Origin of the sequence: Mycobacterium sp. MAA66 (assembly GCF_041261665.1) — a bacterium.
In the GTDB taxonomy this organism is placed as follows: Bacteria; Actinomycetota; Actinomycetes; order Mycobacteriales; family Mycobacteriaceae; genus Mycobacterium.
The window spans coordinates 1-57140 of sequence record NZ_JBGCCC010000001.1; the positions used below are offsets into that span (position 1 = coordinate 1).

Annotated in this window: 54 protein-coding genes (1 of these 54 running past the window's edge); 26 read left to right on the forward strand and 28 right to left on the reverse strand. The window is 64.6% G+C overall.

The window, feature by feature from the left end:
• Positions 1-186: 186 nt before the first annotated feature.
• From ABIA30_RS00005 to ABIA30_RS00020, 4 genes are all read right to left on the reverse strand, one after another.
• Positions 187-639 carry a TetR family transcriptional regulator gene (locus ABIA30_RS00005; protein ID WP_370060901.1) on the reverse strand — a complete coding sequence of 151 codons (453 nt, stop codon included), beginning with the start codon at positions 637-639 and terminating at the stop codon, positions 187-189.
• A gap of 175 nt (positions 640-814) precedes the next feature.
• Positions 815-1939 (reverse strand): acyl-CoA dehydrogenase family protein, encoded by a 1125-nt coding sequence (locus ABIA30_RS00010; protein ID WP_370060903.1) that lies wholly within the window; start codon positions 1937-1939, stop codon positions 815-817.
• On the reverse strand, positions 1940-3172 hold the full coding sequence (locus ABIA30_RS00015) for an acyl-CoA dehydrogenase family protein (RefSeq protein WP_370060905.1): 1233 nt from the start codon (positions 3170-3172) through the stop codon (positions 1940-1942).
• 74 nt (positions 3173-3246) lie between these two features.
• Positions 3247-3912 (reverse strand): ScbR family autoregulator-binding transcription factor, encoded by a 666-nt coding sequence (locus ABIA30_RS00020; RefSeq protein WP_370060907.1) that lies wholly within the window; start codon positions 3910-3912, stop codon positions 3247-3249.
• Between the two features lie 178 nt (positions 3913-4090).
• Here ABIA30_RS00020 and ABIA30_RS00025 point away from each other — a divergent pair, with 178 nt between their 5' ends.
• On the forward strand, positions 4091-4867 hold the full coding sequence (locus tag ABIA30_RS00025; protein ID WP_370060909.1) for a hypothetical protein: 777 nt from the start codon (positions 4091-4093) through the stop codon (positions 4865-4867).
• Here the strand turns inward: ABIA30_RS00025 and ABIA30_RS00030 are convergent.
• Together ABIA30_RS00030 and ABIA30_RS00035 are read right to left on the reverse strand one after the other, a co-directional pair.
• Positions 4864-6756: a putative bifunctional diguanylate cyclase/phosphodiesterase gene (locus ABIA30_RS00030; RefSeq protein WP_370060911.1), complete on the reverse strand. Its 1893-nt coding sequence runs from the start codon at positions 6754-6756 to the stop codon at positions 4864-4866. The two genes, ABIA30_RS00025 and ABIA30_RS00030, sit on opposite strands and share 4 nt — an antisense overlap.
• 385 nt (positions 6757-7141) lie before the next feature.
• On the reverse strand, positions 7142-7858 hold the full coding sequence (locus ABIA30_RS00035; RefSeq protein WP_370060913.1) for a hypothetical protein: 717 nt from the start codon (positions 7856-7858) through the stop codon (positions 7142-7144).
• A 378-nt stretch (positions 7859-8236) separates the two neighbouring features.
• Here ABIA30_RS00035 and ABIA30_RS00040 point away from each other — a divergent pair, with 378 nt between their 5' ends.
• Entirely contained in the window at positions 8237-8689 is a 453-nt protein-coding gene (locus ABIA30_RS00040) for a MaoC family dehydratase (protein ID WP_370060915.1), read from the forward strand.
• A 57-nt stretch (positions 8690-8746) separates the two neighbouring features.
• On the opposite strand, the gene ABIA30_RS00045 is transcribed toward ABIA30_RS00040, so the two are convergent.
• A complete protein-coding gene (locus ABIA30_RS00045) occupies positions 8747-9952 on the reverse strand; it encodes an acyl-CoA dehydrogenase family protein (RefSeq protein ID WP_370060917.1) in 1206 nt (401 codons plus the stop codon).
• Between the two features lie 99 nt (positions 9953-10051).
• Between ABIA30_RS00045 and fabG the strand changes: the two genes are divergently transcribed.
• From fabG to ABIA30_RS00065, 4 genes are read left to right on the forward strand one after another with little or no spacing between them, the layout of a single operon-like run.
• Positions 10052-10798, forward strand: coding sequence for a 3-oxoacyl-ACP reductase FabG (gene fabG, locus ABIA30_RS00050; RefSeq protein ID WP_370060919.1), 747 nt, complete (start codon positions 10052-10054; stop codon positions 10796-10798).
• On the forward strand, positions 10798-12066 hold the full coding sequence (locus tag ABIA30_RS00055) for an acetyl-CoA C-acetyltransferase (RefSeq protein WP_370060921.1): 1269 nt from the start codon (positions 10798-10800) through the stop codon (positions 12064-12066). Before fabG ends, ABIA30_RS00055 begins: the two co-directional genes overlap by 1 nt.
• Positions 12063-13256 (forward strand): acyl-CoA dehydrogenase family protein, encoded by a 1194-nt coding sequence (locus ABIA30_RS00060; RefSeq protein WP_370060923.1) that lies wholly within the window; start codon positions 12063-12065, stop codon positions 13254-13256. The genes ABIA30_RS00055 and ABIA30_RS00060 overlap by 4 nt, the downstream gene beginning before the upstream one ends.
• Complete coding sequence (locus ABIA30_RS00065; protein WP_370060925.1) at positions 13240-13926, forward strand: GntR family transcriptional regulator; 687 nt, start codon at positions 13240-13242, stop codon at positions 13924-13926. The genes ABIA30_RS00060 and ABIA30_RS00065 overlap by 17 nt, the downstream gene beginning before the upstream one ends.
• A 25-nt stretch (positions 13927-13951) precedes the next feature.
• Here ABIA30_RS00065 and ABIA30_RS00070 read toward each other — a convergent pair whose 3' ends face one another.
• Positions 13952-14530, reverse strand: a complete 579-nt coding sequence (locus ABIA30_RS00070; protein WP_370060927.1) for a TetR/AcrR family transcriptional regulator — start codon at positions 14528-14530, stop codon at positions 13952-13954.
• A 146-nt stretch (positions 14531-14676) separates the two neighbouring features.
• On the opposite strand from ABIA30_RS00070, the gene ABIA30_RS00075 reads away from it, so the two are divergent.
• Positions 14677-15918, forward strand: a complete 1242-nt coding sequence (locus ABIA30_RS00075; RefSeq protein ID WP_370060929.1) for a glycosyltransferase 87 family protein — start codon at positions 14677-14679, stop codon at positions 15916-15918.
• On the opposite strand, the gene ABIA30_RS00080 is transcribed toward ABIA30_RS00075, so the two are convergent.
• From ABIA30_RS00080 to ABIA30_RS00115, 8 genes are read right to left on the reverse strand one after another with little or no spacing between them, the layout of a single operon-like run.
• Complete coding sequence (locus ABIA30_RS00080) at positions 15863-17344, reverse strand: class I adenylate-forming enzyme family protein (protein ID WP_370060931.1); 1482 nt, start codon at positions 17342-17344, stop codon at positions 15863-15865. The two genes, ABIA30_RS00075 and ABIA30_RS00080, sit on opposite strands and share 56 nt — an antisense overlap.
• 2 nt (positions 17345-17346) lie before the next feature.
• A complete protein-coding gene (locus ABIA30_RS00085; protein WP_370060933.1) occupies positions 17347-18165 on the reverse strand; it encodes a mycofactocin-coupled SDR family oxidoreductase in 819 nt (272 codons plus the stop codon).
• Positions 18162-19697 carry a class I adenylate-forming enzyme family protein gene (locus ABIA30_RS00090; protein ID WP_370060935.1) on the reverse strand — a complete coding sequence of 512 codons (1536 nt, stop codon included), beginning with the start codon at positions 19695-19697 and terminating at the stop codon, positions 18162-18164. The genes ABIA30_RS00085 and ABIA30_RS00090 overlap by 4 nt, the downstream gene beginning before the upstream one ends.
• Positions 19690-21210, reverse strand: a complete 1521-nt coding sequence (locus ABIA30_RS00095) for a class I adenylate-forming enzyme family protein (protein ID WP_370060936.1) — start codon at positions 21208-21210, stop codon at positions 19690-19692. The genes ABIA30_RS00090 and ABIA30_RS00095 overlap by 8 nt, the downstream gene beginning before the upstream one ends.
• Complete coding sequence (locus ABIA30_RS00100; protein ID WP_370060938.1) at positions 21207-22625, reverse strand: class I adenylate-forming enzyme family protein; 1419 nt, start codon at positions 22623-22625, stop codon at positions 21207-21209. Before ABIA30_RS00100 ends, ABIA30_RS00095 begins: the two co-directional genes overlap by 4 nt.
• Entirely contained in the window at positions 22625-23410 is a 786-nt protein-coding gene (locus ABIA30_RS00105; protein ID WP_370060940.1) for an enoyl-CoA hydratase/isomerase family protein, read from the reverse strand. The genes ABIA30_RS00100 and ABIA30_RS00105 overlap by 1 nt, the downstream gene beginning before the upstream one ends.
• A complete protein-coding gene (locus ABIA30_RS00110; RefSeq protein ID WP_370060941.1) occupies positions 23407-24219 on the reverse strand; it encodes an enoyl-CoA hydratase/isomerase family protein in 813 nt (270 codons plus the stop codon). The genes ABIA30_RS00105 and ABIA30_RS00110 overlap by 4 nt, the downstream gene beginning before the upstream one ends.
• Before the next feature lie 19 nt (positions 24220-24238).
• The gene (locus tag ABIA30_RS00115; RefSeq protein WP_370060943.1) at positions 24239-25066 is read right to left on the reverse strand and encodes an enoyl-CoA hydratase/isomerase family protein; all 828 of its coding nucleotides are present in this window, start codon (positions 25064-25066) and stop codon (positions 24239-24241) included.
• A 117-nt stretch (positions 25067-25183) separates the two neighbouring features.
• Between ABIA30_RS00115 and ABIA30_RS00120 the strand changes: the two genes are divergently transcribed.
• From ABIA30_RS00120 to ABIA30_RS00130, 3 genes are all read left to right on the forward strand, one after another.
• Entirely contained in the window at positions 25184-25828 is a 645-nt protein-coding gene (locus ABIA30_RS00120; RefSeq protein ID WP_370060945.1) for a hypothetical protein, read from the forward strand.
• A gap of 15 nt (positions 25829-25843) precedes the next feature.
• Positions 25844-26716, forward strand: coding sequence for an enoyl-CoA hydratase/isomerase family protein (locus ABIA30_RS00125; protein WP_370060947.1), 873 nt, complete (start codon positions 25844-25846; stop codon positions 26714-26716).
• 120 nt (positions 26717-26836) lie between these two features.
• On the forward strand, positions 26837-28012 hold the full coding sequence (locus ABIA30_RS00130; RefSeq protein WP_370060949.1) for a thiolase family protein: 1176 nt from the start codon (positions 26837-26839) through the stop codon (positions 28010-28012).
• A gap of 58 nt (positions 28013-28070) precedes the next feature.
• Here the strand turns inward: ABIA30_RS00130 and ABIA30_RS00135 are convergent, their stop codons facing one another.
• Entirely contained in the window at positions 28071-28790 is a 720-nt protein-coding gene (locus ABIA30_RS00135) for a TetR/AcrR family transcriptional regulator (RefSeq protein WP_370060951.1), read from the reverse strand.
• 150 nt (positions 28791-28940) lie between these two features.
• On the opposite strand from ABIA30_RS00135, the gene ABIA30_RS00140 reads away from it, so the two are divergent.
• From ABIA30_RS00140 to ABIA30_RS00180, 9 genes are all read left to right on the forward strand, one after another.
• Positions 28941-29702: a crotonase/enoyl-CoA hydratase family protein gene (locus tag ABIA30_RS00140; RefSeq protein ID WP_370060952.1), complete on the forward strand. Its 762-nt coding sequence runs from the start codon at positions 28941-28943 to the stop codon at positions 29700-29702.
• A 14-nt stretch (positions 29703-29716) separates the two neighbouring features.
• On the forward strand, positions 29717-30514 hold the full coding sequence (locus tag ABIA30_RS00145; RefSeq protein ID WP_370060954.1) for an SDR family NAD(P)-dependent oxidoreductase: 798 nt from the start codon (positions 29717-29719) through the stop codon (positions 30512-30514).
• A 12-nt stretch (positions 30515-30526) separates the two neighbouring features.
• The gene (locus ABIA30_RS00150) at positions 30527-31531 is read left to right on the forward strand and encodes a dihydrodipicolinate synthase family protein (protein WP_370060956.1); all 1005 of its coding nucleotides are present in this window, start codon (positions 30527-30529) and stop codon (positions 31529-31531) included.
• A gap of 110 nt (positions 31532-31641) precedes the next feature.
• A complete protein-coding gene (locus ABIA30_RS00155) occupies positions 31642-32460 on the forward strand; it encodes an enoyl-CoA hydratase (protein WP_370060958.1) in 819 nt (272 codons plus the stop codon).
• Between the two features lie 14 nt (positions 32461-32474).
• Complete coding sequence (locus ABIA30_RS00160; protein ID WP_370060960.1) at positions 32475-33689, forward strand: amidohydrolase family protein; 1215 nt, start codon at positions 32475-32477, stop codon at positions 33687-33689.
• The gene (locus ABIA30_RS00165; protein WP_370060962.1) at positions 33686-35296 is read left to right on the forward strand and encodes an acyl-CoA synthetase; all 1611 of its coding nucleotides are present in this window, start codon (positions 33686-33688) and stop codon (positions 35294-35296) included. The genes ABIA30_RS00160 and ABIA30_RS00165 overlap by 4 nt, the downstream gene beginning before the upstream one ends.
• Positions 35293-36129 carry an amidohydrolase family protein gene (locus ABIA30_RS00170; RefSeq protein ID WP_370060964.1) on the forward strand — a complete coding sequence of 279 codons (837 nt, stop codon included), beginning with the start codon at positions 35293-35295 and terminating at the stop codon, positions 36127-36129. Before ABIA30_RS00165 ends, ABIA30_RS00170 begins: the two co-directional genes overlap by 4 nt.
• A 2-nt stretch (positions 36130-36131) precedes the next feature.
• Positions 36132-37187 carry an acyl-CoA dehydrogenase family protein gene (locus ABIA30_RS00175; protein ID WP_370060965.1) on the forward strand — a complete coding sequence of 352 codons (1056 nt, stop codon included), beginning with the start codon at positions 36132-36134 and terminating at the stop codon, positions 37185-37187.
• 12 nt (positions 37188-37199) lie between these two features.
• Positions 37200-38369: an acyl-CoA dehydrogenase family protein gene (locus tag ABIA30_RS00180; protein WP_370060967.1), complete on the forward strand. Its 1170-nt coding sequence runs from the start codon at positions 37200-37202 to the stop codon at positions 38367-38369.
• A 26-nt stretch (positions 38370-38395) separates the two neighbouring features.
• Here ABIA30_RS00180 and ABIA30_RS00185 read toward each other — a convergent pair whose 3' ends face one another.
• Together ABIA30_RS00185 and ABIA30_RS00190 are read right to left on the reverse strand one after the other, a co-directional pair.
• Positions 38396-39445 carry an oxygenase MpaB family protein gene (locus ABIA30_RS00185; protein ID WP_370060969.1) on the reverse strand — a complete coding sequence of 350 codons (1050 nt, stop codon included), beginning with the start codon at positions 39443-39445 and terminating at the stop codon, positions 38396-38398.
• A gap of 18 nt (positions 39446-39463) precedes the next feature.
• Positions 39464-40096 (reverse strand): TetR/AcrR family transcriptional regulator, encoded by a 633-nt coding sequence (locus ABIA30_RS00190; protein ID WP_370060971.1) that lies wholly within the window; start codon positions 40094-40096, stop codon positions 39464-39466.
• A 66-nt stretch (positions 40097-40162) separates the two neighbouring features.
• Between ABIA30_RS00190 and ABIA30_RS00195 the strand changes: the two genes are divergently transcribed.
• A complete protein-coding gene (locus ABIA30_RS00195; protein WP_370060973.1) occupies positions 40163-42076 on the forward strand; it encodes an acyl-CoA dehydrogenase family protein in 1914 nt (637 codons plus the stop codon).
• Between the two features lie 63 nt (positions 42077-42139).
• Here the strand turns inward: ABIA30_RS00195 and ABIA30_RS00200 are convergent, their stop codons facing one another.
• The 3 genes from ABIA30_RS00200 to ABIA30_RS00210 form a co-directional block, all read right to left on the reverse strand.
• Positions 42140-43453, reverse strand: coding sequence for an MFS transporter (locus ABIA30_RS00200; RefSeq protein ID WP_370060975.1), 1314 nt, complete (start codon positions 43451-43453; stop codon positions 42140-42142).
• Positions 43454-43519: 66 nt separating this feature from the next.
• Positions 43520-43963, reverse strand: a complete 444-nt coding sequence (locus ABIA30_RS00205; protein WP_370060977.1) for a nitroreductase family deazaflavin-dependent oxidoreductase — start codon at positions 43961-43963, stop codon at positions 43520-43522.
• A 17-nt stretch (positions 43964-43980) separates the two neighbouring features.
• Positions 43981-44823, reverse strand: coding sequence for an NAD(P)H-binding protein (locus tag ABIA30_RS00210; RefSeq protein WP_370060978.1), 843 nt, complete (start codon positions 44821-44823; stop codon positions 43981-43983).
• 116 nt (positions 44824-44939) lie between these two features.
• On the opposite strand from ABIA30_RS00210, the gene sigI reads away from it, so the two are divergent.
• Entirely contained in the window at positions 44940-45800 is an 861-nt protein-coding gene (gene sigI, locus ABIA30_RS00215) for an RNA polymerase sigma factor SigI (protein ID WP_370060980.1), read from the forward strand.
• 70 nt (positions 45801-45870) lie between these two features.
• Here the strand turns inward: sigI and ABIA30_RS00220 are convergent, their stop codons facing one another.
• Both ABIA30_RS00220 and ABIA30_RS00225 read right to left on the reverse strand, forming a co-directional pair.
• Positions 45871-47016, reverse strand: a complete 1146-nt coding sequence (locus ABIA30_RS00220; RefSeq protein WP_370060982.1) for a thiolase family protein — start codon at positions 47014-47016, stop codon at positions 45871-45873.
• 9 nt (positions 47017-47025) lie between these two features.
• Complete coding sequence (locus tag ABIA30_RS00225) at positions 47026-48240, reverse strand: CaiB/BaiF CoA transferase family protein (protein WP_370063175.1); 1215 nt, start codon at positions 48238-48240, stop codon at positions 47026-47028.
• A 146-nt stretch (positions 48241-48386) separates the two neighbouring features.
• Between ABIA30_RS00225 and ABIA30_RS00230 the strand changes: the two genes are divergently transcribed.
• The 3 genes from ABIA30_RS00230 to ABIA30_RS00240 are packed head-to-tail and all read left to right on the forward strand — an operon-like array spanning position 48387 to position 51431.
• On the forward strand, positions 48387-49820 hold the full coding sequence (locus tag ABIA30_RS00230; protein WP_370063177.1) for an aldehyde dehydrogenase family protein: 1434 nt from the start codon (positions 48387-48389) through the stop codon (positions 49818-49820).
• Positions 49817-51028, forward strand: a complete 1212-nt coding sequence (locus ABIA30_RS00235) for a cytochrome P450 (RefSeq protein ID WP_370060984.1) — start codon at positions 49817-49819, stop codon at positions 51026-51028. Before ABIA30_RS00230 ends, ABIA30_RS00235 begins: the two co-directional genes overlap by 4 nt.
• Positions 51029-51062: 34 nt before the next feature.
• Entirely contained in the window at positions 51063-51431 is a 369-nt protein-coding gene (locus ABIA30_RS00240) for an STAS/SEC14 domain-containing protein (RefSeq protein WP_370060985.1), read from the forward strand.
• Between the two features lie 78 nt (positions 51432-51509).
• On the opposite strand, the gene ABIA30_RS00245 is transcribed toward ABIA30_RS00240, so the two are convergent.
• The 3 genes from ABIA30_RS00245 to ABIA30_RS00255 form a co-directional block, all read right to left on the reverse strand.
• Positions 51510-53156, reverse strand: a complete 1647-nt coding sequence (locus ABIA30_RS00245; RefSeq protein ID WP_370060987.1) for an acyl-CoA synthetase — start codon at positions 53154-53156, stop codon at positions 51510-51512.
• A gap of 185 nt (positions 53157-53341) precedes the next feature.
• Complete coding sequence (locus tag ABIA30_RS00250) at positions 53342-53983, reverse strand: cysteine hydrolase (protein ID WP_370060989.1); 642 nt, start codon at positions 53981-53983, stop codon at positions 53342-53344.
• On the reverse strand, positions 53944-55035 hold the full coding sequence (locus ABIA30_RS00255; protein ID WP_370060991.1) for a Rieske 2Fe-2S domain-containing protein: 1092 nt from the start codon (positions 55033-55035) through the stop codon (positions 53944-53946). The genes ABIA30_RS00250 and ABIA30_RS00255 overlap by 40 nt, the downstream gene beginning before the upstream one ends.
• A gap of 91 nt (positions 55036-55126) precedes the next feature.
• On the opposite strand from ABIA30_RS00255, the gene ABIA30_RS00260 reads away from it, so the two are divergent.
• On the forward strand, positions 55127-55561 hold the full coding sequence (locus tag ABIA30_RS00260; protein WP_370060993.1) for a nuclear transport factor 2 family protein: 435 nt from the start codon (positions 55127-55129) through the stop codon (positions 55559-55561).
• Positions 55562-55614: 53 nt separating this feature from the next.
• Positions 55615-56676 (forward strand): TIGR03857 family LLM class F420-dependent oxidoreductase, encoded by a 1062-nt coding sequence (locus tag ABIA30_RS00265; RefSeq protein ID WP_370060994.1) that lies wholly within the window; start codon positions 55615-55617, stop codon positions 56674-56676.
• A gap of 17 nt (positions 56677-56693) precedes the next feature.
• On the opposite strand, the gene ABIA30_RS00270 is transcribed toward ABIA30_RS00265, so the two are convergent.
• Positions 56694-57140, reverse strand: the 3' portion of a protein-coding gene (locus tag ABIA30_RS00270; protein WP_370060996.1) for a flavin reductase family protein. It continues 177 nt past the right edge of the window; the window shows 447 of its 624 coding nt (coding positions 178-624); its start codon lies beyond the right edge, outside the window — the gene reads right to left on this strand; the stop codon is at positions 56694-56696.

Consider the following 57140-nt stretch of genomic DNA (forward strand, 5'->3'; position numbering starts at 1 on the left):
TACTGGACGTCGGCCAACCCCGCACCAACCAATACCACCACCCCACCCTCTACCCGATAGAAGGCAACGACGATGACGAAACAGACAGTCCCACAAGCTGATACAGCGTGCAGATCGGCCGCGCTGGTGGGTCCGTGTGCGCTCACTCCCGCGGACCGGGCTGGCCCAGCTATGCGGGCGCTGAACTCAGTCGGTCAGAACCAACGAAACCATGGTGTCCAACCGGGCGGCCGTGGTCGCGTAGTCCATCGACTGTGTATGAGCCTGGATCAGCATGCCCCAGAACATCGTCTCGAGCGTGGTGACGACCTCGGGCCAGGCGCCGGTGCCCAGGGCTGCAGTCACTCGCCGGTGGATCTCGGAACCGATGCGGGACCGAACCTCGGCAACTGGATCGTCGGCACTCAGCAGCGATCGGGTGCAGGCCGCAGCCAGTCGCGGCTCATCCCGGAGAATTCGCATGGCGGCAGCCAACTGCTCGGCCACCCGTTCGTGTGGAGGCGAAGACGGGTCGACGGTCAGTGGGAGCTGTGAGAGCTGTTGAAGGTATCGCTCGGTGAGGGCGGTGTCGGTTGGCTGGGTGGATGTACGCGGCCCAGACGGGTTGGCGCAGGAATATGCCATGGTCAATCTGGACATGTGTCCAGATTAGCTGCGGTTTATTGGAGTCGCAACGCCGACCTGAAAATGACCTATTGAAGCTATGTTTGCCGACAGATGTCTAATCTGCTACCGGGCGGCATCAATTCAGTGCATCACTCGATTCATCAGCACCGGACATATGTCCAGTACAGGTCTCATGCCGGAACGGCCGTCACCCCCGAGTGAGTTTGGTGTACCGGGTCACGTGGTAGTCGGTGGAGCCGTACTCGTACTGAACGGCGGTGAGCCGCTTGAAATAGTGTCCGATGGCGAGTTCTTCGGTCATCCCCATGCCGCCGTGCAGCTGCACGGCGTTCTGGCCGATGAATCGCGCCGCGCGGCCGACTGTTGCCTTGGCCGCCGAAACCGTCCGCGCTCGGGTGTGCGGGTCCGAGGTCAGGTTCAGCACCGCCAGGTAGACCGCCGAGATCGATTGCTCGAGCTCCATGTGCATGTCGACCATTCGGTGTTGCAGTGCCTGAAAACTGCCGATCGGCTGGCCGAATTGTTGCCGCTGCTTGGCGTATTCGACGGTGTCGGACAGGACTTTTCGCATGTTGCCGACAGCCTCGGCGCATACTGCTGCTGCGCCCTCGTCGCGTGCTTGTGCGATCGACGGCCAGGCTTGGCCTTCGGCGCCCAGCAGCGCGTCGCCCGGCAGGTGCAGATCCTGTAGCTGCAGATCTGCTGCTCGGCGATCGTCCACGGTGCGGTAGGTGTGCATGGTCAGACCAGCAGGCTGCGAGGCAACGTCGACCAGGAACAGTGAGATCCCGCTCTCGGTCCGTGCGGTGATCAGTAGGTGGGTGGCCAGCGGTGCGTTGACTGCCATGATTTTCGAGCCGCTGATCACCCAGCCGTCGCCGTTGCGGACGGCAGTGGTCTGCACATCCTTCCATCGGTCACCGGACTGCACTTCGGCCGCGGCCAGTGCGACAATTGCTGTGCCGGAAGCGATTTCCTCCAGAACCGAATGCGCTGTAGCGTCACCGGACCGCAGTAGCAGGCCGGCGGCCACCACCGCGGTATCGACATAGGGTTCGACGACGAGCGCCTGGCCGAGGGCTTCGGCTATCAGCATGACTTCCAGCGGCCCGCCTCCGATGCCGCCGAATTCTTCCGGCAATGCAGCACCGAGGATGCCGAGCTCGTCGGCGAACGACCGCCAGATCTCGGGTTGCCATCCGCGACCGGTTTTGGCTGCGGCCCTGCTCGATTCCAGCCCGTAGCGCGAAGCCAGAAACTTGGACAAGCCGTCGCGAAGCAGTTCCTGTTCCTTGGAAAATGTGAAGTCCATCTACAGCCCCAGTTCTGCTTTGGCGAGGATATTGCGCTGAATCTCGTTGCTGCCCGCGTAGATTGAGCCGGCTCGGTCGTTGAAGTAGCGCAAAGGCGCGACCGCCTGCCACGGTTCTCCGCCCACATAACCGTCCGGGGGAGGGGAGAATTCGGCCACTGGCCCGCCGGGTCGGGTGGCATGCGGCTGGTATGCGCGGCCGTAAGGTCCGGCGGCCTCCATGGCCAGCTCGGTCAGCGCCTGGCTCAACTCGGTCGACAGCACCTTGAGCATCGACGATGCCGCGCCGGGATGTCCGCCGCCCGAAAGTGCCGCTAGCACACGGTATTCCAGGATTTCGAGGACTTCGGTGCGGATCCGGGCATCGGCCAGCTTGCGGGAGAACGCGGGGTCGTCGAGTAGCAGGCCACCGTCCGGGCCGGGTGACTGCGCCGCTGCAGTGGCGATTTCGTCGGCCAGCACCTGCAGTGCCGGTGCATTGGCACCGCCGCCGCGCTCGAACTCGAGCAGGTATTTCGCGACAGTCCAGCCGTCATCGATCTGACCGATCACGTTGCTCTTGGGTACCCGGACCTCGTCGAAGAACACCTGGTTCTGGACCTGTTCGCCGGAGGTCATGACCAGCGGCCGGATCTGGATGCCCGGCGTAGCCATGTCGATCAATACGAACGTGATGCCTTGCTGTTTCTTGGCTGATCGGGTGGTACGTACCAGGGCGAAGATCCAATTGGCCTCGGCGGCGTGAGTGGTCCAGATCTTACTGCCGGTACACACCAGATCGTCGCCGTCGCTGACAGCGGCCATGGACAGCGCGGCCAGGTCCGAACCAGCCTCGGGTTCGGAGTACCCCTGGCAGAAGAACACTTCGGCGGTCAGGATTCGAGGCAGGAAGTAATCCTTCTGCTCCTGGGTGCCGAACGCGACGATCGCATGGGCCACCATCCGAATGCCCATAGGCGATAGGGGTGGGGCGCCGGCCAGCATCGATTCCCGGCTGAAGATGTAGTGCTGCGTCAAGCTCCAATCGCAGCCGCCGTACTCGACCGGCCAGGCCGGGGCTGCCCAACCGCGTTCGTGCAGGATGTGCTGCCAGGCCAAGCTCGCTTCGTGGTCGCTGTAGACGCTGGTCATCAAGCGACCCGCCTGCTGAATATCCGGTGTGAGCTTGTCCTGCAGGAATGCGCGTACTTCGTCGCGGAATGCGAGGTCGCGCGCTGACCAGTTGAGGTCCATACCGATTCTCCCTATTGCTCGGGCCGGTATGCACGCTAGCAATAAGACAGTGAACTTAGTTAGCGATGTGAGTTTTAGGGCGCGTCGGGTTCTGCTGGGCTCGTCGTCCGGGTGGACATCGTCGCCAGGAATGTCAGATATCCGTCGAGCGACTCGGGAGTGACGATGGCCGGGAGCACCATGTTCCACAATCCGTCGAAGCGTGTGTGCATGTCAGTCCAGCTAGTCAGCGCGCTGGACAGCACCTCGATGCCGAGTGTCGCCGCAACCAGGGATTCGGTGGCCTGATCCAGATCGATGTCGCTGCGCAGATCGCCTTGTTCTGCAGCCTTCCGCATGTCGACCCCGAACTGGACGGAAAAATTCTCGTACGCGAATTTGGATGCTGGATTGAGTCCGTCGAAAGTGCGCAACAGTCGCGTTCCGGCTCTGGCCGTGCGGTTGTTCGCCAGAAGGTCACTGGTTTCGTAGGTTCCGAGGATCAGTGATTCCAGTGCCCGTAGTCCAGAGTCGCGAGCGGCCTGAAAGACGTTGAGCAGCTGCGTCATTGCTTCTTCGATGATGACGGTCGCGAGCGCTTCTTTGGAATCGAAGTGGTAGTAAAGGGCGCCCTTGGTCAACTCAGCGCGCTCGATGATGTCGGCCAATCCGGCCGCCGGATAACCGATCTCATTGATCAGATCGACTGCCGAGTCGATGATCTTGCGCCGGGTCACCTCGGAACGCGATTGTCGCGCCATTCGTCGATTACCTCCGTCAACGGCCCGGGATGGGCTCCATGCGGAATCATAGGGTCTGTGATCGTGATCGGTAACTTCCCATTCCTTAGGTATGTAAAATACTGATCGCGGTGCTGGGCAAGACATTTATTGACGCACTGCGAATATTAGGCGGGATAACATCGCGGGGAATTCGGATTTGGATTGGGACACGGAAGTCGACGTGCTGTGCATAGGTGCGGGTATCGGTGGATTGGCTGCCGGAATCGCCGCAGACGAAGCCGGCGTCGAGGTGATGATCACGAGCGCGCACGCGAAGTTGCCGCCGACAGACCTGGGGGCACCCGCCGCGGATCTGCGCGCCTGGTTGTGCACCGAGGTGGACGACGAGGAGACCGCCCAGTACCTGGCAGCTCTGGTCGAGGGTTTTGAAATGGCTGACACTGCTGACACGGTCGACGGAGCCATCCCGACGCGAGTGGCAGGGGAGCGCCCAACCGGTACCCGCACTGTGCCGACATTTGTCGGTGCGCGGGTCGCGAACTGGGGTGTCGAGTGCCTGCGGTCGGTAACCGGCGCACTGCTCAGCACCGTGCTGGGATGGACGGTCAGCGAGATGCGCGATGCCGGCGGTAGGCAGATCCTGGTGGCACCGGTCGGCGATGTCGCCTGCGGCAGCGCGCGTGACCTGCTCGAGGCGTTGGTGGACGGCGTCGACACGCGTGACATCGAGGTGGCGTTGGACAGCCCGGTGCAGCGTCTGGTGTTCGACGGCGGTGCTGCGGTCGGAGCCGTGCTCGATGGCCCGGACGGTGCGTATTCGGTCCGGGCCCGCCATGGTGTGGTGTTCTCGCCGGATCTCCCGCTGCCGGATGACGTGCCGCTGTCAACGGCGTCGTCTGAGGTCAGGGTTTGCCTGGTGAGCATCCCTGGCAGCCGATTCGTCCGGGTGGAGCTGCTCAGCTCGCTGAGCTAGTTCGTCGCCACATTGTCGAAACGCACGGGCACCCGGCCCTTGCGGAACAACGCGGCCATTTCGGCGGCCGGCAGCGGCCGGGACAACAGGAATCCCTGGGCGCGGTGGCAGCCATGTCGCAGCAATGTTGTTGCTGCAGCTGCAGTTTCGACACCCTCGGCGACCACTTGGAGCCCGAATGCGTCGGCCAGTGCAATGACGGCACGCACGATCGCGAGGTCGCCCGGGTTGTTGCCGAGATCGGTGACAAAGCTGCGGTCGATCTTCAGCACGTCGACCGGCAGCGACTTGAGATGGGACAGCACGCTGTAGCCGGTACCGAAGTCGTCGATTGCGACCCGGACGCCGGCCGCCTTGAGTTCTGCCAACGTCACGCGGGTGGTGTCGATGTCTTGAACCACTACGTTCTCGGTGATCTCCAGGCATACCGAGCCACGCTCCAAGCCGAACTCGGCCAAGATCTCGGAGACCGATTCGGCGAAGCCCTCGGTGACCAGCTGAACCGGCGAGACGTTGATGCGCAGCACAAAGTGGTCACGCCCGGCGGCCGCGTCGGTCGCCTCAGAATCCTGGAATTCGGCCAACCATCTGGCGAATTCGGCGCATGCGGTCCGCATCACCCAGCGGCCCAATTCGCCTGCCAGATTGATCGATTCGGCGATGGGGATGAACGCGCCCGGTCCGAGCAGCCCCCGGGTGGGATGGTCCCACCGGACCAAGGCCTCAGCGGCCACCAGCTTGCCGGTGCGCATGTCCACTTCCGGCAGGTAGTTCAGCAGTAGGTCACCGTTTTCGATGACGTCCTGCAGGTGCAACTCGATGTCGTTGCGATATGTCGACTCCAGCGACATCTCGTCGTTGAACACCGAGATGCAATCGCCGCCTGCGGATTTGGCACTGAGCACCGCCTGGTCTGCGCGACGCAACAGGTCCGATGTGGTGTCCGTGCCGGGTTCGCCGGACGCCACGCCGATGCTGACCGCGCGGGTCAGCTTTTCCCCATCGATCCAGACTCGGCGCCGCAGTGAATCCTGTAGTTGGCATGCCAGAACCTCGGCCTCGGCGACCGTCACGGGTGCGGAGGGCACCACGATGAACTCGTCGCCACCCAGACGTGCGATGACACTGCGGTCGTCGACCCCCTCGGTGAGGCGTTCGGCGAAGGTGCGGATGAAGGCATCGCCGGCCCCGTGGCCGAGGTAGTCGTTGATGGCCTTGAGGCGGTCCAGGTCGAAGAACAATACGGTCACCGGACCCGGCTGGCCGGGCTGCAGGCGTCGGTCCAGGTACGCCAGCAGCGCCCGGCGGTTGTGCAGGCCGGTCATGTCGTCGTGTTCGGCCAGATGGCGCAGTCGTTCCTCGGCGGACACCCGAGACTGCGCCTGAGCGAACAATGAGCCGATGGCCTCGAGTGCGTTGATCTCTTCGGCGGCCCATTCGCGGTCGCCGTACTTGACGAATCCCAGCGCGCCGGTGGTCTTTTCCCCGGACAACAACGGCGTGGCGGCCATTGATATCTGGGGGACGTTTCGGTCTGCTTCAATTCGACGCTGATAGTCGTAGGACTGCAGATTGGGCCGAACTACCAAAGACGTCTTCCGGCTTTCGCTTTCGGCGAATATCGGGTCGGCTTCGGCGAAATACACCACCTGTAGCGGGTCTGGGTCGGCGCTTTCGGGATGGGCGGGCCATTCCGCGACGAGTATCGAAGCACCGATTTCGTGGTCGTTGCGACGGAGGAAACTGGCGTCGACACCGAAATGTTTGACCAGCATCTCCAGAACGTCTGTGCACACCTCAATGGTGTTCGTGGCGTCTACCGCCATCAACCGTGTCGCGACATCCGTCACTACACGATCGAGCGAGGGGAGCAAGTCATCGGTGGGCATTGGCGACCAGCCTAACCCTTACTGTTAGTAACAACAGCGCTTCGTCTACATGACACGGACGGTGTCTGGGCAGGTGATATTCGAAGGGTCGGCACGGGCGACTCCGCAGGGTCCTTGTCACGAGTGCGCTGAACTCGTCGCATAGCTGGCCCAGCTCTTGTCTGCGTTTGCTCGATAGCTCGTGATGTTCGGTGTTGTTGCGGGCGTGGAGGACTGGCGCCTGAAGTGTGGTGGCAGCGCCGCACCGACCCTCATTCGTCGCCGGTTCGGGTGGGGCCGATGCGCTATGGGTACTACACCCATCGCGGCTGCCGGCAGATCAGTTCGGCGCCTGCGGTCGAAAGTAGTTTGGGTCGCGCGGCGTGCTCTGAATCGACGGTGGTCGTCAACTTGCGACCAGCAAGCTCGAGATCCGGTTGAGCTCGCTGAACACCGCCGACAGCTGGGCAGGCTCGGAGTGCTTGACCATCGTCCGGCGATCCCACCACATCATCTTCGTGCGATAGCGCTGGTCAGGGTATGGCGTGGCCGGTATCGGCGCCACCACGCCTCCGGCGGTTTTCCAGAATTCCAGCACGTGTTGGGCGGCGGTCGCCATCGCGAATTGGCAACCCAAAATCGCCATCGCGTGGTTCGGCGTGCGGGCCAGCAGGTTGGTGACGCCGTGCGCGCGACGGCGGTCGTCGGAGGCCCACGCGGTTTTCATCTCCACGACCCCGAAAGGTGCGCGGTCGTCGATCATCTTTCGCACTGCCGCCTGCCCCGGTTGGCCGGCCCATTCCACGACCGCGTGCGAATCGTTCGCGCCTAGCAACGGTCCTTTTGCTCGTAGTCCGCCGATCATGGCGTCACGGTCGTCCCATATGGTCCAGAACAGCGCGGTATCGGTACCGCTCCGGATCTCTGCGGCATCGACCACGGACTCGACACCATGTTTGCTGTAACTTTGCTGGGCGGCGTCCAGGTACCCGTTCCAGAGGTCGGGGTCGGCACTGGGCTGCGAGATGACCACGGTGTAGCCGGTTTCCGTGTCGCGCCATCTAATGTTTTCGATGAAGTCGATATCGCCGCTGGCTTCATCGATCACATACTCGACTGACATCGATGCCCCGTTCTGTTTATGCAGTCACTGCAACGTCACGCGACAGACGACTGTTTGATTCGTATCCGAGATGGAATGTGTTAGATGAATCAGTATCCGGGTTGTTGGGCAGTGGAATCCAGCTAGTCGGGGAAAGTTGTCTAATTATCCACGCGTATGTGAAGGACTAACCAAATGGTGTGCTTTGCCTTTGGGCATGCTGGCAACTAACTTGACATTGATTTCTGCTGGTAATCGCTTTGGCCAGCAGATTTGGCGAACTTTGGCCATGGCAAAATTGAAAGGGTAGGCAAAGTTCGGTCATTGTGCGGCACGCCGGTGGACGACTACAAGTATTAGAGGTGGTGCCGACTCGCGGCCCAGTTGAGAGGGGTAGTTGTGAAAGTCTTCAGCAATCTGTCTGAGCTTGTCGCGGCGGAGGGCAGCCAACTTGGACCGACCGAGTGGATGCCGATCACCCAAGACCGGGTGAACATGTTTGCCGAGGCGACTGACGATCATCAGTGGATCCACGTCGACCCGGCACGGGCAGCCTCGGGTCCTTTCGGTGGCACAATCGCGCACGGTTTGCTGACGTTGTCGCTGCTACCGCATTTCACGCATCAGATGTACCGAGTAGATGGCATTTCCTTGGCCGTTAATTATGGCTACAACAAGGTACGTTTCATAACGCCGGTAAAAATTGGGGCAAATATTCGTGCTCGCGGCGAGATCACGAAAATTGATCAGCTCGACGGCGCCGCGCAGGCGACGGTAACCGTAACCGTCGAGATCGAGGGCTCGGACAAGCCGGCAGCGGTCGTGGAATCGATCGTGCGATTCATCGCCTGACGTCGTGACGAGACGCGGGCTGCCCGGCCTGGGGCGGCCCGTTTCTCGTACCCGTGGCTAGCGGGGTGTCGACGCTCGCTGTGCCGCTTTGACCAGCCCACCACCGATGATCAGGCGCTGGATCTCGCTGGTGCCTTCATACAGGCGGAGCAGTCGTACGTCCCGGTAGATCCGCTCCACCGGGACATCGCGCATATAGCCGCTGCCGCCGTGGACTTGGACGGCCAGGTCGGCCACCTTGCCGACCATCTCGGTGCAGAACAGCTTCGCGGTCGACGGGGCCAGCCGCCGGTCTTCGCCGCTGACCCACAGGCGGGCGGCTTCGCGCACGAGTGCCCGCCCGGCCATGACGCCGGTCTGCATGTCTGCGAGCATTGCCTGGACCAGCTGGAACTCGCCGATCGCGGTGCCTCCCTGGGTGGCGGTGGCGGCGTACGCCACGGACTCGTCGAGGGCACGCTGTGCCGAACCCACCGCCAACGCGGCGATGTGCACTCGGCCGCGAGCCAGCGAGGTCATGGCAGCCCGGTAGCCGATGTCCTCCGCGCCACCGACCAGGGCATCGTTGCCCACGTGCACGCCGTCGAAAGTGACGTCGGCGGTCCACGCGCCTTCCTGGCCCATCTTGGCGTCCTTGGCTCCGATCTCGACGCCCGCGGCGTCGGCGGGTACCAGGAACACCGCGATGCCCGGGCCGTCAGCATCGGCGGGGCGGGTCCGGGCGAACACCACGAACAGGTTGGCCGTCGGGGCGTTGGTGATGAATCGTTTTTGTCCAGTGATCACCCATTGATCGGCTTCACCGATTCCCCGGTCCTGCCTTCCGGAGCGAATTGCCTTGGTGCGCAAGCCTGCTGGGTTCGACCCCGCGCCCGGCTCGGTCAGGGCGAACGACGCGACGCAGTCACCACTGGCGATGTCTTCGAGCCAGCGCCGTTTCTGTTCATCCGTGCCGAAGCCGACCAGTACCTGGCCCGCGATCCCGTTGTTGGTGCCGAACATCGAGCGCAGGGCCAGGGTGGTGTATCCCAACTCCATGGCGAGTTCGACGTCCTGCGTCAGATCAAGGCCAAGGCCTCCCCATTCCTGGGGGATGGCATAGCCGAACAGGCCCATCTCTTTGGTCTGGTCGCGGATGTCGTCGGGCACCCGGTTGCCGTTCATGATCTCCAGCTCACGCGGCATGACGACGGTCCGGACGAACTGACGGGTGGCGTCGAGGATGTCCTGGAAGTCCTGGTTGCTGACGGTTTGTTCGGTCACGCCTGGGTCTCCTTGAGTAACCGGGGGTCGGGCTGGTTTGATGCAAGAAATATCATATTTTATATTGCAGATCAGTTGACCAAGAGAGGGCGGGCGGCCATGGCGTTGCTTGACGGACGTACTGCGGTGATCACCGGCGGCGCTCAGGGAATCGGATACGCGATCGCCGAGCGCTTCATCGCCGAGGGCGCCTGTGTGGTGCTGGGCGACCTAAACCTGGAAGCGACCGAAGAGGCCGTCATCAGACTGGGCGGGGCTTCGGTGGCCAAAGCAGTGCGTTGCGATGTCACCTCGGCGGACGACGTGCAGGCGCTGATCGACGCGGCAATCGGGTTCGGGGGCTCGGCCACCATCGACATCATGGTCAACAACGCGGGCATCACCCGGGACGCCACCATGCGCAAGATGACCGAGGAGCAGTTCGACCAGGTCATCGACGTGCACCTGAAGGGCTGTTGGAACGGCACCCGGCTGGCCGCCAATGTGATGCGTGAGGCGAAAAGTGGTGCCATCATCAATATTTCGTCGATCTCCGGCAAGGTCGGTCTGATCGGCCAGACCAATTACTCGGCCGCCAAGGCCGGCATCGTCGGCCTGACCAAGGCCGCCGCCAAAGAGGTGGCCCACCTCGGGGTACGGGTCAACGCGGTGCAGCCGGGTCTGATCCGATCGGCCATGACCGAGGCTATGCCGCAACGGATTTGGGACCAGAAGTTGGCCGAGATCCCGATGGCCCGGGCCGGTGAACCCAGTGAAGTGGCGTCCGTGGTGACATTCTTGGCGTCGGACATGTCGTCGTATATGACCGGTTGCGTGCTGGAAATCACCGGCGGACGGCATATCTGATGACTCAGGCTGGGGCGTCCTCGCTCCACGCGTCCGCTGATTCCTCATCGCTCCTCGCGTCCGCGGTCATCTGCGAGCCGGTGCGCACCCCGATCGGTCGCTACGGTGGCATGTTCAAGGATCTGACCGCCGTCGACCTCGGCGTCGCAGCCCTGCAAGGTTTGTTGGCGCGCACCGGAATTCCGGTCGACGCGGTGCAGGACGTGATACTCGGGCACTGCTACCCGTCGATGGAGGCCCCGGCCATCGGCCGGGTGGTGGCACTTGATGCGGGATTGCCGATCACCGTGCCCGGAATGCAACTCGACCGCCGCTGCGGCTCGGGGCTGCAGGCCGTCATCCAGGCCTGCATGCAGGTGGCCTCCGGCAACAACGATCTGGTCGTCGCCGGAGGTGCCGAATCGATGAGCAATGTGGTCTTCCACTCCACTGACATGCGGTGGGGCGGCGCGCGTGGTGGGGTGAAGGTGCACGACGCCCTGGCCCGCGGCCGGACCACCGCCGGTGGCAAGGACCATCCGGTGCCCGGCGGCATGTTGGAGACGGCCGAGAATCTGCGGCGCCAGTACGGCATCTCCCGGGTCGAGCAGGATGCGCTGGCAGTGCGGTCGCATCAGAGGGCGATCGCAGCTCAGCGCGGTGGGGTACTGGCCGACGAGATCGTCCCGGTCACGGTTTCCGGACGCACCGGTGAGACCGTGATCGACACCGATGAACACCCCCGCGCCGACACCACCGTCGAGGCCTTGGGCAAGCTCAAACCGGTTCTGGGAAAAAGCGATCCGGATGCCACGGTGACCGCGGGCAACTCCAGCGGGCAGAATGACGCCGCATCCATGTGCATCGTCGCCACCCCGCAGCGGGCCGCCGAGCTGGGCCTGCGGCCGCTGGTGCGCCTGGTGTCCTGGGGCGTGGCCGGGGTAGCGCCGAATGTCATGGGTATCGGTCCGGTGCCCGCCACCGAACGTGCGCTGGCCAAAGCCGGTCTGTCGCTTGCCGACATCGATGTGATCGAGCTGAACGAAGCCTTCGCTGCCCAGGCTTTGGCCTGTACCCGAGAGTGGAACTTCACGGACATCGACTGGGAGCGCACCAATGTACGCGGGTCGGGTATTTCGCTCGGACATCCCGTGGGTGCGACCGGCGGCCGGATGCTGGCCACGTTGGCCCGCGAGCTGGAACTGCGCGAGGGCCGCTATGGGCTGGAAACCATGTGCATCGGAGGCGGCCAGGGATTGGCCGCAATATTCGAACGGATCGCGAAATGACCAGACTTGCCCAGACCGCGGGCCTGACCGAGGTGCAGGCCGAAATCATCTCCACCGTACGGGAATTCGTCGACAAGGAGATCATTCCGAACGCCCAGGAATTGGAGCATTCCGACTCCTACCCGCAGCACATCGTCGAAAAGATGAAGGACATGGGCCTGTTCGGCCTGATGATCCCGGAGGAGTACGGCGGGCTCGGGGAATCATTGCTGACCTACGCGCTGTGTGTCGAGGAACTGGCCCGCGGCTGGATGAGCATTTCGGGCGTCATCAACACGCATTTCATCGTGGCCTACATGATCCGGCAACACGGCACCGATGAGCAGAAACGGCGCTACCTGCCGCGGATGGCCACCGGCGAGGTACGCGGCGCCTTCTCGATGTCCGAGCCCGAACTCGGCTCGGATGTCGCGGCGATTCGGACCAAGGGCGTGCGTGACGCCGGCGGCGGATACGCCATCACCGGTCAGAAGATGTGGCTGACCAACGGTGGCAGCTCGACTCTGGTTGCGGCACTGGTGAAAACCGATGAAGGCGCAGACAAGCCACACCGTAATCTCACTGCATTTCTGATCGAGAAGCCGACCGGCTTCGGTGAGGTCAAGCCCGGCCTGACCATCCCCGGCAAGATCGACAAGATGGGCTACAAGGGCATCGACACCACCGAACTCATCTTCGACGGGTATCGTGCAGGCGCCGACGATGTCCTGGGAGACAAGCCCGGCCAGGGCTTCTTCCAGATGATGGACGGCATCGAAGTTGGTCGGGTCAACGTGTCGGCTCGTGCGTGCGGCGTGGGTATCCGGGCGTTCGAGCTCGCGGTGCGTTATGCCCAACAGCGCGAGACGTTCGGCAAGCCGATCGCGGACCACCAGGCCATCGCGTTTCAGCTCGCCGAGATGGCCACCAAAGTCGAAGCGGCACATCTGATGATGGTGAACGCGGCCCGGCTGAAGGACTCCGGTGAACGCAACGACGTCGCCGCCGGGATGGCCAAGTACCTGGCCAGCGAGTTCTGTGCGGAGGTCACCCAGCAGAGCTTCCGGATCCACGGTGGATACGGGTATTCCAAGGAGTATGAGATCGAGCGTTTGATGCGCGACGCTCCGTTCCTGTTGATCGGCGAAGGCACCAGCGAAATCCAGAAGACCATCATCAGTAAGAACCTGCTCCATGAGTACCGCATCTGAGCCCGAATTCGCCGCCCCCGCACAACTTTCCGATGATGTTGCGCGGTTCGTTCGGCGACGGATCTTCAACGGCACCTTTCCGGCAGGGGAGTATCTGCGCCTCGATCAGCTGGCGACCGAACTCGGCGTCAGTGTCACCCCGGTCCGCGAGGCCCTGCTGAATCTGCGCGCCGAAGGCCTGTTGGTACAGCATCCCCGACGCGGTTTCATGGTGTTGGCGGTGACGGCGCGCGACCTGGGTGACGTTGCCATGGTGCAGGCCTTCGTCGGCGGAGAGCTGGCCGCACGGGCGGCAACGAACATCACCGCCCCGCAGGTCGCCGAGCTGACCGGCATCCAGGATGCGCTGGAGCTGGCTTATCGGCTGACCGATGTCGACCGGATGGTTCGGCTCAATCATGAGTTCCACCGACTGATCAACGTGATCGCCGATTCACCGAAGCTGACCCAATTCATGTCGGGCGTAACGCGTTACGCGCCTGAGTCGGTGTTCCCGACCCTTGAAGGGTGGCCCGAGTTGTCGATTCGCGACCATCGTCGGGTCATCGCTGCGCTGCAGGCCGGCGACGCCGATGCCGCTCGGTCGGCGATGGCCGAGCATTTCACGGTCGGTGTCGAACCGCTGACCGCGCACCTGGCGGAGCGCGGCGTCATCCGCGATCAGGCCTGAGGAAGTCAGTACCGTCGGTGTGCTCTCACCAAGGGGCCAGCAGGAACTCGTCGACGAACCGCCGGAAGGTCTCATCGACGATCGTGGTGTCCTCGGCGGTGAAGTATTCGATGATGAGGCCTTGAAAAGCGGTCAGCGCGATGCGTGACCGGGTCTCGGCAACTGGGCTGGGCATGCCGATTGCCTCGAGGCGGGCTTGCGCATTACGGGTCAGCAAAGACATTGTCGTCCAGGTGTATTCGCGGTACGGGCTGTCGACACCGCAGGCCGCGCCGAAGACCTGCAGCACTACGCGCAGAGTGTCGCTGCGTTCGCCGCGGGTGCACTCACGCCAGTCATCGAAGCACCATTGCCGGTGTGCGGCAATAGACTCCGGCAGGTCCAGATCCTCGGTCTCGGGTATCGCCGCCCGTTGTTGACGCGCCAGGACCTCCAGAATCAACTGCTCCTTACTCCCGAAGTAATACACCAGCATTCGCGCACTGGTGTTCAGGTGCGAAGCGAGCTCACGTAGAGACGTATCGACGACACCGGTGCGCGCCAGTACGGCGCCGGTGGCGGTGAGCAGTTCCTCACGCTTCGAGTGGTCGAAAGGCCGGGGCACGCTTGACTGTAACACTTGTTTCAGATACGAGTTATAAGGTGCCGTTCCCCACAACGTCCGCGTGGCAGTCTCCTCGGGATGAGCCGATCGGTAGCCGAAACAGTCGTGATAGCAGGGGATTACCCGCGATATCGCGACGATGCGCCATGGTTTCCTGGCTGGCCGCGCTGGCAGCGCTGCTGATTCAGCAATGGATCGAGCCGTTCACCGCGGGCTCGCACATGGGCCTGCTGACCAACGGTGGTGACCTCGACATCTACCGACACGGCGCTCTGCAAGTGGTGCACGGCGCTGCCGTGTATACCCGGGAGCTTCCCGGCGGCGGCTGGTTCACCTATCCGCCGTTCGCCGCGGTGACGTTCGTGCCATTGGCGCTGGTGAATTTCACGGTGGCGAAGGCAGTCTGGATGGCGGTGTCGTTCCTTGCATTGATCGCGACGATATGGCGCTGCGCGACCGTGTTGGGTTACCGGCGGGATTGGCTACTCGCGATCGTGAGTGTGGCCGGTGCTGTTGTCGCACTCGATATCGAAGCGGTACGTGGCTCGCTGTGGCAGGGCCAGGTCAATCTTGTGCTGATGACGATCATCATCTGGGACCTCACCCGCGCCCGCGGGGCCCGTCTTCGGGGATGGTCGGTCGGAATCGCCGCCGGAATCAAGCTGACCGCTGTAGTTTTCGTGCCCTACCTGTTGATCACCCGACAATGGCGCGCCGCGATCACCGCGACCTCGACGGCGGCCACGACCGTATTGCTCACGTGGTGTTTGTTGCCTGCTGACTCCGCGGAATATTGGTCATATGCGATGTTCCAGATCGACCGAATCGGTCCGCTGGATCATCCTGGCAATTTCTCGATCGGAGGAGTGCTGGCCACGTTGTGGGCCCCCGCACCGATGCCGACGCTCTGGTGGCTGGTTGGGGTCATGCTGGTGGCCGCGTGCGGCTATTACGCCGCGTATCGCGCCGAACTCAGCGGTCAGCGACTGCTGGCGGTGACTATCGTCGGGCTGCTCGCATGCACCGTGCCTCCCTTGGCGTGGGGTCACCACTGGGTGTGGACCGTGCCGCTACTGGCCGTCACCATCGATCGCGTTATTCGTAGCACGGGCACCTCTCGCCGGCTCTGGGCCGCTGTGGCAACGATGATCTACCTTGCGGTCTTCATGTGGTTCAACGCCTGGCTGTATCGCACCGCGACCCGATTCGGCGCGAGCTATCCGACGTACGTCGATGCCTTGAATGCCGCCATCGATCACATGACGAAATTCGACAAGCTGCTTGCGGTGGCACATCAGCCGCTGCTCTTCGTGCTCGTCTGCGTTGTCACCATCACAGTGACTCGGCAGGAGTCTGCCGATACAGCGCCGCGACCGCGTCGGGCCTGACCTTCATCGCGGCGTTCCGCGGGAGGGCCTCGACAACCGCGATTGCCACCGGGACGTGGTGGCTGGGCAGTGCCGCGCGCACCAGCTGCCGTAGATCATTCTCGCTGGGTAATGTTGCTTCCGAGCGTAATTCGACCGCGGCGAACGGTATCTGACCGAGTCGGCGGTCTGGCACGCCCACGACGAACGCATCACGAACCGCCGGATGGGTCAGCAGTACCCGGCGCACCGCTTCGGGGAGAATCTTGAACCCGCCGCGGTTGATCGCACCGTCGGAGCGGCCATGGATGGTCACGAAACCGTCGGCATCTACCGAGGCGATGTCGGTGGTGCGGATGAACTCCGGACCCATCACCTCGACCTTCGCCTCGAGCAGTCCCTGGGTGTTCCTCGGCAGTGTCGCACCGGTGGCGGGGTCGACGATGCGGACCTGCACACCCGGCAGTGGCAGGCCGGAGCTATCGGGCTTGGCCGCGCCGTACCTCCGGTACAAATCGGGTGTCCACGAGCACACCGATCCCGCGAATTCGGTTGCGCCGTAGGCCCACAGCACCGGGATGCCGAATCGCCGCTCGAACTCCTCGCGGGTGGCGGATTCCAGAGGGCCGGAGCCACCGACGATGAACTCCAATGACGACAGATCTGCTGCGGACACATCGGGTGCGTCCAGCAGCATTCGGACCATCGCCGGCTGCACCCCACTGCGCCGGATCCGGTAGGTGCGCACCGCTCGTACCCAGTCGGCGACGGTGAACCGTTCCAGCAGCACCATCCGCTTGCCGACGAACGGCGCGGCCAGTAGTTGGCACACGCCGACGCTGCCGAACGGCCAGAACACCACATCCGGTGGACCGTCCGGTTCCGGTGCCGACGCGTGGGTGATGCTGTCGACCGTGTGCTGCAGCACCGCCGTGCGTATCGGTATTCGTTTGGGTGCGCCGGTGGTGCCGCTGGTCAGGATGTGAATGCCGGATTCGGCCGTCAGCGCGGGAGCGTGGGAACGAGCGCCGATGACTTGGATCGCGTTGAGCGACAACGAGATCGATGCCGAGCCGGCAACCTTCGTCGCCGCCACCACCGACCCGGTCCAGTCCTGTTCGTCGGCGATCACCGCAGGCAGGTGTAACGCGGCGATGTCGGAAGCGATCCCGGCCGCGGACTGGTACGAGTAGATCATCACCACCGGCCGGCCGGCGGCGATGAACCCGAGGATCGCTGCGGCGTGTGGTACCCGGTTTCGTACCACCACACCGACGGGCTCGCCGGACCCGACCCCGTTGCCGCACAACAGTTTCTCAATGCGCCGATACATCGCGGCGATCTCGTTGCCGGAGTACCACCGCCCGTCGAATTCGATGAACGGGCGATCGCCGTAGCCGGCCAGGCCCGTGGCGAGTCTGGCGGCGAACACCTCGGCTGCGGCCATGGTCAGTAGGACGTGGAGCCCTGGTCCACCGGGATCTGCGCCGCGGTCACATTGCGTGACTCGTCGCCGGCCAGCCAGCAGACGGTGTCGGCGATGTCTTCCGGTTCGGCGATCCAGGTCGGCAGGAACGGGGTGAGCATGTTCGCCAGTGCCGGATTGCTTTCTGTCGCATGGCCGATCGCGGCAACCATGTCACCGGTGCCCATGTCGGTGTTCACCGGCCCCGGGTGCACGCTGTTGACCCGGATCGCGTGCTTGCCGAGCTCGGCGGCGAAGGCCTTGGCCATCCCGGTGACAGCATGCTTGCTGGTGGTGTAGTGCACCATGAACGGCTGCAGCTTGATTCCGGCCGCGGAGCTGATCAGGATGATCGAGCCACCGCGGCCGCTGTCGATGATGTGCTGCGCGCCGGCCATCACGGCGTTCCAGGTGCCGGTCACGTTGATCTCCATGACGTCCCGGAAGGACTCGGGGGTGATCTCGTGCCAGATCTGTGGGGCCGACACACCGGCGTTGGCCACGATGATGTCCAGCCGGCCGAACTGTGCGACTCCCTCGTCGACCACCTGCTGCAGACTTTCCAGGTTTCGGGTATCGGCGATCGCGGAGTGGATGCGTCGACCGGTTTCCTGTACCAATCTCACCGTCTCGGCCAGGTCGTCCTCGGTGGCAGGGTTGTACGGGACGCAGTCCGGCAACTTGTCGCAGATGTCCACCGCGATGATGTCGGCGCCCTCGCGGGCCATCCGCAGCGCGTGGGCCCGTCCCTGGCCGCGGGCAGCGCCGGTGATGAAGGCGACGCGGTCGGTCAGTCGGCTCATATCTGCTCCTGGGATCCGGTTGTTTGCACAAGCATTTCACGTAGCGCGGCGGTGTTAACCTTGCCGGTCCCGCCGCGGGGTATTGCATCGTCGTCGTCCAGGATCAGCCATACGGTCGGGACCTTGAACGAACTGAGTAGGCCGCGTGCAGCGGTCCGCAACTGATCTGGGGCCGCGCTGCCCACCACCGCGGCGCCTACCCGATTGCTCTGCATGCCAGGAACATTCGTCACGAACGCGGCATGCACACCGTCGATGCTGCGCAGCGCCTGTTGTACCTCGCTGGGATAGACGGAGGCGCCGTTGACCTTGAACATGTCATCGGATCTGCCGTGGTAGAACAGGAAGCCTTCGTCATCGAGCCTGCCGAGATCCCCGGTGGCGTAGTAGCCGTCCGGGGTGAACACCTCTTCGCGGCTGCGACGGCAGATACCGCGCAGCATGTGCGGCCCGCGAACCTGAATCACACCGACTGCGTCCTCGGGTAGCGGTGCGCCGGTTTCGGTGTCGACGATGCGAATGTCCACGCCCTCGAACGGCCGACCGCAACTGCCCCAGGCAGATTCGGGCATGTCGGTATCGGCGCGGTAGCCGCAGTACGGTCCGAACGATTCGGTCATCCCGAACAGGTTCGCCCGGGCGCCCGGCGGTGAGCGATGCTCGGCCGGCAACAGGGCTGCCAAGCTGCCCGGCCGCAGCGTCGAGAGATCAACGCCGATCGAATCACGTTCGCGGGCCATGGCTGCAGCCTGATCGGGCCAGCCGCGGAACAGGGTGACGCGCTCGCGTTCCAGCAGCCGCAGCGTGGTGGTGGGTTGCGGGGTGGGTTCGGTCACCAAGGTGGCGCCGGCCAGCAACACCGACAACACTCCAGCGCCGAAGCCACCGACCCAGAAGAACGGCATCGGCAGGTACAGCCGGGTGTCTGAATCGATGCATCGTGGACCTAGGCTGGAACGGACCGCGGCCAGTGCGCTGCCGTGAGAATGCTTGACGCCCTTGGGCATTCCGCTGCTGCCCGAGGTGAACATCACGAGTAGCGGGTCACTGGGGCTCACCGCCCTACCCATGGCGCTCACCACACTGCGGGCGGCTTCGTCGGCCGAACCTGCTGCGAGCTGCTCGGTGGTGCAGACCTGTCTAAAGGCCGGTAGGTCCGTATTCGTCCGGCGGGGAAGGTCATCGAGATAACGGTGGCCGCGGAACTCCTCGACCGCGATCAGCAGCTGGACCGATGCCACCTTGAGCTGAGCGGTCAGTTCGGCGGGTGTCAGCAGCGTACTGAGCGGCACCAGTACTGCGCCGATCCGGGTGGCCGCCAGCGCGATCCGTACCCACGGCACGCCGTTGGGCATGATCAATCCGACCCGCGTTCCCTTGCCGGCGCCCAGCCGCACCAATGCCGCAGCCAGATCCGTGGTGGCCGAATCGAGTTGGTGATAGTTGATCCGGACATCTGGATCGACGAATGCCGTCTTGTCGGGCTGCTGCTCGGCGCGTAACCGCAGCAGGGTGTCGATGGTGTCAGTCACCGAAGTGCTCCCGCAACTGCCACCGGTCGACCTTGCCGCTGGGCAGCGCCGCGATGTCAGCTTCGGCGACGGTGATCAAACGGCGCGGAATCTTGTACGACGACAACTCTTTTGCCAGTTCCCGCAGAAGGGCCCCCTCATCGACCGATTGACCATCGCGCAGCGCCAGTACGGCGGCGACCACCTGGCCGCGATCGGGATCGGGCAGGCCCACCACATGGGCGGTCAGGCCGCCGACCCGAGCAATGGCGTTTTCCACCTCGACGGGGGACACATCGGCTCCGGCGGTTTTGATCATGGCCGTGCTGCGACCCAGGAAATACAGGAACCCGTCCAGGTCGGCGCAGACGGCGTCGCCGGTATGGAACCAACCGTCGGCATCGAAGGAGTCCTCTCGGCTGCGGCGGTGGTAACGCTGCATCAGATATGGGCCGCGGAAACACAATTCGCCGGGATCGCCGGCCGGCACGGGTTCGCCGTCCGGTCCGACGACCTTGACCTCGAAGCCCGGGGCCGGCTTACCGAAGGAACCGCGACGATGTTCGGGTTGGTCGGACTCATCGGAGCTGAGCAACACGGTGCCGCCGGTTTCGGTCAGTCCCAGCATGTTGTGCCGCAGTTCGGGGTCGGCCGGTCGACAGTCCGGCGCCATGATGGGGTACAGATTGCCCCGACGTAGCGACGACAGGTCGCAGGTGGCGAAACTCGGATGCTCGGCGAGTTTGGTCACCGTCGCCGCGAAACCGTTGCAAACAGTGGGCTTTGCCGATTCGAGGAGTTCCAGGGTCCGCGCTGGATCGGTTGCGTTGGAGCACACCAGCGTGCTCCCGGCGGTCAGGGTGGCCAGCAGCCCGAACGCGAATCCGCCGATCCAGAAGAACGGTGAGTTGCAGAACAGCACATCGTCGGCGGCCAGCCCACGGATCTGGTTGAGGTTCCGCTGGTGTCCGAGCAGTGCGCCGTGCGTGTGTATGACCCCCTTGGGCGTTCCGGTCGACCCGGAGGTGTAGATGATGGCCAGCGGGTCGCACGGATCGACGTCGGCCTCCAGTGCGGCCAGCAGCTCGGGGGCGACGGAGTCGGCCAACGTGTCCAGTCCATCCAGGTCGAACACCACCTCGCGCAGTTCCGGCAGCTGGCTGTCGAGGGCGTCGGCGAGGCGTGCGCGGTAGTCGTGAGAGCGATACGACGACGCGGCCAGCAGAATGCGGACATCCCCGTGGGCCAGTTGACGGCGCAACTCCGGCGCGGTGGCCAACGTGCTGAATGGCACGACGATCGCGCCGATCCGGGCGGCAGCCAACGCCGCCACGACGAATGGGCTGCCATTGGCGAACAACAACCCGACGTGGGTGCCCTTGCCGGCGCCGAGGGCCACCAGGGCGCGGGCCAGCCGCGCCGATCGCTCTTGGGCGTGCGCGTAACTGATCCGGTCCTCGTCGCAGATCAGCAGGGGGTGCTCGGCACGAGTGCGGGCCTGGGCGGCCAGCACGGCCGCCACGGTATCGGTCATGTGCTCGATCCGAAGTGCACCCGCACCGCGGTCAGATCTGCCTTGCCGGAAGGGGTGCGGGGGATGGCGTCCACGACTGCGATCTCGGTGGGAATCTCGTACGGCGCCAACCGGTTCCGCAAGTAGCCGGACAACTCGTCAGCGCTGACCGCTGCGCGCAGCTCCACCATGGCCACCGGGGTCTCACCGAGTCGCGGATCTGCCCGGCCCACCACCGCGGCACCTTGCACATCGGGATGGCTCTCCAGCGCGCTGCGGACGTCGTCAGGCATCACCTTGAATCCGCCTCGGATGATGGCCTGATCGGCGCGGCCCAGGATCCACAGAAATCCGTCGGCATCGATCCGGGCGAGGTCGGTGGTACGCAGCCATGGGGTCCCCGGTCCGAGCTGTCCCGCTTTGACTTCCAGCAGCCCCGGTTCACCGGCGTCGACTACCGCGCCGGTGTGATCGACGACCCGCAGCTGCGCCCCCATGCTGGCGCGTCCCACGCTGCCACGCTTGGTATGCCAGAACTGCTGGTGGTCGGCGTAGGTCCACCCGGCCACGCCGCCGCCGAATTCTGTTGCCGCATAGGAGGTGAGCACAGGAATGCCGAACTTCTCGGTGAAGGCGTCCGCATCTTCGGCGGACAATGGTGCGGTACCGGAGGTGACGACCTTGACGCCGGACAGGTCGTCGGCTGTCAGATCGGAGTGCAACACCGTGCGCAATGCCGCGGGGACCAAGGACACGGCCTTGGGGCGGTGGGTGCGGACCGCCATTGCCCAGCTTTCCAGCTCGAAGCGTGGCAGCAGCACGAAAGCCCTTGCTTCGCAGATGTTCTGCAGTACCCGGTAGATGCCGCCGATGTGGACCAGGGGAGCGTTCACGATGGCGATCCCGGGTCGGGTTGCCGTCGGTTCCGGTCCGAGCACACTGTGCGCCAGCATGCCGTAGGTCAGGTCGATGCGCTTGGGTGTGCCGGTGGTGCCACTGGTCAGCATCCGCACCGCGACACCCGGCCGTGATTCGATGGGCCCTGGTACGGCTGCCACGACCACCGTGAGCGTATCGATCGTTGTGGCCGATGATCCGATGGTCGGCGCGACGGCGGCGATGTCTGCGGTGTCGCCGATGGTGACGGGCAGGTGGAGTGCGGCCAGATCGGCCTTGACCCGGTCGTCGCCGCGGGCCGGGTTCACCACCACCAGCGTCGCGCCGGCCGACAGAATACCCAGCACCGCGGCCACATGCTGCGGGGTGTTGCGCAGCAGTACACCGACCTGTGGGCGGTCCTTCAGGTTCCCGGCGATCTCCCGTGCGCGATCGGCCAGCTCGCCCCAGGTGACCCACTGATTCTCGAATTCGATTGCGGGGGAAATCGGTTCGAGATCCAGAACAGTCGAGATCCGTGCGGAGAGCCGGTGGACCATCAACGGATCCTCGGCGTCTGTTCCGGGGTCGGGGGTCGGGCAGCCATATCGGCCTGGCCGATGGGGTTTCCCAGCCGGGTATAGATCAGGCCCTGGTCCAGTGCGGCGCGGTACGGCTTGTCCAGGGATTCCCAGATGGCCTTGACGGTGCCCTGGGTGGCCGACGGCGGATGGCCGGCGATCCTCGCGGCGATCTCGTGCGCCCGGCCCCACAGCTCTGCCTTACCCACGATCTCGGTCACCAGCCCGATGCGCAGGGCGGTCTGTGCCGCGACCCTTTCGCTGTTGCCACTCAGGGCAATTCGCAGGGTTTCGCCCAGCCCGATCCTGCGCATCAAACCGATCGGTTCCAGTGCGCTGACCAACCCGGCACTGACGTGCGAGTCGAAGAAGGTGGCGTCGTCCGAGCAGATGACCACGTCGGCTTCGTTGACGAAGTAGAACGCGCCGGCCGTGCACATGCCCTGGACCGCGCAGACCACCGGCTTGAACATCTTCTGCCACTTGGGGCTCAGCGCCTCGCCCGGATCCTCATGGTTCCAGATGTTGTCCGGCTGGCCGTAGGACTCTTTGATGTCCAGTCCGGCGCTGAAGGCCCGGTCACCGGCGGCGCGCAGCACCACGGCATGTACGTCATCGTCGAGCTTGACCGCCCGCCAGGCGCGCGCCATCTCCTCGCACATGGTGCGGTTGAATGCGTTGAGCCGCTCGGGCCGGTTCAAGGTGATGGTCGCGACGTGCGCATCACGATCGACTTCCAGGAGAATTGTTCGGTAGTCGCTCATCGGCACTGCCAGTTCGGAGCACGCTTTTCCATGAAGGCCAACGGCCCCTCCTTGGCGTCGTCGGTGCGGACCACCCGCTCCCGGAAGGTCTCGGCGAGGATCTCGGCATCGCCCAGCGGCAGGTCCAAGGTCTTGTGGATGGCCAGGCGGGTGCCCCGAACAGCAAGGGGCGCGTTGGAGTTGACGATGTCGGCGATCTCGTGAATGCGTTCGGCGAGCCGGTCAGGCTCGACGACCTCGGTGATCATGCCCAACTCGTACGCGCGCTGCGCGCTCATCCGCTCGTGCTTGCCCATGATGGCCATGCGCAGCGCGACCGAGCGAGGCAATACCCGGGCCAGCCGGACCACCTCGCGTCCGGCAACCAGGCCGATGGACACGTGCGGGTCGAAGAACGTCGCCTGCTCGGAGGCGATCACGATGTCGCCGGTGGTGACCCAGTCAAGTCCTGCGCCGCAACAGATTCCGTTGACGGCCACCAGCACCGGTTTGGCCATCCGCCGATACGGCGGAGTGCCCTCCTGCGGTGCCTCCCATTGGTCGTAGGTCGACAGGTACGGGCGTTCGTAGATCACCCGACCATCGGCGGGGATCTCGCCGACGTCGGCCCCCGAGCAGAAGGCGCGGCCGGTCCCGGTGACGATGATGGTCCAGATGCCCTCGTCGGCCTCGGCTTCGGCGTATGCGGCGCGCAGTTCGCCGACCATGTGCGGGCTCAGGGCATTGAGCGCCTGCGGACGGTTCAGTGTGATGGTCACCTTGTGGCCGTCCACCTCATACCCGATGGTGTCGTACGGGCCAGCGCTCATGCAGCGTTCCCTCTTCGCTTCAGCGTCCGGTGAATCCGGGATCGCGGCGTTCTCGGAAGGCGGCCAGACCTTCCTTGAAATCGTTGGTACGGCAGGATAATTCGAGGTGCATCAGTTCTTGGTTCATGGTCAGTTCGAGGGTGGCATGCTGGCCGAACGCCAGGCCACGCTTGGCCATGCCCAACGCGACCGTCGGTCCGCCGGCCAGTCGGTCGAGCAGATTTTCTGTGGCCGTGTCGATTTCGGCCGATGGGACGGCGTGATGCACCATGCCCCACTCCTCGGCTACGCGGCCGCTGACCTTCTCTCCGAGCAGCAGCATCCGCCGGGCCCGGGCTACCCCGACCAGCCGAGGCAGTAGCCAGCTGGCGCCGGAGTCTGGACTGAAGCCGCGCGTGATGAACGGCTGCCAGAAGACCGCATCGTCGGCGGCGATCGTGAAGTCGGCGGCCAACGCGATATTGCAGCCCAGTCCGACGGCCCAGCCGCGCACCGAGCACACCACCGGCAGCGCCACGGTCGCGACCAATTCGACGATGCGGTGGCTGCTCAGCGGTATCCGGCGGACCAGATCTCCGGTCCGCGGGCGCCTTCCCGAGTCGTTGGCGGCCAGCCAGTCGGCACCCGAGCAGAAGTCGTCCCCGGCCCCGGTGATGTGGATGGCTCGAAGGGTGTCGTCGGTCGCGGCTTCGGTCAGCGCGCCGACGAGCTCGTCGATCATGCTGTGGTTCAACGAGTTCCGGTGAGTCGGTCGATCGATGATGAGGCGTAGCACGGCTCCGTCGCGGGCGAGTGTAACCGAGCCGTCCGGGCCTGGCGGGGCCGTCGGATGGGGCTGTTCGATCACGTTGATCCCGCCTCTCCGGAGCTATATGGTGAACCCTACAGTAGGCGTAACGATTACTGCCGCATCCAAGTTAGCAAGTAATGGGTGCCCGGGAAAGGTGGCGGATGAGGTGGGTCGGTGAGCTTCGCGCGGTTCGGTGAGCAGCCACTGGCGCAGACCGTCGCCGCGGCCGCGGCGATCCGGCGGTTGACCGGGCTGTTGTTGGCGCAGGAATGTGAGCATCCGGTGGTGGCGGAGATGCTGCAGCAGTTCGCGCGCTGGGAAGGTCAGCTGTCCGTAACCGCGCCGCTGGATCTGGCGCCACGCATCGGCGACATCCCAGACGACGCGGGCCGGCTCTACCTGGATCACGCCTTCGACGTCGGCGCCTACAACGCGTGTTTTCCCGAATACCAGTTCGGCTCGGTCGATGGTGACAAGGCCCGGGGCACGGTGAATTTCCCGTTGGCCTATGAAGGGCCACCGGGGCTGGTGCACGGGGGCTTTCTCGCAGTGTTCTTCGATTGCGTGATCCAGCAACACAATTGCTCGACCAGGCTGTCCGGCAAGACCCGCTCCTTACAGGTGCGCTACCGCCGACCCACACCGCTGCTGGCCGAGTTGACGTTCGACATCGTGCGCTCCGAAACCGAACGCGGACTGACCTCGATGGTGCGGCTGGCCTTCGGCGACGAGGTGTTGGCGGTCGGGACTGCCGAGACCGTCGCGCTGCCGCCGGAAAAGCTCACGGGCTCGAACTTCGGCGTGCGGCGCGAGAATTGACCGACAGGAGAACCGATGACGACCGATGACGACCGGGTGCTGTTCGAGCGTGACCCGCAGGGCCGGATCGCGACCATCACGTTGAACAACCCGAAGCAGCGCAATTCCTACGACGCGGCGATGCGGGACACCATCGCCCGACACCTGGATACCGCGGCCGACGATGACGACATCACCGTGGTGCTGCTGCGCGGCGTCGACGGGGTGTTCAGCACCGGTGCCGACATGAACAACGCATACGCCTGGTATGGCCAGGAAGACTCGCCTGAGGCGAGGCGGCGTCCGAGCCAGCGCCGGCGTCTTACCGTGGATCGCAAGGCTTTTGGCTTCTATCACAACTTCATGGGCTTCCCCAAGGTCACCGTCGGGGAGATCAGCGGCTACGCACTCGGTGGCGGATTCGAGATGGCGCTGATGACCGACATCTCGGTGATCGCCCGCGACACCCGGATCGGTATGCCTGCCACCAGGTTCCTCGGGCCCGCGCTGGGCAGCCTGCACATGTTCTTTCACCGGCTGGGCCCGGTGCTGGCCAGGCGGCTGCTTCTGACCGGCGACATCGTTGAGGCGTCGACCGTCGAGCATCTTGGTGTATTCACCGAGACCTGCACGCCGGAGGAGGTCACGGCACGGGCCTGGTACTGGGCGCAGAAGGCATCGCGGATGCCGGCCGACGGCGTGGTGATCGCCAAGGAGGCGTTCCGGCTGGTCGAGCAGAGCCAGGCCTACCAGGGTGAGGAGGCTGCCAGTTACATTTTCCACGCTTACGGGACCAACCTGCAGTTCGCACCGGGCGAGTTCAACTTCGTCAAGACCCGCGCCGAGTTTGGGGCCAAGGAGGCCTTTCGGCTACGCGACGAGCACTTCGATGTTCCGGAGCCGGAGTGAGCCGAGCAGTGGCCGGTTACTGAAGCAATACATTATCTGCTATTTTTGTAACGTCGTGGACGTCGAGGTTCCACTGCCACGCTGCGATCAGCAGCCCGACAACTTGAGGTGTCTGAGAACATGCCCACTCCCGTCATCGTCGGCGCCGTCCGGACAGCGATCGGCCGTTCCCGCAAGGGCACCCTCGTCAACACCCCGCCGGAGACCCTGATCACCGCGATCCTTCCCGAGGTGATCCGTCGCGCCGGTATCGACCCGGCCGACATCGATGACATCATCTTCGCCGAATCCCATTACGGCGGTGGCGATTTGGCTCGTTACGCAGCCGACGCCTGCGGCCTCAAGCACGTGCCCGGGCAGTCGGTCAACCGGCACTGCGCCGGCAGCCTGACGGCGATCGGCAACGCGTCGGCGCAGATCGGCTCGGGCATGGAGCGGGTGCTGATCGCCGGCGGTGTGCAGTCGCTGTCGATGACCCCGTTGACGAACTGGCGCATCCCCGGCCCCGAGCTGAAGTTCGAGGAGCGCTGGATGCCGCCGACCCACGTCGAGACTCCCGATGCGCCGACCAAGGACATGTCGATCACCGTCGGATGGAACACCGCCAAGGCTGCGGGAGTCACCCGGGAGGAGATGGACGCCTGGGTCGCGCGCTCGCACCAGCGCGCCGTCGCCGCTCAAGACGCCGGCAAGTTCGTCGACGAGATCCTGCCGTTGAAGCTCACCATGCACGACGGCACCGTCATCGAGTTCGCCGTGGACGAGAACCCGCGTCGGGACACCACCGTGGAGAAGCTGGCCGACCTGAAGGTGCTGCACCCGGAGATCGAGGGCTTCTCGATCACTGCAGGCAATGCCAGCGGTACCAACGATGCCTGCGCCGCGGTGGCACTTGTCGAGGAGAGCTACGCCGCAGACAAGGGGCTGAACGTGATGGCCAAGGTGCGGTCCTGGGGCTCGGTGGGCGTCGATCCGCGTGACACCGGTCTCGGTGGTGTCGAGGTGATCGGCAAGGTGCTCGATCGCGCCGGCCTGAAGCCATCCGATGTGGCGCTCTGGGAGATCAACGAGGCGTTCGCCTCAGTGCCGGTCGCCGCGGTCAAGAAGTACGGCATCGACGAGGAATTGGTGAACTTCTCCGGCAGCGGTTGCAGCCTGGGTCATCCGATCGCCGCCTCCGGTGCCCGCATGGTCACCACGCTGATCTATGAACTGCAGCGCCGCGGCGGCGGCGTCGGTGTCGCCGCCATGTGCGCCGGAGGCGGCCAGGGTGGCGGCGTCGTCATCGAGGTTTAGCCCGCGATCTTGTTCGGCGCCGGATGGGTGAGCATCCGGCGCCGAATCCTTTGTGGGGTCAGCGCTTGCGGGCCGGCTTGCGTTGCCCGATCAGCTGCTCGGCGTGAGCGAGGATGCACTCGAGCCCGTATTCGAAATTGTGGTCGTCGGCCGCGCCGATGCGGTGGGCCTCGTCGGTGACCTGGGCCAGCAGCGGGGTCACCTCGGCGTCGATCACCAGCGCCTCTTCGAAGTCCCCGGGGCCACCGTCGATGGCGCGGTTTTTCTCGTACAACCGGTGCAGCACAACCGAACCCCGTACGTGGACCGACACCGCCGAGTAGGTGTTGAACGCATCCTCTGCGGACAGCCCGGCCTCGACCAATCCGTTGATCGCCCGTTCGACCTCTTGGACGCCGACGCGAGCGGCTCGTGGGCTCAGGGCGGATCGGATCAGGATCAGATCGCACAGAATCGGGTTGCCCATGAAGGCTTTTCGCATGGTGCGGGCGTGGGTTGCCAGCGTCTCGCGCCAGTCGTCGGCTTCGACATACGGTGCTGCGACCGCGAATTCGCGCAACGCGCGATCGGTCATGGCATTGAGTAGGTCGTCCTTCTTGCGGAAGTACCAGTAGATGCTGGTGACTCCGACGCCGAGGTGCTTGCCCAGTAGCGGCATGCTGAGGTTGTCGATCGAAACCTGCTCGGCGAGCTCGAATGCGCCCTTGATGATGTCATCGGGGTTGATGGATCCGCGCTCGCGCCGCTGACGCTTCTCGGCGATCGGTTGCTTCGCCACTGGGGCACCTCCATCAAATCTCGTCATACTGCGTGCGTAAGTGGCCGTCAACATTACCGGTAGGTTTACCGGCGGCTCGCTATGCGCACCTACTGTAATACGTATAGTAAGCTTTTCTGGCGAGTTGAACCTGAACCGAAGGGCAACAAGGTGTCGGACGAAATCCTGACTGAGCGGCGCGGGCGCACCCTGGTCATCACCATCAATCGGCCGGATCAGCGCAATGCGGTGAACCGCGCAGTAAGCCAGGGGTTGGCCGACGCGATGGACGAACTCGACGGTGAGGCGGGGCTTTCGGTCGGGATACTCACCGGCGCCGGAGGCAACTTCTGTGCCGGCATGGACCTCAAGGCATTCGCCAAAGGAGAGTTCCCGGCGGTCGAAGGACGTGGGCTCGGGTTCACCGAACATCCGCCCCGCAAGCCGCTCATCGCGGCGGTGGAGGGCTTCGCACTGGCCGGTGGCACCGAGGTGGTGCTGGCCACCGATCTGGTGGTGGCCGCCAAGGGCGCGAAATTCGGTATCCCGGAAGTGAAACGGGGCCTGGTCGCCGGCGGTGGCGGGTTGCTGCGGTTGCCCAAGCGGATTCCCTACCAGAAGGCACTGGAACTGGCGCTCACCGGTGACAGCTTCACCGCCGAGCAGGGTGCGGAGTGGGGTTTCGTCAACGTGCTGACCGAAACCGGTGCGGCACTGGACGGTGCCATCGCGCTGGCCGAGCGGATCACGGCCAACGGCCCGCTCGCCGTCGCGGTCACCAAGGAGATTCTGGTCCAGGGCACCGAGTGGAGCGCCGACGAAATGTGGCGCAAGCAGCTGGAATTGATGAGTCCGGTCTTCGCGTCCAACGATGCCAAGGAAGGCGCCGTCGCCTTCGCCGAGAAGCGGGCACCGGTCTGGACCGGATCGTGACGGCCTGACCGGCGATGGATCTCGGATTCGCAGGTGCGACGGCCGTGGTGGTCGGCGGCGGCCGCGGCATGGGATTGGCAACCGCGCGCTGCCTGGCTGCGGACGGCGCGCGCGTCGCCGTTGTCGGCCGCTCACCGGATGTATTGGACAGTGCTGCAGAACAATTGGTCGACTGCGGCAGTCCAGAGGCCTTCGGCGTGGTGCTCGACGTCACCGACGCCGCCGCAGTTGACATCGCTTTCGGCGAGCTCGCCGCACGGTGGGATGGTGCGCTCAACGTGCTGATCAACACCGTCGGACCCGGTGCCGCCGGCACCTTCGAGCAACTCACCGATGACCAATGGCGGTCCGCGGTCGACGAGGGGGTGATGAGCATGGTGCACTGCGTCCGGGCGGCAATACCGTTGCTGCGCAGAGCGCAGTGGGCCCGGGTGGTCAACTTCTCGGCGCACTCGACACAGCGTCAGAGCATCATGCTACCGGCGTACACTGCCGCCAAGGCAATGGTGAACTCCATCTCGAAGAACCTCTCGCTGCTGCTCGCCAAGGACGAGATCATGGTGAATGTCGTTTCGCCGGGCAGCATTTCGTCAGAGGCGCTGTTGGCCTGGGCCGATTCGGTGGGCGTCGACGGAAGCGACCCGTACCGGCTGATGGCGGCCATCGACGAACACTTCGGCCATCCCGCACACCTGCCGCGGGCCGGTCTGCCCAGCGAAATCGGACCGGTGGCAGCGTTTTTGGCGTCGCGCCGCAATTCCTATATGACGGGCGCCAATGTGAACGTCGACGGTGGATCCGACTACATCTAGGGAGAGCCGCGGATGGCCAGCGCATCGCAGGCACGGGAGTGGGCACGCAGCGCGCTACGTGGCATCGGGGACTCGCTGTACACGCCGTTCTCGGGGGCAGACGGCGATGACATCGACTGGGATGCGTACCGCGCCTTGGTCCGATACTGCGTCGGCGAACTGCGCCACTCGATGCTGTGGTGTACCAGCGGCGTCGCCGAGTTCTGGTCGTTGACCATCGCCGAACGCAAGCAACTGCTGGAACTGGCCATCGCGGAAGCGCGGGCCATCAACCCCGATGTGATCATCCAGGCTTGTACGGCGGCGATGGCCCCCAAGGACTGCTTGGAGTTGACCCGGCACGCCCAGGAGGCGGGCGCCGACATCGTCTACCTCCAGACGCCGATGATGGAAACCCATGGCGGTGCAGGGACACTGCGGTTCTTCAAGTACATCGCCGAGCGCACCGACATCGCCCTCGGCATGTTCAACTCGCCGTCTTCCGGCTATGTGCTGACTCCCGCCGAGGGGGCGCAGATCTACACCGAGATTCCCGCGGTGTGTGCGACCAAGGAGGGCGCGTTCCAGCCTGCGGCCAGCCGGCAATTACACGAGCTGGCACCGGGACTGGTCATCTGGGAATGCGACAAGACGGTATACCGAGCCGGTTGGCTGCGCGACGGCATCGTCAGCCCGGCACAACTGGGTACCACCGGCTACCTCTTCGAAACGCCCAGCAAGCCGCTGGCGTCCCAGTACTGGGAACTGGTCGTCGCCGGCCGGCTGATCGAGGCCATGGACTTTGCGCGTGATTCGGGCCTCGACCGCTTCGACGTCGACCTGGGTTCGGTGTTCACTCGCTATCCCGGCCGGGCGGATTACTTCACCCACTGGGGTGGAGCCTTCAAATTCGCTGCCGCACAACTGGGCCTGCCCGTCGGCGACCACCCCGAGTCTCGGGCGCCGCAAGCGGCACTGCCCGAGGAAGCCAAGGATCGAATTCGGACCGCCTATCAGCGCCTTGGTCTGGTGGCCTGAAACTACCCGCAGTGGTGCTGTTTTGGCAGGTCTGGACACTTGCGGCGATAGATACTGATAGGTATACAGTAAGAGCACACAGTTATCCGGACGCGGGAGGTCAGGCGAGGATGAGCGCAACAGCGCCTGTCGATGAGGCGGTCCGCTACCAGGTCACCGACAAGGCCGTCGCGATCATCACCCTCAATAGGCCGGACCGGCTGAATTCATGGGGCGCGGACATCTCCAACGGCGTGTATGCCGCGTTCGATCGGGCCGAGACCGACGATGCGGTCCGAGCCGTGGTGTTGACAGGTTCGGGACGGGGCTTCTGCGCCGGTGCCTACATGGGCGAGATGGCCACCATCGGAGAGTCGATCAGTGCGGACACCGACGTCAGCAAGCTTGTCGGGGAACGACATCCACATTTTCTGACCGAACTGCGCAAGCCCGTCATCGCCGCGATCAACGGCGCGTGCGCCGGTATCGGCCTGACCCACGCGCTGATGTGTGACGTCCGGTTCGCCGCCGCCGGAGCCAAGTTGGCCACCGCGTTCCCGCGCCGCGGGCTCATCGGCGAATACGGCATCACCTGGATCCTGCCGCGACTGGTCGGGTGGGGCGCCGCTGCCGATCTGCTGTTGAGCGGCCGGACCTTCTACGCCGAAGAAGCAGCACAACTAGGGTTGGTGAAAGAGGTTGTAGCGCAAGAAGATCTGATGCGCCGAGCCGTCGACTACGCCGAGGACCTGGCGCAGAACTGCTCGCCGGCGGCCATGGCCGTCATCAAGCGCCAGCTCTATGGCGATGCCAACCACGAAGTGCTCGACGTGAGTTCACGTGCGGAGAAACTCATGCACGAATCGATGGTCCGGCCGGACCTCATCGAGGGCATCACCGCGTTCCTGCAGAAGCGCCCGCCAAACTTTCCGCCCCTGCAGGGCAGCTGAGAAAGGTTGATCAGATGACCACCGCACCCGACCGGCTGCCATACCTGGCCGTCGATGTCGACAACCACTACTACGAGCCGTTGGACGCCTTCACTCGGCATCTGCCAAAGGAATTCAAGCGTCGCGGGGTGCAGATGGTGCAGGACGGCAAGCGCACCTGGGCAGTGATGGGGGAGAAGGTCAATCACTTCATCCCGAATCCCACGTTCGACCCGATCATCGAACCGGGCTGCCTGGACCTGCTGTTTCGTGGTGAGATCCCCGAGGGTGTCGATCCGGCGTCACTGATGAAGGTCGACCGCATGGCCAACCACCCGGAGTACCAGAACCGCGATGCCCGGGTCACGGTCCTGGACAAGCAGCACCTGGAGACGGCCTTCATGCTGCCCACATTTGCCTGTGGCGTGGAGGAAGCCCTCAAGTCCGACATCGAGGCGACCATGGCTTCGGTACATGCATTCAATCTGTGGCTCGATGACGACTGGGGCTTCCACAGGCCTGACGGCCGGATCGTGTCGGCGCCGATCATCTCGTTGGCGGACCCCGAAAAGGCGGTAGCGGAGGTCGAATTCGTACTCGGCAAGGGGGCCAAGCTGGTGCTGGTCCGCCCGGCCCCGGTACCCGGTGTGGTCAAACCGCGCTCACTCGGGGACCCGCTGCACGACCCCGTATGGGCAAGGCTGGCCGAAGCCGGTGTGCCGGTGGGCTTTCATCTGTCCGACAGCGGCTACTTGACGATCGCGGCGCAGTGGGGCGGCAAGGCGACATTCGAAGGTTTCGGCAAGAGGGACCCGCTGGACCAGATCCTGCTCGACGACCGTGCCATCCACGACACCATGGCCTCGATGATCGTGCACCAGGTCTTCACCCGCCATCCCACGCTCAAGGTGGTGAGCATCGAGAACGGCTCGTACTTCGTGTATCGCTTGATCAAGCGGCTGAAGAAGGCCGCCAACAATGCGCCGTACCACTTCACGGTGGATCCGGTCGAGCAACTGCGAAACAACGTATGGATCGCCCCGTACTACGAGGACGACGTCAAGGTGCTGGCCGACACGATCGGGGTGGATAAGATCCTGTTCGGATCCGACTGGCCGCACGGTGAGGGTCTGGCCGATCCGATGAGCTTCACCGCGGACATTCCACAGTTCCCCTCGTTCAGCGCCGAGGACACCCGGAAGGTCATGCGCGACAACGCACTTGAACTTTTGAACCGCCACGCCGCGTGACCGAGTGGACCATCGGCGCCGTCCTGGACGCCATCGCAGACGCGGTGCCCGACCGCGAGATGACGGTGTGCGGCAACCGGCGCAGCACTTTCGCCGAGGGCGCCGATCGCACCCGGCGGCTGGCCAACTTCCTCGTGGGCCGCGGATTGGGCGTGCATGCCGAACGCACCGGTCTGAACCGGTGGGAATGCGGTCAGGACCGGGTTGCGCTCGTCATGCACAACGACCTGTACCCCGAAGCGGTGATCGGCTGCCTCAAAGCCCGCACGGTGCCGTTCAACGTCAACTACCACTACGCGCCGAGTGAAGTCGCGGACCTGCTGGCCTACCTGCGCCCGCGGGCGGTGATCTACCACCGGTCGCTGGGCGCGAGGTTCGCCGATGTGCTTCACGCGGAGGTGCTGATCTGCGTCGACGATGGCGACGGGGTGTCGTTGCCGGATGCCATCTCCCTGGATGACGCACTGGTGCAGGGTGATTCGGACTGCGCCGGGCCTGGTTCGCCCGATGATCTGTTGTTGGTCTGCACCGGTGGGACCACGGGACGTCCCAAGGGCGTGATGTGGCGCCAGGGCGACATCTACGTGTCGTCGATGAACGGTGCCGACCACAGTACGGCCGCCGAGATCCACGACAAGGTCGCATGTGGTGGAGCGCCGTGGTTCGCGGTGTCACCGTTGATGCATGCCGCAGGCATGTGGACGACGTTCTCAGGGCTGCTGTCGGGGCTGACCGTGGTGTTGAACGACACCAAGGGCGGGTTCGACCCACGCGCCGTGCTGGAAACCGCCGAGCGTGAACAGGTCGGGTTGATGACCATGGTCGGCGACGCCTATGCCGGGCCGATCGTCCAGGAGTTGGGCCGCCGGCCCTACGACCTGTCCTCGTTGTTCGCGATCGGTACCGGTGGGGCGGCCACCACGGCCAAACACCAACGGGCACTGCTGGAATACTTACCACAGATCACGGTGATCAACGGATTCGGTTCGTCGGAGACCGGCAACTTGGGCTTCGGGCACACCCGGAATCAGACACCCACCGCGGAAACATTTCAGTTGCGCGCAGGAGGCCAGGTGGTGTCGCAGGACCACACCCGCTTCTTGGATCCGGGGGAGGACGAGGTCGGGTGGGTGGCCCGCAACGGACGGATTCCGTTGGGGTACTTCGAGGACGAGGCCGCCACGGTGAAGACTTTCCCGGAGGTCGACGGGCAGCGCGTGGTGATCTCCGGCGATCGGGGTTCGCTGGCGGGCGACGGCACCTTGCGCCTGTTCGGCCGGGATGCGTTGGTAGTCAACTCCGGTGGCGAGAAGGTGTTTGTCGAAGAGGTCGAAGAGGCGCTGCGGGCCCATCCGGACGTAGCCGATGCCTTGGTGGTGGGTCGCCCCAGCGAGCGGTGGGGGCAGGAGATCGTCGGGATTGTGGCTTTGCGGCCCGATGCGCAGTGCGGGGCCGACATGTTGCGGGAGCACTGCGCGAGCACGCTGGCGCGGTTCAAGATCCCCAAGGACATGGTGTTCGTGGATGAGGTACATCGACTCGGCAACGGCAAGGCCGACTACCGCTGGGCGAAGCGCCGTGCGGCCAGGGAAGTGGAGAACGTATGACACACAAAGTGATCGACTGCCTGGCGAATGTCCACTTCGGCGAGACCGAACATCAGCCGGCCTTCATGACGAAGGTGCGCGACGACTACTTCAAGGGTCCGAAGTCGTTGTACAACCAGGTCGAACTGCCTGAGCTGCTCGAAGAGATGGACGCCAATGGGGTCAGCCGCGCGATATTGATGGACAATCTGGCCAAGCCGTCGGTGACCGCCCGCAAATTCGTCGAGGCCGAGCCGGAGCGCTTCGCGTTGGCCGTCGGCGGCGTGAACCTGCTACGTCCCATCCCGTCGCTGCGGGAGCTCGCCATCCTCACCAGGGATCTACCGGTCGCCTACGCCGTTGTCGGGCCGAGCTTTTGGGGAGACGGACAGTACCCTCCCAGCGACGCGGTCTACTACCCCCTGTATACCAAGTGCGCCGAGATGGAACTGCCCCTGTGCGTGAACACCGGTCTACCGGGACCTCCGATCCCCGGTGAGGTACAAAACCCGATCCACCTGGACCGGGTGTGTGTGCGATTTCCAGAGCTCAAGCTGTGCATGATCCATGGCGCAGATCCGTGGTGGGACATCGCGATCCGGATGCTGATCAAGTACCAGAACTTGCGGCTGATGACCTCGGCGTGGTCGCCCAAGCGGTTGCCGGAGAGCCTGCTGCACTACATGCGTACCCGCGGGCCCAAGAAGATCATCTTCGCCTCGGATTACCCGGTGCTGCGGATGAACCGGGTGGTGCCCGAGGCGTTGGCCCTGGATCTGCCTGTCGAGGTGCTCGACGACTACCTCTATCGCAATGCCGCGGAGTTCTTTTTCGGTGAGGGACAGGAGAACTGACGATGGACCGCTACGAGCTGCGTCGGCTGGACTACAGCCTGAACGCGGACCACACCGACGTGCAGACTGCCTACCGGCAGTTCTTCAGAACCCATTGCGACATCGAGACCGTGCGCGCCGCGGAGCCGACCGGATTCGACAAGAGCCTGTGGGAACGCCTGTGTGCCATGGGCGCAACGACCATGGGCCTGCCCGAATCGGTCGGCGGTGACGGCGCCACCCTGGTCGACCTGACCCTGGTGGCCGAGGAATTGGGCCGCGCGCTGGCACCGGTGCCCTGGATCGACCACGTCGTGGGCTCGCGACTGCTGGCGAGCCTGGGCGCATCGGATTCCGGGGAAGTCGTCGGCGGCACGCAGATCGTCGCCATCGACCCTCAGCAGGTGGCCCCCAGCGGTCGGAGGCTGATCCCGGTCGGTTCGGTAGCCGACCACGTCATCCTCCGGGAGGGCGATGATGTGGTGAAGCTCGGCTTCTCCAGTCGGCCGGTCAAGGTCGACAACATCGGCAAGCTCCCGATGGCCTGGGTGGATCCCGCCGCCGCAGATACCCGGGTGGTCCTGGCTACGGGTGACCGCGCTAGGGCGAGTTATCAACGGGCGCTGGATGAATGGCGGCTGCTGACCGCTTCGGCGCTGGTCGGCCTGGTCGAGGAGAGCATGACGATCGCCGCCGAGTTCGCCAAGACTCGCTACACGCTGGGCGTGCCGATCTCGACACTGCAGGGCATTTCGCACCCGCTGGCCAACATTGCCATCACCGTGCAAGGCGGGCGGGGCTTGTCCCGCCGCGCCGCGTGGTTCCTGGACAACGAACCCGACGAGCGGCCGGAGCTGGCGCCGTCGGCGTTCGTGTTCATGGCCGAGGAGGCAGCCAAGGCCGCCACCGTGGCCGTTCATGTTCAAGGCGGTCTCGGGGTGTCGGCCGAGGCCGCTGCCACGGCATACTTGGTGCGGGCCCGCGGGTGGCCGCTTGCCGGCGGCGACCCCGGCGCCACCGCCGTTCACATCGGCCGGATCGTGGCCGATCGCGAAAACCGCACTGCGGCATGGGCGTGAGGAGGAGCCACGATGGATTTCTCCCGCGTTGAACTGTCGGCCGCGGATGCAGCCTTCGCCGCCGAGGTGCGTAGCTTTCTGAGTGAGCTGGTCACCGACGAGGTGATCCAGCACGACCGCGACACCGGTGACAACTTCCACGAGGGCGTGCACCTGGCGCTCGGTGCGGCGGGATACCTTGAGGCCGAGTGGAAACCGGAAGGTGAGGGCGGTTTCACCCGGGTGCGCCGGCGCATCTGGGAATTGGAGAAGCGCCGGACCGAGGTGCCGTGGGTGACGTGGGGGACCACCGCGATGATCGCCCGGTCGGTGGCCAAGTTCGCCTCGCCGGAGATCCGTGACGAGGTGATGCACGGTGTGTTCGACGGCACGGTCCGGATGTGTCTGGGCTACACCGAACCCGAGGGTGGTTCGGATGTGGCGACCTGTAAGACCCGGGCGGTACGCGACGGTGCCGACTGGGTGGTCAACGGTGCCAAGATGTTCACCACCGGTGCGCACAACTGCCAGTACGTCTTTCTGATCACCAACACCGATCCCGCAGCGCCGAAGCACAAGAGCCTGACCATGTTTCTGGTGCCCTTGGACACTCCGGGCATCGAGATCCAGGGGATTCGCACCGTCGACGGCGATCGCACCAACATCGTGTACTACAGCGATGTGCGGGTGCCCGACAGGTACCGGCTGGGCGAGGTCAACGGAGGCTGGGCCGTGGTGCGCGAGCCGCTCGATGCCGAGCACGGCGCGGTGGCCGCGGCCGCGGACGGCTTGGCCGATGTGTCGATCATGATGCACCAAGCCGGGTTCATGGTGGCGGCTGCCGACAACGTCGCTGCGATCGTGGGCAGCCCTGACCACAGCGGCCGGCGCGCGTCAGATGACTCGTCGGTGGCACTTCGGTTGGGCCGCAGCATCGCTCGTATAGAGGTGGCGATCTCGACGCCCAGCATCTTCGGCCGGGTCGCCATCGCCCAGACCATGCGCGATATCGCGCCGGAGCTGATGGACATCGCCGGACCGGCATCGGTGCTGCCCATCGGCACCGACGGTGGGCATGACGACCTCAGTGAATACGTGTACCGATTCGCGCCGCTGGTGGGTATCTACGGCGGCACCCTGGAGGTCTTCCGGAACATGATCGCGCAGCATGTGCTCGGCCTCGGTAAGCCCAATTACGGCTGAGCGGGCCCGCTGGTCGCCCGAACCGGTCAGGCGAGATTGCCGAGCAGCGACTGGGATTCGATCAGGCCCTCGTCGCTCGGCGCCTGGCCGTCGTCGAACACCCGCTGCCGCTGCTTGGCCCGCAGCTCGTGGTGGGCGTCCGCGGGCTTGGCGTAGCCATACCGGGTACGGGCCTGCTCCGGAGTGAGCACCTCATCCGACAGCGGCGGCACACCCAGGATGTAGGGCGCGGCGACCTCGACTATCGACGGCGAAATCAGATGGGCAACAGCAAGTTTCAGCCGGGGAATCCGATCGACCAGGGCGTAGCTGGCCTTCAGCACCGGGCGCACGGCGAGGTCGACGGCCCGCGGCTGGTCGAAGCCGCTGAGCTTGCGCATCCAGCGCGGCATGGTGGCGATGGTGCCGGCCCGGAGAATCCAGTTGATGACCTCCACCGCGGGTTTGGCGATCCTCGGCGCTTCGGGCAGCACCACTTTGGCGTTGAGCAGGTGGTCCATCATGGCGCGGGCGGCCTCGCTGACCGCCAGATGCGGGCGCATCTGATCGAAGTAGGCGCGGACCCCGGCGCTGGTCCGGGGTACGTCGGCGGGATCGCAGGTCTGGAACTCCGCGGCGATCGCGCATTCCTCCCAGTACTGGTTCTCCTCTTCGGGGGTCAGCTTGCCGCCGCCATACATCTCGTAGGCGGTCAGCACCGAATGCCAACCGGTCAGCAGGATCCACAGCTGTGAGTGCGGGTCGTTGGCGTCGTAGCGATTTCCACTGACCGGCTCGGTGCCGATGGCTTTTGAGTGCACCTTGACCAGGATGTCGGCGGCCTTGATCACCGATGCGCTGTCGCCCACGGCGACGGTCGCGAAATAGCGCACGGTGCGGTCGTAGCGGGTCCGTGGGCGGTCGTAGTTGGCGCCGGTCGTGTCCACCGCCGCGATCAACGCCGGGTCGAGTTCTTCGACCACGACGGCGCGTTGCAGGCCGGTGATCGGGGTGGTGGCGTGGCCCCAGATCTTCCACGTCACCGAGTCTGGGCCGAAGAAGCCGTAATCGCGTTGGGGTTGCACGTTCTTGGGCATCGTTGCTCCTTGTGAGGGTCAGGCGGATTGGAACGCGGCGCTCATGATTCGACCGTAGAATTCTCCGAGAGTCTCTGCAGTCCAATCGTTTTCGGTGTCCAACAGAGACCTGGCGGCGGCCTCACTGGAGGACATGAACAACTCGATGAGTACGGGCAGTTTGCGGTCGAGATCCGTTGTCTGCCACCATTTTTCCAGGGCCGGCCCGATCCAGCGGGTGGCACTGGCGGCGAGCTCGACGCGCATGGTCGCGATCATCCCGGCGACGGCCGGGTCGGGGTTGGCGCTGAACAACAGCCTCCAGGTGGCGGGACGCTGTTCGACGACGTGCAGCAGCGCCTGGTACCCGGTGACGAGGGCCGCGTCTGGGTCGTCACCGCGTCCGGCGTGCAAGGCCTCCAGCAGTGAGGTGGTCAGCAATTGATCTTCGCGCTGGAGCAGGGCATGTAGTAGTTCGACGCGGTCGGAGAAGCAGGAGTAGATCACCGGACGGGTCACCCCGAGCCGGGTGGCGATGGCGCCGATGGTCACCGCGGAGACGCCTTCGGCTGCGGCGATTTCCAGTGCCACGTCCAAGATCTGGGGTCGACGACGCTCCGGCCCGAGGTGGGCGGCACGTTCCCGTGCGGGGGCTGCGGTTGTCGTCGACACGGTGCCACTGTAGCAGGATTATTCACGCTTGTAGGATTTTCCTACATTTCTGTAGCATCATGGCTCATGACGACGTTCCTCAACCCGCATGCGGCGGATTTCTCCGATTTCGATGACCGCACCCGGCACATCTTCGCCGCGACCGTCGAGTTCTTCGAGAGCCGCGGTAAGGCCTGGCTCAAACAACAAGACCGCGACCGGGTCTGGTACGCCGAGTTCGTCGAATTCCTCAAGAAAGAACGGGTTCTCGCCACCTTCCTGACCCCGGCGTCGGAAGCTACCGGAGACCCTGACAAGCGCTGGGATACCGCCCGCAACGCCAAGTTCAGCGAGATCCTGGGCTTCTACGGCATGCAGTACTGGTACGTCTGGCAGGTCACCATCCTGGGCCTGGGGCCGATCTGGCAGTCGGAGAACGCGACGGCCCGAAAGCGCGCGGCCGAACTCCTCGAAGCGGGCGAAATCTTCGCATTCGGCCTGTCCGAGAAGGAGCACGGCGCCGACGTGTATTCGACCGACATGGTGCTGACTCCACAGGACGACGGTGGGTACCTGGCCAACGGCGGAAAGTACTACATCGGCAACGGCAATTTGGCCCGGATGGTGTCGACCTTCGGCCGACGCGCGGACAAGCCGATCCTGGACAGCTCGACCGCGCTCGACGGCGGCAAGCCCGATGAGGACTTCGAGGGCTACCTGTTCTTCGCCGCCGACAGCCAGCACCAGAACTACCGGTTGCTCAAGAACGTCGTCGACGCCCAGATGTATGTTGCGGCCTTCGATCTGGACGACTATCCCGTCGCTGACGAGGATGTGTTGCATGCCGGCAAGGAGGCTTTCCACGCCGCGATCAACACCGTGAACATCGGCAAGTTCAACCTCGGCTTCGGCGCCATCGGAACCTGCGAGCACGCCATGTATGAGGCTGTGGTGCACGCCGAGAACCGAATCCTATTCGGCCAGCACGTCACGGAGTTCTCCCAGATCCGCCGGATGCTCGCCGAGAGCTATGCCCGCCTGGCCGGGATGACGCTCTACAGCGAACGCGCCATCGACTACATGCGTTCGGCGTCCGCCGATGATCGCCGGTACCTGCTGTTCAACGCGATCGAGAAGATGACGGTCACTCGCGAGGGCGAGAAGATCATCACGGTGCTGTCGGACATCATCGCCGCACGCGGTTTCGAGAACGACATGTTCTTCACCATGGCGCTGCTCGGCTCGGTGGGCTTGCCCCGACTCGAGGGCACCGTGCACGTGAACATGGCGTTGTCACTCAAGTTCATGCCGAACTACATGTTCCGTCCCACCGATGCGGCTCTGATCGCGCTGGGGTCACTGCCGGTCGAGTATGCCCCCAATGGCGCGGTCCAGACCGTGGCCAACGGTCTGCGATCGGCCGGTACCGCCGTTGTCCCGCAACTGGCCCGATTGCCGTTCGCCCCATCGGCATTGCAGAGCAGCGCACCGCCGAAGGTCGGCCGCCGCCGCGACTTCACCAACGATGACTTCCTCTTCGCGCAGGGACCGAGCCGCGGCCTGAGCAAGATCACCTTCGACGACTGGCGATCGTCCTTGCAAGAGTTCGCCCATGTACCGAACGTGGCGGTGTTCATCAAGCAGGCCGAGGCATTCCAGACCCTGTTGGCCGCCGCCACCCCCACGGCGGCGCAGCAGGAGGACATCGACTTCCTGTTCGCCATCGGGGAGCTGTTCACCCTGGTGCCGTACGCGCAACTGGTGCTGGAGCAGGCCGCCATCGACAGAACCGACACCGACGTACTGGATCAACTGTTCGAGGTGCTGGTCACCGATTTCTCCCGGCACGCCACCACGCTGCACTGCAAGTCGACGGCAACGTCGGCGCAGAAGAAGCTGGCCCTGAGCCTGATCGCTGAGCCGATCGGCGATGACGAGCGTCTGGGGCGCATTGTTCGTGCGGTGCGCGACATGGCCGGCGTCTACCAGATGAGGCCGTAACACCGCAGCAGGTCCGGCCCTGTCGCGTAACCTGGCGGGGCCGGATTCCGTTGTGCGTCAGGATCAGAGCTCGGCCGCCTCGGATTCGAGGTGCGAGCCGCGTGAGGATTCGCCCATGAAGACATACACCACGAGCGAGACCAGTGCACATCCGGCGACGTAGAAGAAGAACCACTGCTCATGGCCGATGTCTTTGAGCCACAAGGCCACGTATTCGGTGCTGCCACCGAAGATCGCAACGGTGAGCGCGTAGGGAAATCCGACGCCCAGGGCCCGGATGCGGGCGGGGAACAGTTCGGCCTTCACCACTGCGTTGATCGAGGTGTATCCGGACACGATGATCAGCCCGGCCATCATCAACGCGAACGCCGGCAGCGCGGTGTGGGTGTGTGCCACCGCGACCAGCAGCGGGACGCTGAACAGCGTTGCGCAGACACCGAATCCGATGAGCAATGGTCGGCGACCGATTCGATCGGATAGCGCTCCGAACGCCGGCTGAAGCGCCACGAAGATCACCAGCGCCACGAAATTGATCCACGACACCTGTTCCTTGGGCAGCCCGGCGGTGTTGATCATGAACTTCTGCATGTAGGTGGTGAAGGTGTAGAAGGCGATGGTGCCACCGAGGGTCAGGCCGACAACGGTCAGGCATTCTCGCGGATAGGTCAGCAGCACTTTGAGGCTGCCGCGTTCACCGCCGGCTTCGGCGGCCTGTGTGAAGCTCTCCGACTCATCCATGGTGCGCCGCAACCACATGACTGTCACCGCGGCCAGCGCGCCGATGGCGAAGGCGATGCGCCATCCCCAGGAGTGCATCTGCGCCGGAGAGAGCATGTGCTGCAGGATGATCTGCACCCCGAGGGCGAGCAACTGTCCGCTGGTGAGCGTGACGTATTGGAACGATGAGTAGAACCCGCGCCGGTGCGGGGTGGCCACCTCACTCAAATATGTTGCGGACGTTCCGTATTCGCCGCCCAACGACAATCCTTGGAACAGCCGCAGGGTGACCAACAGGATCGGGGACAGCGTGCCGAGCTCCGCATAGCCCGGCAGCACCGCAATTCCGAGAGAACCGATGCCCATGATGCTCACCGACAGAGTGAGTGCGGCCCGCCGGCCGAACTTGTCGGCGTAGCGGCCGAAGAACCACCCGCCCAAGGGGCGCACCAGGTATCCGACGGCGAAGATGCCGGCCGTGTTCAACAGTTGCGCGGTCTGGTTTCCGGCAGGGAAGAACACACTGGCGAAGTACACGCTGAATGCCGCGTAGGTGTACCAGTCGTACCACTCGATGAGGTTGCCGAGTGATCCTCGGATGACGTTGCCGGCCACCGATTTCGGCGGCCGGACGACGGTGGCTGCGGGCTCAGGGGTCATATGGGTGCTCCCGTTTCTGTACTGGCGCACCCCATCATGCCCTGCGGACGGTCCTCGAAGCCGTGATCAGCTCAATGGGTCGAAACGGAACACCGCGAGTGTGCCTGCCAGCGCCTCGAATTCGTCAGGTGTGCCGTCGGTGACCAGGCCGGAATTCTTGGCGTACATGACGCCCACGGGCACCTGCACCGGAAATGCCCGCAGCACCGGACGGGCCTGGTCGACCGTCAACTCGGTGATCTTCACCGGCCGCGACTTGCGGCCCCGGGACAGTGTGCCCGTGCCGGCGGCGCGGGCGTTCAGTGCCCACTGCGCGCCTGGGTATCCGGCCACGACGTAGAGCTCGCCGTGGAAGGTGAACGGGGTCATCGGGGTGCTGCGTGGGGTGCCGGATTTCCGGCCGGGCACGGTCAGCACCATCGCAGGGCCGACGGGTACCCCGAGTTTTCCGATGGCGACGACCACTTTGTTCATCGGCTTGAGGTAGCGAGGCGGACGAGGGTGGGACATGTCGGTTCTCCTTGTGATCACGATGCTTTGGCGAATGCGGCCCGGTGCCTGTGCACCCATTGGGAAAAGGTCTGCGCGGGGCGTTGCAGGATTCGTTCGATCTCGTCGGTGACCCGGGCCGGCGTGCTGACGGTCTCGGCCAGCAGCGCGGCATAGGCGGTGCCGAATTCAGCGGGGAAGCCGATCGCGGTGAATCGCTGCTGCACCTGTTCGATCGGTATCTCCTGGTAGTGCAGGTCGCGACCGAGCGCCGCACCGACGATGTGCACCAGTTCGGTGTTGGTGAACGACTGCGGCCCGGTCAAGTCGATCTTTCGGCCGTCGAGTTCGTCGGTGAGCAGGGCGTGTGCCGCCACCGCCGCGATGTCGGCTTCGACGATCGGCGCGCTCGCCGCCGAGGCGTAGGGGCCCGCCACCACATCGCCGGCTTGGAGTTGGCCGGCCCACATGCCGATGAAGTTGGTGGCGAACAGCGACGGGCGCAGACTGACCCAGCTCAGGCCGGAATCGATGGCGTACTGTTCGGCCTCCTTGTTCCGATCCCCACGAAACCGCGATGGCTGGCGGGCGAAGTCGTCGTCGGCGTTGATCGCGGACAGCGCGACCAGTTTGGTGACGCCCGCGTCGCGTGCCGCCGTGACGATCGGCGCGAGGTCCGCCCCGAGCGCCCGGGAGTTCAGGAATACCGCATCGGCGCCGGCCAGACCGTCCCAGGCAGATGGCACGGTCTCGACGCCCGCCGGCAGCTGCGCACCCGTTGGATTGCGGGTGACGGCGCGGACTCTGGCTCCGGCCGTCTGCAGCAGCTCGGTGAGTGGGTGGCCGATGTTTCCGGTCGCCCCGGTTATCAGAATGGTCATGTTGAGTACCTCCTCGTGGCTATGAACCAAGGACGGGATGCGGGCCGGGAAAGTTACAGCTGCACTCGATCGAATCGGTGCGGTAACTTTTGATCACCGAAGATCGTCGTTAACTCATGAACGAATTCACTGGATTCGCTGCGGCCTGGCGCAGCCACCACCCGTATCTGGTCAACCTCGCGTACCAGATGCTCGGTGACGTCGGCGATGCCGAAGACATTGCACAAGAGGCGTTTTTGCGGCTCTCCCACACGGCCCCGGGGGAGATCGAGGACATCCGCGGGTGGCTCACCACAGTCGCCGGACGCCTCTGCCTCGACGTGGTGCGCTCGGCGCGGGTACGCAGGGAGAGCCCGACGGATCTGGAGCAGGGCGCCATCCCGTCGCTGCCGTCGGGCGATCCCGACCCCGCCGACCGGGTGACGCTGGACGACGAGGTCTCCGGGGCCCTGCTTCAGGTGCTACACCGTCTCAGCCCTGGTGAACGAGTCGCCTTCATCCTGCACGATGTGTTCGGCGTTCCTTTCGAGTCGATCGCCGAGACGGTGGGACGTCCGGTCGGTACCTGTCGGCAGCTGGCTCGGCGGGCCCGGGCGAAGTTCACCGACACCGAAGGGCACCCCGACGACATCGCCGTCGCCGAGCACCAACTGGTCACCGAGAAATTCATCACCGCCTGCGCCGGTGGTGACGTGCAGGCTCTGGCGGCCGTGTTGGATCCGACCGTTTGGGGCGTCGGTACGGTGCTCAGCGATCCGCCGTTGGCGCCGATCGTCAACCACGGACCGCAGCGCGTCGCCGAGAACCTCATGCTCTACCTCGGGCCGGGAACCACCGTGGTGGCCGGACCTTTGGGACAACCCGTTCTGCTGGCGTTCGCCCAGCGGCAGTTGTTCGCCGTGGTGGTCCTGACCATCCGCGGCGGGCTGGTGGCCAAGATCGAGGCCACCGCGGATCCCCTCGCCCGATTTCATTAGCGCGAGTAGACGCAAATGTCCCGGAATCGTCGGCGTGTCGGGTACATATGCGTCTGCTCGCGGGACGGACTCAGCGCGTCAACACCATGGCCGCGGCGGTGCCCGGCGCGCCGTACAACTGGGCGAAGCCGACCTTCGGCTGGCCGGGTACCTGCCGGTCACCGGCCTCGCCGCGCAATTGCCGCACCAACTCGTGGACCTGGCGCAGGCCTGAAGCGCCGATGGGTTCCCCGTTGGCGATCAGTCCGCCGTCGGTGTTCACCGGTAGCGAGCCGGTGATCTCGGTGGCGCCTTCGATCAGCAGCCTCTCCTGATCGCCGTCGGCGCAGAAGCCGCACTCGGCCATATGGATGATCTCGGCCCCGGCATCGGTGTCCTGCAACTGCACCACGTCGACGTCTTGCGGTGCTACGCCGGCTCTTTCGAAGGCGGCCTTGGCGGCGTACACGGTAGGGGAGACGTCTTCGACCACGGGCGCGAAAGTGGTGTTCACCTCGTAGGCACCGTAGCGGCGGGTTCGTACCTCGACCGCTTTCAGATATACCGGCTTGTCGGTGTACTTGTGTGCAGTGTCGGCCCGGCACATGACGACGGCGGCGGCACCTTCGTCGGGTGCGCAGAACATGTACTGCGTGAGCGGATAATTCAGCATCGCCGAGTTCATGATCTCATCTTCCGGAATCGGTTTGCGCCGGAACGCATTCGGGTTCAGTGCACCGTTGCGGAAATTCTTGGCCGCCACCCGGGCCAGGGTGTGCTGTGAGATGCCGTGCTCGTGCAGGTATCGGTTGGCCTTCATGCCGAAGAACTGAGTGGTCAGATACTGCCCGTTCTCGGCATACCAGGACGGCATGCCGACCAGCGACGGATCTTCGGTGAACGCACCGCGCGGGTGTTTGTCCATACCGACCGCGATGCCGATCTCATAGTCGCCCAACCGGATTCCGTCGGCACAGGCTTTGGCTGCACTGGCCGCGGTGGCGCAGGCGTTGAACACGTTGGTGAAGGGGATGCCGCTCAACCCCACCATGCCGACGATGGCATCCGGGTTCGCCACCGTCCAGCTGCCGCCCGACGCGGACTGGATGTCGCTCCAGTGCACGCCGGCGTCGGCCACTGCGGCCCGGACGGCATCGACACCCATCTGCATGGCGGTCTTGCCCGCGAACCGCCCGAACGGGTGGATGCCCACCCCGATGATCGCTACGTCGTACATCGTTGCCTCTCAGGCGATTGCGCCGGCGTCTTTGAGCTCGGCGATCCGGTCCCAGTCCAGGCCGATCTCCATCAGCACCAGTTCGGTGTGTTCGGAGGCCCGCGGCGCGCGGGTGGTGACCAGCGGTTCGTGGTTGAACTGCACGGGACCGCGCACCACCTTGAACGGGGCACCACCGTCGCCGGCCTCGACCTCGACGATCATGTCGTTGGCGATGGCCTGGTCGTCGGTGGCCAGGTCCACCAGGCTCTGGAACGGTGCCCACTGGCCTTTCATGGTTTTCAGGTGCTCACGCCAGTATTCGAACGGCCTGGCGGCGACCGCCCGCACGATCAATTCGCTTGCCGCATCGCAATTCTCCATCAATGGCAGTACCTCGCAGAAGCGTGGGTCGTCGGCGAGTTCACCCAGACCCAGATGCTCGAACGTGTCGCGGATGTAGCCGGTCGGGCTGACGATGCACAGGTTGATCGTGCCGCCATCAGAGGTGTCGTAGTTGCCCAGGAACGGATTACCGTGTGCCCCGCCGGATTGAGGCATCTGGGCGCGCATCGCTTCGCCGGTGTCCATGCCCTGCGTGACGCTGGCGCCGGCTGCCCACCACGCGGTGCTCAACAGCGACACGTCGACCTCGACGGCTTCCCCGGTGCGCTCCCGGTGCAACAGAGCCGCCGAAATGCCGCCGGCGATGTTCATGCCGCCGATCGAGTCGCCGAACGCTGGAATCCCCTGGCTCAGTGGGCCATACAGTTCGGCGGGAGAGAGCGCGTGCCCGACCCCGCTACGGGTCCAGAACGCAGTTCCGTCGAAGCCGCCGACATCGCGCTGCGGGCCCTTGTCGCCATATGCGCTGCCGCGCGCGTAGATAATGTTCGGATTCACCGCGCGTAGGTGTTCGACGTCGAACTTGTTCTTCTGCCGGATCGCGGGCAGAAAGTTGGTCAGGAATACATCGGAGGTTCTGGCCAGCGCGTAGAGCACTTCGCGACCCCCTGGGGTGGACACATCGATGCCGACGCTGCGCTTGCCGCGGTTGGGGTGCTCGATCAGTGGGTGCCGGTCCGGGTTGAGTTCGGTGCCGCCCATCCGCAGGAACCCGCGTTGGGTGTCGCCGCGGACCGGGTGCTCGACCTTGATCACGTCGGCGCCCCAATCGGCCAGGATCGCCCCGGCAGCGGGAACGAAGGTGAACTGGGCGACTTCCAGGACCCGGAAGCCCTCCATCACCTTGATCATCGTCTGCCCTCCCGTGATGCCGTCCGCGGGTTGAAGGATACCGTCCTGCGTACTTTACTGTAAAAGTTACAGTATGTGCTCTAGTGTTACCGTCGGGCGCTAACGACTGCCGAGGAGGACGGGGCGTGCAGGACATCCTGGACCGCCAGCGGGCTGCCTTCTTCAGTGCGGGTCCGCCGAGTGCTGCGGTGCGTCGCGACCGGATCGACCGGCTGTTGGCCATGGTGTTGGAGCACACCGACGACTTCGTCGAGGCCACCGCGACGGACTACGGAAGCCGTTCCAAATCGGCCGCCTTGTTCGCCGAGATCTACGGCATGGTCTCGGTGATCGAACACACCAGAAGCCATGTGCCGCAATGGATGCGTACCACCAAATTGATGCGCGCCGCACGCTGCTTTGGTCTGCATGCCGAGGTCCAGCCTTCGCCGCTCGGTGTCGTCGGGATCATCGGGCCCTGGAATTTTCCGGTGCAACTGACGGTGCTGCCGGCCTCGGCGGCGTTCGCGGCCGGCAACCGCGTGATGATCAAGACGTCGGAGGTGACCGCACACACCGCCGAACTCATGGCCGCGACGGCGCCACAGTACTTCGATGCCGATGAACTCGCGGTCATCACCGGCGGCGTCGACGTCGCGGCACAGTTCAGCGCGCTGCCCTTCGATCACCTCTTCTTCACCGGTTCGCCGTCGGTGGGTGCCTTGGTGGCCGGAGCGGCAGCGGCGAACCTGGTGCCGGTGACGCTGGAACTGGGCGGTAAGAACCCGGCGGTGGTGGCGCCCGATGCAGATGTGGCCAGGGCTGCCGCACGCATCGCGGCGGGCCGCATGGTCAACGGTGGTCAGGTATGTGTCTGTCCCGATTATGTTTTCGTGCCGGAAGCCCGGATCGATGAGTTCGTCGCACGGGTGCAGCGGCAGTGGCGGGAGATGTTCCCGACCATCGCGGCCAATGCCGACTACTGCTCGTCGGTCAACGAAGCCAACTTCGAGCGGGTACTCGGGCTCATCGAAGATGCCAGAGGCAAAGGGGCGCAAGTTAGTTCGGTCGTGCCGACGGGCGAGCAGCTGGCCGATCCGGCGACCCGGAAGATAGCGCCGACGGTCATCTGTGGAGTGGACGAGCGCATGGCGATCGCGGATCAGGAGGTCTTCGGACCGGTATTGGCGGTACGCGGATACCAGAAGCTCTCCGATGTGGTCGATCACGTCAACGGTCGCCCCGCGCCGCTGGTGGCCTACTGGTTCGGCCCCGACAGTGCCGACTTCCGGCACTTCGTCAGCCGTACCCGCAGCGGCGCAGTGGCGCGCAATGACTTTGCCGCCCATATGATTCCGTCGGCCGCGCCGTTCGGTGGGGTGGGCCGCAGCGGCATGGGTGCCTACCACGGCAAAGCCGGGTTCGACACCTTCAGCCACCACCGCACCGTAGTGGGCGCCGATCTACCGTTCTCGGTCACCAACCGGGCAGCCGCGCCGTTCACCACCTCGATGCGGATCTCTGCGGGCCTGGCGCTACGCCAGGCCCGCGCACGCACCCGTCGCCGTCTGACGAAAGGGCTGAAATGACCACACTGGCTTCACCATTGGTGTTCGACCCCTTCTCCGAGGAGTTCTTCTCCAGCCCGTACGAGACCTACAGGCGGATGAGAGATGAGGCTCCGGTCTACTACAGCAAGCAGTACGACTTCTATGCGCTGACCCGGCACGACGACGTGGCCGCGGCCTTCAAGGACTTCGAATCCTATTCCTCGGCCTACGGTGTCGACCTCGGACAGGTGCGCAAAGGCCAGGTGACCGAGCACGGTTCGATCATCGCGATGGACCCTCCGGCGCACCGCCGGATGCGCAGCCTGCTCAACAAGGTGTTCACTCCGCGGTCCATCGAGGCGCAGCGCAACCTGGTCATCGAGATGGTCGACAAGCATCTGTCTGCCGTCGACCCGGCGGGATTCGACTTCGTGCAAGACTTTTCGGCGTTGTTTCCGGTCGACGTCATGACCAGCATGCAGGGTGTTCCCGAACAGGACCGGCAGCAGATCCGGCTGTGGATCGACGAACTACTGCACCGAGAACACGGCGACGTCGAGATGAGCGAGGCCGGCTTGAAGGCCGCTATCGACATGGCGATCTATTACTTCCGGTTGATCAAACAGCGCCGCGATGATCTGGGTGAGGACCTGTTGAGCAAGTTGATCACCGCCGAGATCGAACGCGATTCCGGGGAGATGGCGCCGCTCGAGAACATCGAGATCACCGAGTTCGCCACCCTATTGGGGGGTGCGGGTGCCGAAACGGTGACCAAGCTGATCGGAAATGCGGCGGTGGTTTTCGCCCAGAACCCGGATCAGTGGGCGGTATTGCAGAACGATCGAAGCAAGATTGGGCCGGCCGTCGAGGAACTGCTGCGCTTCGAGGCGCCGGCCCAGTACAACGTGCGGTGTTCGTTGCGCGAGATCACCTTGCACGGCGTGACCATCCCGGCCGGCAAGCCCGTGTTCCTGGTGGGTGGGTCGGCGAACCGGGACCCGCAGGCATGGACCGATCCCGATCGATTCGACATCGACCGGGACCGCACCCAGTCGCAGAACCTCGGCCTGGGCTACGGCATCCACAGCTGCCTGGGCGCCGCGCTGGCTCGAATGGAAAGTGCTGTGGCACTGGAGAAGATGCTCGATTTCATGCCACGCTATGAGGTGGATTGGGGCGGCTGTCGCCGGGTCAACATGCAGAACGTGGCCGGCTGGAGCAATGTCCCGGTGCGGGTGCTGAACTAGGCCGGTGGTTCCGGCCTGCGCGTAGGCTGGCCCCATGATCGAAGTGCTGTCGGACATGCCGGCGGGAGTGACCGGCATTCGTGTTTCTGGTCGGGTGAGCGGCGATGACATCAAGGCGTTCAAACCCGTCATGGCCGAGCTCGGAAGTACCGACGAGCTGCGGATAGTCGAGGTCATCGCCGCTGACTACGAAGGTTTCGGTCCCGGGGGATTGGTCGAAGACCTCAAGGTGGGGCTCGGCATCCTGTTCCAGCGTCATTCGGATTTCAAGCGCATCGCGGTGGTGTCCGACAAGGCGTGGGTGGCCCACACCTTGCACGCGGTGGCCTGGATGATCCCCGGAGAGCTGGAGATCTTCGGCCTCGATGAGTTGGAAAAGGCCAAGCAGTGGGCCGCCGGCTGACTTCCTGCGCCGACCTGACATGAAACTGCCCCCTTTCGTAGCGAAAGGGGGCAGTTTGATGACTGGTGGCGAGACGACTCAGTCCTGCAGTGCCTGCTCCTTGGCCCACCGGTAGTCGGCCTTGCCTGCGGGGCTGCGCACGATGGTCGGCCGGAACACGATGGCCTTCGGCAACTTGTAGCGGGCAATGGATTCCGAGGCGTGCTTGATCAGCTCGGCCGCGTCGACCACCGCGCCCTTCGCCAACTCGACGATCGCCACAACCTCGTTGCCCCAGCGCTCGCTGGGTCGTCCGGCCACCACCACGTCAACCACCGCCGGGTGCGATGCGATGGCGGACTCGACCTCTTCGGCGAAGATCTTCTCGCCGCCGGAATTGATGGTCACCGAGTCACGGCCGAGCAGTTCGACCGTGCCGCCCTCCAGCAGTCGGGCGCGGTCGCCCGGCACCGCGTAGCGGACGCCGTTGATCACCGGGAATGTCTTGGCTGTCTTGGCTGCATCGCCCTTGTAGCCCAGTGGTACGTGGCCCTCCTGGGCCAGCCAGCCGTTGCCGTCGTGGCCTTCGGTCAGTAATTCGGTGAAATCCTCCGAGACGATCCGGGTGGCCGGCCCGGCGTTGAACGTGCCACTGGACACATTCGAGGCGGTCGAGACATGCGACATCTGCGCGCCGGTCTCCGACGAACCCACACCGTCGATCACCATGGCGTTCGGAAGAGCAGCGACCAAACGGCCTTTCACCGAGGGCGTGAACAGCGCACCGCCGTTGGCGACGACGACCAGCGAGGTCACGTCGGTGTTGCCGCCCGCCAGGGTCTCCTCGATGGCGGTGACCAGGGGCCGGGCCATGGCGTCACCGACCACCGTCGCGACCGCGATCTTCTCGCGGCCGATCGTCTCCACGATCTCCTTGGCGTTGAAGACCTCGACGTCCGAGGCGAACACGATGGTCTGGCCGTTGTTGATGCCGGTCATCACGCCCCATTGGGCCGCACCGTGCATGAGCGGCGGCAGGATCATCATCCGCATCTCGGCGGCGGCAGCGGCCCGGTCCACGATCTCCTGGGCCGACGTCGCGGGCTCGCCGGTCATCGCGTTGCGGCCGCCGAACGAGGCCATGAAGATGTCGTGCTGCCGCCACAGCACGCCCTTGGGCATGCCGGTGGTGCCGCCGGTGTACAGCACATAGAGGTCGTCGGGCGACGGCGTGACAGGCGGGGCCGGGACGTCGGCGTTCACGATGGTCTCGTAGTCGACGGCGCCCGGCAGCAGCTCGTTGCCCGAGCTGTCGGCGATCTGGATCAGCACCGTGAGGTTCGGGAGATCGGGGAGCACCTCGGCCAGGGTCGGCGCGAATGCGGCGTGGTAGACCAGTGCTTTGGCGCCGGCGTCGTTGAGCAGGTACTGCAGCTCGGCTTTGACGTAGCGGTAGTTCACGTTGAACGGCGCCACCCGGGCCCGGAAGGCGCCGAGGAGGGACTCCACGAACTCGGGGCCGTTGTAGGCGTAGATGCCGACCAGGTCCTGGCCGACTTCGTGGCCCTCCAGCTGGTCACGCTCGGTGTGGACGCCCAGGCCCTGCGCATGCAGATACGCGGCCAAACGGTTGGCGCGCGCGACGATCTCGGCGTATGTGAAGCGGCGGTCGCCTTGAATGACCAGGGTGCGGTCGGGTATGGCGGCAGCGACGGCGTCGGTGACGTCGGAAACCGTGAACAGCACGTTTCTCCTAAGGCTGATGGGACAGCTGGATAGTCAATCCATTGGCATCACTTAGTACCACGGCGTCCGAATCGGTCGTCGTCGTGGTGATCGCCACAGAGTCAACCTGCTCGCGCGCACTCTCAGTGCCCGGTCTCCCGGCCACTGAGACACCGACCTTGGAGTCGCCGGCCGGCGGGTTCGGGTCAGGTCCAGGTGTCGATCACCTCCCCGGTGGTGGTGATGGTGGCCAGCAGCGACAGGGTGTTGTCGATGATCGCGTCCGCATAGGCGGTCGGGATGCCGGCCACCGCATCGCGGGGCAACACCACCCGGTAGCCGGCGTTGACGGCATCCATCACCAGGTTGATGATCGCGACGTTCACGGAGACACCTACGGCCACGATGGTCGTCACGCCGAGATTGCGTAGGACGGGGTCCAGGTCGGTTCCGCCCATGGGGCCAAGGCCGTGCCCGCGGGCGAGCACCAGGTCGTTGGGTTCCGGGCCGAGTTCTGGTAGCAGGGTGGCGCCGGGGCTGCCCGGCGTGATGTCCACACCGGAGCGGCCGATGGCGAACAGCCTGGCGTTGTGGTTGGAACCCCTGCCATCGGGGCGGCGCTGCACCAGGCAGTGCACGACGTGGACCCCGGCCGCCCGGGCCGCCGGCAGTAGCCGAGTGATGTTGGGTAGCGCGAGCTTTCGGGCTTCTTCAGCCAGCGCCTTGAGCCCGGCAGCCGGCCCGATCACCGCGCCTTGGCATTCCTGTGTGACGATCGCGGTGTGGCCGGGCGCGACGAGGTCGACGTTCACGATGCCGGCGGGACTTCGTAGAACCGCGTCGCCCACTTGCGCATCGCCATGTAGGGCTTGGCGTCGACCTTGGCCAACGGCGGGTGTTCGACGTATTTCTGGTGGCGCCAGATATCGCAGTCCTCCCACACGGTTTTGAGAAACTGCTTCTCGACCTGGCGGCGCACGTGTTCCGGTGGCACATCCGAAGTTTCACCGAGCTCTCTGGGCCACCAGATGGAATAGAACATATCCGACACCTCGTCATCGACCGGCGTGCAGGCGAAGATCAGCCGGTGATTGGACGAGCCCTCGAACGCGCTCATTGCGAACCCGAGCCCGGAGAAATGACTGTGGATGCGCAGTGCCATGGCGTCGGGGTCGTCGCTGCGGGCTGCCGTACTTCCCGTCGCTGCGCTCGCCCTGGCCTCGTTTCCCGTCGCTTCGCTCGCCCTGGCCCCGTCTCCCGTCGCTTCGCTCGCCCTGGCCCCGGGCCAGCCGGTCAGGAACCGCCACTCTTCGTCGACGTGTTCCCAGTGCAGGCACACCGGGGTCACCGAGGCGCCGTGCACATAGCGAAAATGTGAACTGTCCGGGCCGTTTTCGGCAACGATCTGGGGGTGCACCGGGATGGCATCGGCTCGGCTGGAGAACTCCGGGTATGGCCGGTAGTAGTGGTTTGGGTCGGTGTCGAATTGTGGGAACTTGAGGAAGATGTCGGGCAAATCCCATTGCGGTGGTTCACCATTGGGCTGGTACCACATGAACACGCAGCCGTGCTGTTCCTTGACGGGGTAGCTACGCAGGGTGAGCGCGCGGTTGGGTCGGTCGGGTTGATAGGGGATGTGGCGATTGGTGCCGTCTGGTCCCCAGCGCCAGCCGTGGAACGGGCATTCGATGCAGTCGCCGACTACCTTGCCCCCGTGCCCGATGTGCGCGCCGAGGTGCTTGCAGTGCGCCTCGAGCAGATGCAGCTCACCGTTCTGGTCGCGATAGGCGGCCATGTCCTCGCCGAAGAAGTGCAGGGCCGTGGTCTGGCCTACGGTGAATTCGGCCGACCAACCGATCATGAACCAGCCGGTGACTTTCCAGGTGAAGGGTACTTTCATGCCCGGTTCGCCAATCTGCTCAAACGCTGTGTCGGGAGATACGGAAGACATTACAGTAGTAGCTTCTGGATAGGTGATGGGGAGGTCTCGCGTGCTCGAAGACATCGAGGCGATCAAGCGGGTGAAGGCTCGATACTGCAGATTTCTGGACACCAAGGACATCGACTCGTGGCGGGCACTGTTTGCGCCCGACGTGGTGGTGACGCTCGACATGGCGGTTTCCACCGGGGGTGCCGATCCACAGACGGCGCCGCCGCTACACGGCTTCGACGAGTTCTTGCCGGTGGTGTGGGGTGGGGTGGAGCATGCCGCAACAGTGCACCACTGCCACACCCCGGAGATCGCGTTGACCTCGGCGACCTCGGCCACGGGCATCTGGGCCATGGAGGACATGCTGTTCTTCGGCAACGGCGGCGAACTGCACGGTGCCGGTCACTACCACGAAACGTACGAAAAGCGTGACGGGACTTGGGTTATCACCAGCTTGCACTTGACCCGCACGTTGCTGAAATTCACCAACCCCTGACTTGGTGGTGCTCCCCACTGCCGCTTCCGGCAATTAGAGAAGGAGGCTGGGGTTTGGACGAGCTGGGCTATTACCTGCTGGCCGGTGCTGGGGGAGCAGGTCCGGCCACCTTGATGGACGAGGCGCGCCGCGGTGAGGAGTTGGGCTTCGGCACGGGCTTCATCTCGGAACGCTGGAACGTCAAGGAGGCGTCGTCGCTATCCGGGGCAGCCTGTGCGGTGACCACCCGGATGCAGATCGCCACTGCCGCAACCAATCACAACACCCGCCACCCGCTGATCACCGGGTCGTGGGCTACCACCATGCACAAGCTCTCCGGTGGTCGGTTCACTCTCGGGATCGGTCGTGGCATCGCCGCCATGTACGGGGCGTTCGGCATCCCTTCGGTCACCACTTCGCAGATGGAGGACTTTGCGCAGGTGATGCGACGGCTGTGGCGCGGTGAGGTGATCGTCAACCATGACGGGCCGATCGGTAAGTATCCGATCCTGTTCCTGGACACCGATTTTCGTGAAGACATCCGGCTGGCGATCGTGGCTTTCGGGCCTCGGACACTGGAACTCGGCGGACGGGCATTCGATGACGTCATTCTGCACACCTACTTCACTCCGGCGACGCTGCAGCGTGCGGTCAAGACTGTCAAGGACTCCGCGGAGCGGGCCGGGCGCGATCCGGCCACTGTGCGGGTCTGGTCGTGTTTTGCCACCGTCGGTGACCACCTGCCCGAGGAACTGCGGCTGAAGAAGACTGTGGCCAGGCTCGCGACGTACCTGCAGGGTTACGGCGACCTTATGGTACAGACCAACGACTGGGATCCCGCTGTGCTGCAACGCTTCCGGTCAGATCCGGTGGTGATGTCGATCGCCGGTGGCATCGACCACAAGGCCACCGCCGCGCAGATCGAGCACATTGCGACACTCATTCCGGATGAGTGGCTCGAGCCATCGGCGACCGGCTCAGCGCAACAATGCGTGGACCGGATTCGCAAAGAATTTGACTACGGGGCAGACGCTTTGATCATGCACGGGGCAACACCCGACGAGTTGGAGCCCATAGTGACGGCGTACCGGGCGGCCCGTCCGCAGGCGCAGCTGACTTTGCGTTCGGGGTTGTGAAACTCGAAGGTAGACAATCAGCCGGGACGACGCATCGAGAACATACTGTCGGCGGTGATTTCGGCGTAGTCACCCTGCTTGCCGGCGCGCAGGATGGGGTGCGCTGCCGCCGTGTCGTAGATGCCGTCGATGAGCATGTTGCTGTCGATGTGGACGCCGACCACCTCACCGATCACCAACCATGACTCAACGGGTTGCCCATCGGCTGACTGCAGTTGGATCAGCTGGGTGAGCCGGCACTCGAAGTTGACCGGGCTCTCAAGCACTCGGGCGGGCCGGACGTTGCGCGCCGGCGCCGCGGTGAGGCCGCTGTGGGCAAATTCGTCGGTGTCGGGAGGCAGCGAGGCGGAAGTGGCATTCATCGACTCGGAGAGATCTTTGGTGGCCAGGTTCCAGACGAACTCTCCGGTGGCCTCGACGTTGGCCACGGTGTCTTTCCACCCGATAGATGAAAAGCCGATCAG

What these genes read in the sequence shown, in the direction of transcription:
- ABIA30_RS00240 (WP_370060985.1), top strand. Translation starts at nt 51,063, where the DNA reads ATGATCGAAGTGCTGTCGGACATGCCGGCGGGAGTGACCGGCATTCGT.
- ABIA30_RS00020 (WP_370060907.1), bottom strand. Translation starts at nt 3,912, where the DNA reads ATGGCGCGACAATCGCGTTCCGAGGTGACCCGGCGCAAGATCATCGAC.
- ABIA30_RS00060 (WP_370060923.1), top strand. Translation starts at nt 12,063, where the DNA reads ATGACCAGACTTGCCCAGACCGCGGGCCTGACCGAGGTGCAGGCCGAA.
- fabG (WP_370060919.1), top strand. Translation starts at nt 10,052, where the DNA reads ATGGCGTTGCTTGACGGACGTACTGCGGTGATCACCGGCGGCGCTCAG.
- ABIA30_RS00095 (WP_370060936.1), bottom strand. Translation starts at nt 21,210, where the DNA reads ATGACCGATACCGTGGCGGCCGTGCTGGCCGCCCAGGCCCGCACTCGT.
- ABIA30_RS00065 (WP_370060925.1), top strand. Translation starts at nt 13,240, where the DNA reads ATGAGTACCGCATCTGAGCCCGAATTCGCCGCCCCCGCACAACTTTCC.
- sigI (WP_370060980.1), top strand. Translation starts at nt 44,940, where the DNA reads ATGAACGAATTCACTGGATTCGCTGCGGCCTGGCGCAGCCACCACCCG.
- ABIA30_RS00210 (WP_370060978.1), bottom strand. Translation starts at nt 44,823, where the DNA reads ATGACCATTCTGATAACCGGGGCGACCGGAAACATCGGCCACCCACTC.
- ABIA30_RS00145 (WP_370060954.1), top strand. Translation starts at nt 29,717, where the DNA reads ATGGATCTCGGATTCGCAGGTGCGACGGCCGTGGTGGTCGGCGGCGGC.
- ABIA30_RS00180 (WP_370060967.1), top strand. Translation starts at nt 37,200, where the DNA reads ATGGATTTCTCCCGCGTTGAACTGTCGGCCGCGGATGCAGCCTTCGCC.
- ABIA30_RS00055 (WP_370060921.1), top strand. Translation starts at nt 10,798, where the DNA reads ATGACTCAGGCTGGGGCGTCCTCGCTCCACGCGTCCGCTGATTCCTCA.
- ABIA30_RS00030 (WP_370060911.1), bottom strand. Translation starts at nt 6,756, where the DNA reads ATGCCCACCGATGACTTGCTCCCCTCGCTCGATCGTGTAGTGACGGAT.
- ABIA30_RS00075 (WP_370060929.1), top strand. Translation starts at nt 14,677, where the DNA reads ATGGTTTCCTGGCTGGCCGCGCTGGCAGCGCTGCTGATTCAGCAATGG.
- ABIA30_RS00175 (WP_370060965.1), top strand. Translation starts at nt 36,132, where the DNA reads ATGGACCGCTACGAGCTGCGTCGGCTGGACTACAGCCTGAACGCGGAC.
- ABIA30_RS00130 (WP_370060949.1), top strand. Translation starts at nt 26,837, where the DNA reads ATGCCCACTCCCGTCATCGTCGGCGCCGTCCGGACAGCGATCGGCCGT.
- ABIA30_RS00100 (WP_370060938.1), bottom strand. Translation starts at nt 22,625, where the DNA reads ATGGTCCACCGGCTCTCCGCACGGATCTCGACTGTTCTGGATCTCGAA.
- ABIA30_RS00085 (WP_370060933.1), bottom strand. Translation starts at nt 18,165, where the DNA reads ATGAGCCGACTGACCGACCGCGTCGCCTTCATCACCGGCGCTGCCCGC.
- ABIA30_RS00125 (WP_370060947.1), top strand. Translation starts at nt 25,844, where the DNA reads ATGACGACCGATGACGACCGGGTGCTGTTCGAGCGTGACCCGCAGGGC.
- ABIA30_RS00160 (WP_370060960.1), top strand. Translation starts at nt 32,475, where the DNA reads ATGACCACCGCACCCGACCGGCTGCCATACCTGGCCGTCGATGTCGAC.
- ABIA30_RS00220 (WP_370060982.1), bottom strand. Translation starts at nt 47,016, where the DNA reads ATGTACGACGTAGCGATCATCGGGGTGGGCATCCACCCGTTCGGGCGG.
- ABIA30_RS00105 (WP_370060940.1), bottom strand. Translation starts at nt 23,410, where the DNA reads ATGAGCGACTACCGAACAATTCTCCTGGAAGTCGATCGTGATGCGCAC.
- ABIA30_RS00110 (WP_370060941.1), bottom strand. Translation starts at nt 24,219, where the DNA reads ATGAGCGCTGGCCCGTACGACACCATCGGGTATGAGGTGGACGGCCAC.
- ABIA30_RS00200 (WP_370060975.1), bottom strand. Translation starts at nt 43,453, where the DNA reads ATGACCCCTGAGCCCGCAGCCACCGTCGTCCGGCCGCCGAAATCGGTG.
- ABIA30_RS00235 (WP_370060984.1), top strand. Translation starts at nt 49,817, where the DNA reads ATGACCACACTGGCTTCACCATTGGTGTTCGACCCCTTCTCCGAGGAG.
- ABIA30_RS00205 (WP_370060977.1), bottom strand. Translation starts at nt 43,963, where the DNA reads ATGTCCCACCCTCGTCCGCCTCGCTACCTCAAGCCGATGAACAAAGTG.
- ABIA30_RS00015 (WP_370060905.1), bottom strand. Translation starts at nt 3,172, where the DNA reads ATGGACCTCAACTGGTCAGCGCGCGACCTCGCATTCCGCGACGAAGTA.
- ABIA30_RS00080 (WP_370060931.1), bottom strand. Translation starts at nt 17,344, where the DNA reads ATGGCCGCAGCCGAGGTGTTCGCCGCCAGACTCGCCACGGGCCTGGCC.
- ABIA30_RS00225 (WP_370063175.1), bottom strand. Translation starts at nt 48,240, where the DNA reads ATGGAGGGCTTCCGGGTCCTGGAAGTCGCCCAGTTCACCTTCGTTCCC.
- ABIA30_RS00010 (WP_370060903.1), bottom strand. Translation starts at nt 1,939, where the DNA reads ATGGACTTCACATTTTCCAAGGAACAGGAACTGCTTCGCGACGGCTTG.
- ABIA30_RS00150 (WP_370060956.1), top strand. Translation starts at nt 30,527, where the DNA reads ATGGCCAGCGCATCGCAGGCACGGGAGTGGGCACGCAGCGCGCTACGT.
- ABIA30_RS00195 (WP_370060973.1), top strand. Translation starts at nt 40,163, where the DNA reads ATGACGACGTTCCTCAACCCGCATGCGGCGGATTTCTCCGATTTCGAT.
- ABIA30_RS00170 (WP_370060964.1), top strand. Translation starts at nt 35,293, where the DNA reads ATGACACACAAAGTGATCGACTGCCTGGCGAATGTCCACTTCGGCGAG.
- ABIA30_RS00155 (WP_370060958.1), top strand. Translation starts at nt 31,642, where the DNA reads ATGAGCGCAACAGCGCCTGTCGATGAGGCGGTCCGCTACCAGGTCACC.
- ABIA30_RS00035 (WP_370060913.1), bottom strand. Translation starts at nt 7,858, where the DNA reads ATGTCAGTCGAGTATGTGATCGATGAAGCCAGCGGCGATATCGACTTC.
- ABIA30_RS00005 (WP_370060901.1), bottom strand. Translation starts at nt 639, where the DNA reads ATGTCCAGATTGACCATGGCATATTCCTGCGCCAACCCGTCTGGGCCG.
- ABIA30_RS00255 (WP_370060991.1), bottom strand. Translation starts at nt 55,035, where the DNA reads ATGAAAGTACCCTTCACCTGGAAAGTCACCGGCTGGTTCATGATCGGT.
- ABIA30_RS00185 (WP_370060969.1), bottom strand. Translation starts at nt 39,445, where the DNA reads ATGCCCAAGAACGTGCAACCCCAACGCGATTACGGCTTCTTCGGCCCA.